This is a genomic window from Silanimonas sp., assembly GCF_044377035.1.
Classification (GTDB): Bacteria; Pseudomonadota; Gammaproteobacteria; order Xanthomonadales; family Xanthomonadaceae; genus Silanimonas.
Genome location: NZ_JBILJW010000020.1, coordinates 1 through 55,312, shown reverse-complemented (window position 1 = coordinate 55,312; position 55,312 = coordinate 1). Strand labels below are relative to the sequence as shown.

The 55,312-nt window shown below is 68.4% G+C and carries 51 protein-coding genes, 3 tRNA genes, 1 pseudogene and 1 riboswitch (1 of these 56 cut by a window edge); of the genes and pseudogenes, 13 read left to right on the top strand and 42 right to left on the bottom strand.

What is annotated here, in order from left to right; translation table 11 throughout:
• On the top strand, positions 1–1,677 hold the 3' portion of the coding sequence (locus ACIQ6S_RS11560) for an acyl-CoA dehydrogenase C-terminal domain-containing protein (RefSeq protein WP_397608493.1). It extends 114 nt beyond the left edge of the window; 1,677 of the gene's 1,791 nt are visible here — the last part of the coding sequence; its start codon lies off the left edge, out of view; the stop codon is at positions 1,675–1,677.
• 84 nt (positions 1,678–1,761) lie between these two features.
• On the opposite strand, the gene ACIQ6S_RS11555 is transcribed toward ACIQ6S_RS11560, so the two are convergent.
• The 11 genes from ACIQ6S_RS11555 to uvrB all read right to left on the bottom strand — a co-directional run bounded on the left by ACIQ6S_RS11555 (position 1,762) and on the right by uvrB (position 11,773).
• Positions 1,762–1,838 (bottom strand) — tRNA-Pro (locus tag ACIQ6S_RS11555).
• A gap of 86 nt (positions 1,839–1,924) precedes the next feature.
• On the bottom strand, positions 1,925–2,326 hold the full coding sequence (locus tag ACIQ6S_RS11550; protein WP_397608492.1) for a MerR family transcriptional regulator: 402 nt from the start codon (positions 2,324–2,326) through the stop codon (positions 1,925–1,927).
• Positions 2,307–2,606: an integration host factor subunit alpha gene (locus ACIQ6S_RS11545; RefSeq protein WP_297866961.1), complete on the bottom strand. Its 300-nt coding sequence runs from the start codon at positions 2,604–2,606 to the stop codon at positions 2,307–2,309. Before ACIQ6S_RS11545 ends, ACIQ6S_RS11550 begins: the two co-directional genes overlap by 20 nt.
• Positions 2,607–2,620: 14 nt before the next feature.
• Positions 2,621–5,002, bottom strand: coding sequence for a phenylalanine--tRNA ligase subunit beta (pheT, locus tag ACIQ6S_RS11540; protein WP_397608491.1), 2,382 nt, complete (start codon positions 5,000–5,002; stop codon positions 2,621–2,623).
• Positions 4,999–5,994 (bottom strand): phenylalanine--tRNA ligase subunit alpha, encoded by a 996-nt coding sequence (pheS, locus tag ACIQ6S_RS11535; protein WP_397608490.1) that lies wholly within the window; start codon positions 5,992–5,994, stop codon positions 4,999–5,001. The genes pheT and pheS overlap by 4 nt, the downstream gene beginning before the upstream one ends.
• Before the next feature lie 148 nt (positions 5,995–6,142).
• Positions 6,143–6,502, bottom strand: a complete 360-nt coding sequence (rplT, locus tag ACIQ6S_RS11530) for a 50S ribosomal protein L20 (RefSeq protein WP_297866958.1) — start codon at positions 6,500–6,502, stop codon at positions 6,143–6,145.
• Between the two features lie 13 nt (positions 6,503–6,515).
• The gene (gene rpmI, locus ACIQ6S_RS11525) at positions 6,516–6,713 is read right to left on the bottom strand and encodes a 50S ribosomal protein L35 (protein WP_002811096.1); all 198 of its coding nucleotides are present in this window, start codon (positions 6,711–6,713) and stop codon (positions 6,516–6,518) included.
• A 240-nt stretch (positions 6,714–6,953) separates the two neighbouring features.
• On the bottom strand, positions 6,954–7,475 hold the full coding sequence (infC, locus tag ACIQ6S_RS11520) for a translation initiation factor IF-3 (RefSeq protein WP_298338932.1): 522 nt from the start codon (positions 7,473–7,475) through the stop codon (positions 6,954–6,956).
• Between the two features lie 33 nt (positions 7,476–7,508).
• Positions 7,509–9,416: a threonine--tRNA ligase gene (gene thrS / locus ACIQ6S_RS11515; RefSeq protein WP_397608489.1), complete on the bottom strand. Its 1,908-nt coding sequence runs from the start codon at positions 9,414–9,416 to the stop codon at positions 7,509–7,511.
• 160 nt (positions 9,417–9,576) lie between these two features.
• Positions 9,577–9,651 (bottom strand) — tRNA-Val (locus tag ACIQ6S_RS11510).
• A gap of 91 nt (positions 9,652–9,742) precedes the next feature.
• A complete protein-coding gene (gene uvrB / locus ACIQ6S_RS11505) occupies positions 9,743–11,773 on the bottom strand; it encodes an excinuclease ABC subunit UvrB (protein ID WP_397608505.1) in 2,031 nt (676 codons plus the stop codon).
• 169 nt (positions 11,774–11,942) lie between these two features.
• Here uvrB and ACIQ6S_RS11500 point away from each other — a divergent pair, with 169 nt between their 5' ends.
• The 3 genes from ACIQ6S_RS11500 (at position 11,943) to ACIQ6S_RS11490 (ending at position 13,451) form a co-directional block, all read left to right on the top strand.
• The gene (locus ACIQ6S_RS11500) at positions 11,943–12,476 is read left to right on the top strand and encodes a GspH/FimT family pseudopilin (protein WP_397608488.1); all 534 of its coding nucleotides are present in this window, start codon (positions 11,943–11,945) and stop codon (positions 12,474–12,476) included.
• A 52-nt stretch (positions 12,477–12,528) separates the two neighbouring features.
• A tRNA-Asn gene (locus ACIQ6S_RS11495) sits at positions 12,529–12,605 on the top strand.
• 321 nt (positions 12,606–12,926) lie between these two features.
• The gene (locus ACIQ6S_RS11490) at positions 12,927–13,451 is read left to right on the top strand and encodes a GspH/FimT family pseudopilin (RefSeq protein ID WP_397608487.1); all 525 of its coding nucleotides are present in this window, start codon (positions 12,927–12,929) and stop codon (positions 13,449–13,451) included.
• A gap of 37 nt (positions 13,452–13,488) precedes the next feature.
• Here ACIQ6S_RS11490 and ACIQ6S_RS11485 read toward each other — a convergent pair whose 3' ends face one another.
• Genes ACIQ6S_RS11485 through ACIQ6S_RS11460 form a run of 6 tightly spaced genes read right to left on the bottom strand, consistent with a single transcriptional unit; the run spans position 13,489 to position 19,703 of the window.
• Positions 13,489–13,962: a type IV pilin protein gene (locus ACIQ6S_RS11485; protein ID WP_397608486.1), complete on the bottom strand. Its 474-nt coding sequence runs from the start codon at positions 13,960–13,962 to the stop codon at positions 13,489–13,491.
• Positions 13,955–17,137 carry a pilus assembly protein gene (locus ACIQ6S_RS11480; RefSeq protein WP_397608485.1) on the bottom strand — a complete coding sequence of 1,061 codons (3,183 nt, stop codon included), beginning with the start codon at positions 17,135–17,137 and terminating at the stop codon, positions 13,955–13,957. The genes ACIQ6S_RS11485 and ACIQ6S_RS11480 overlap by 8 nt, the downstream gene beginning before the upstream one ends.
• A 14-nt stretch (positions 17,138–17,151) precedes the next feature.
• Positions 17,152–17,676: a PilX N-terminal domain-containing pilus assembly protein gene (locus tag ACIQ6S_RS11475; RefSeq protein ID WP_397608484.1), complete on the bottom strand. Its 525-nt coding sequence runs from the start codon at positions 17,674–17,676 to the stop codon at positions 17,152–17,154.
• On the bottom strand, positions 17,673–18,653 hold the full coding sequence (locus ACIQ6S_RS11470; RefSeq protein ID WP_397608483.1) for a PilW family protein: 981 nt from the start codon (positions 18,651–18,653) through the stop codon (positions 17,673–17,675). Before ACIQ6S_RS11470 ends, ACIQ6S_RS11475 begins: the two co-directional genes overlap by 4 nt.
• 23 nt (positions 18,654–18,676) lie before the next feature.
• Positions 18,677–19,120 carry a type IV pilus modification protein PilV gene (pilV, locus tag ACIQ6S_RS11465; protein ID WP_397608482.1) on the bottom strand — a complete coding sequence of 148 codons (444 nt, stop codon included), beginning with the start codon at positions 19,118–19,120 and terminating at the stop codon, positions 18,677–18,679.
• Between the two features lie 10 nt (positions 19,121–19,130).
• Complete coding sequence (locus tag ACIQ6S_RS11460) at positions 19,131–19,703, bottom strand: GspH/FimT family pseudopilin (protein ID WP_397608481.1); 573 nt, start codon at positions 19,701–19,703, stop codon at positions 19,131–19,133.
• Positions 19,704–19,841: 138 nt separating this feature from the next.
• Between ACIQ6S_RS11460 and ACIQ6S_RS11455 the strand changes: the two genes are divergently transcribed.
• The gene (locus tag ACIQ6S_RS11455) at positions 19,842–20,849 is read left to right on the top strand and encodes a sensor histidine kinase (RefSeq protein WP_397608480.1); all 1,008 of its coding nucleotides are present in this window, start codon (positions 19,842–19,844) and stop codon (positions 20,847–20,849) included.
• Here ACIQ6S_RS11455 and ppnN read toward each other — a convergent pair.
• The 4 genes from ppnN to imuA form a co-directional block, all read right to left on the bottom strand.
• Positions 20,831–22,213 (bottom strand): nucleotide 5'-monophosphate nucleosidase PpnN, encoded by a 1,383-nt coding sequence (ppnN, locus tag ACIQ6S_RS11450; protein WP_397608479.1) that lies wholly within the window; start codon positions 22,211–22,213, stop codon positions 20,831–20,833. The two genes, ACIQ6S_RS11455 and ppnN, sit on opposite strands and share 19 nt — an antisense overlap.
• 76 nt (positions 22,214–22,289) lie before the next feature.
• Positions 22,290–25,508: an error-prone DNA polymerase gene (locus ACIQ6S_RS11445; protein ID WP_397608478.1), complete on the bottom strand. Its 3,219-nt coding sequence runs from the start codon at positions 25,506–25,508 to the stop codon at positions 22,290–22,292.
• A complete protein-coding gene (locus tag ACIQ6S_RS11440; RefSeq protein WP_397608477.1) occupies positions 25,492–26,961 on the bottom strand; it encodes a Y-family DNA polymerase in 1,470 nt (489 codons plus the stop codon). The genes ACIQ6S_RS11445 and ACIQ6S_RS11440 overlap by 17 nt, the downstream gene beginning before the upstream one ends.
• A 15-nt stretch (positions 26,962–26,976) precedes the next feature.
• Positions 26,977–27,618 carry a translesion DNA synthesis-associated protein ImuA gene (imuA, locus tag ACIQ6S_RS11435; protein ID WP_397608476.1) on the bottom strand — a complete coding sequence of 214 codons (642 nt, stop codon included), beginning with the start codon at positions 27,616–27,618 and terminating at the stop codon, positions 26,977–26,979.
• Positions 27,619–27,870: 252 nt separating this feature from the next.
• A riboswitch (glycine riboswitch) is annotated at positions 27,871–27,972 on the top strand.
• A 97-nt stretch (positions 27,973–28,069) separates the two neighbouring features.
• Here imuA and gcvP point away from each other — a divergent pair.
• Positions 28,070–30,961, top strand: a complete 2,892-nt coding sequence (gene gcvP, locus ACIQ6S_RS11430) for an aminomethyl-transferring glycine dehydrogenase (RefSeq protein ID WP_397608475.1) — start codon at positions 28,070–28,072, stop codon at positions 30,959–30,961.
• An 86-nt stretch (positions 30,962–31,047) separates the two neighbouring features.
• Positions 31,048–31,275, top strand: coding sequence for a hypothetical protein (locus ACIQ6S_RS11425; protein WP_397573427.1), 228 nt, complete (start codon positions 31,048–31,050; stop codon positions 31,273–31,275).
• 57 nt (positions 31,276–31,332) lie between these two features.
• Here the strand turns inward: ACIQ6S_RS11425 and ACIQ6S_RS11420 are convergent, their stop codons facing one another.
• Positions 31,333–31,935: a DUF4410 domain-containing protein gene (locus ACIQ6S_RS11420; RefSeq protein ID WP_397608474.1), complete on the bottom strand. Its 603-nt coding sequence runs from the start codon at positions 31,933–31,935 to the stop codon at positions 31,333–31,335.
• Positions 31,936–32,080: 145 nt separating this feature from the next.
• Here ACIQ6S_RS11420 and ACIQ6S_RS11415 point away from each other — a divergent pair, with 145 nt between their 5' ends.
• Positions 32,081–32,395, top strand: coding sequence for a hypothetical protein (locus ACIQ6S_RS11415; RefSeq protein WP_397573425.1), 315 nt, complete (start codon positions 32,081–32,083; stop codon positions 32,393–32,395).
• A gap of 39 nt (positions 32,396–32,434) precedes the next feature.
• Here the strand turns inward: ACIQ6S_RS11415 and ACIQ6S_RS11410 are convergent, their stop codons facing one another.
• The 7 genes from ACIQ6S_RS11410 to miaA form a co-directional block, all read right to left on the bottom strand.
• Positions 32,435–35,707 carry a two-component regulator propeller domain-containing protein gene (locus tag ACIQ6S_RS11410; protein WP_397608473.1) on the bottom strand — a complete coding sequence of 1,091 codons (3,273 nt, stop codon included), beginning with the start codon at positions 35,705–35,707 and terminating at the stop codon, positions 32,435–32,437.
• A 170-nt stretch (positions 35,708–35,877) separates the two neighbouring features.
• The gene (locus tag ACIQ6S_RS11405) at positions 35,878–37,170 is read right to left on the bottom strand and encodes an adenylosuccinate synthase (protein ID WP_397608472.1); all 1,293 of its coding nucleotides are present in this window, start codon (positions 37,168–37,170) and stop codon (positions 35,878–35,880) included.
• 198 nt (positions 37,171–37,368) lie between these two features.
• Positions 37,369–38,256, bottom strand: coding sequence for a protease modulator HflC (hflC, locus tag ACIQ6S_RS11400; RefSeq protein WP_397608471.1), 888 nt, complete (start codon positions 38,254–38,256; stop codon positions 37,369–37,371).
• Between the two features lies 1 nt (position 38,257).
• On the bottom strand, positions 38,258–39,382 hold the full coding sequence (gene hflK / locus ACIQ6S_RS11395) for an FtsH protease activity modulator HflK (protein WP_397608470.1): 1,125 nt from the start codon (positions 39,380–39,382) through the stop codon (positions 38,258–38,260).
• A 52-nt stretch (positions 39,383–39,434) separates the two neighbouring features.
• The gene (gene hflX / locus ACIQ6S_RS11390) at positions 39,435–40,733 is read right to left on the bottom strand and encodes a GTPase HflX (RefSeq protein WP_397608469.1); all 1,299 of its coding nucleotides are present in this window, start codon (positions 40,731–40,733) and stop codon (positions 39,435–39,437) included.
• A gap of 34 nt (positions 40,734–40,767) precedes the next feature.
• On the bottom strand, positions 40,768–41,058 hold the full coding sequence (hfq, locus tag ACIQ6S_RS11385; RefSeq protein ID WP_298338803.1) for an RNA chaperone Hfq: 291 nt from the start codon (positions 41,056–41,058) through the stop codon (positions 40,768–40,770).
• A 105-nt stretch (positions 41,059–41,163) separates the two neighbouring features.
• A complete protein-coding gene (gene miaA / locus ACIQ6S_RS11380) occupies positions 41,164–42,159 on the bottom strand; it encodes a tRNA (adenosine(37)-N6)-dimethylallyltransferase MiaA (RefSeq protein ID WP_397608468.1) in 996 nt (331 codons plus the stop codon).
• 115 nt (positions 42,160–42,274) lie between these two features.
• On the opposite strand from miaA, the gene ACIQ6S_RS11375 reads away from it, so the two are divergent.
• Both ACIQ6S_RS11375 and ACIQ6S_RS11370 read left to right on the top strand, forming a co-directional pair.
• Entirely contained in the window at positions 42,275–43,354 is a 1,080-nt protein-coding gene (locus ACIQ6S_RS11375; protein ID WP_397608467.1) for an alkane 1-monooxygenase, read from the top strand.
• A gap of 34 nt (positions 43,355–43,388) precedes the next feature.
• On the top strand, positions 43,389–44,105 hold the full coding sequence (locus ACIQ6S_RS11370) for a hypothetical protein (RefSeq protein ID WP_397608466.1): 717 nt from the start codon (positions 43,389–43,391) through the stop codon (positions 44,103–44,105).
• A 12-nt stretch (positions 44,106–44,117) separates the two neighbouring features.
• Here ACIQ6S_RS11370 and folP read toward each other — a convergent pair whose 3' ends face one another.
• The 5 genes from folP to rlmE all read right to left on the bottom strand — a co-directional run bounded on the left by folP (position 44,118) and on the right by rlmE (position 48,468).
• On the bottom strand, positions 44,118–45,020 hold the full coding sequence (gene folP / locus ACIQ6S_RS11365) for a dihydropteroate synthase (RefSeq protein ID WP_397608504.1): 903 nt from the start codon (positions 45,018–45,020) through the stop codon (positions 44,118–44,120).
• A gap of 22 nt (positions 45,021–45,042) precedes the next feature.
• On the bottom strand, positions 45,043–45,627 hold the full coding sequence (locus tag ACIQ6S_RS11360; protein ID WP_397608465.1) for a hypothetical protein: 585 nt from the start codon (positions 45,625–45,627) through the stop codon (positions 45,043–45,045).
• A gap of 62 nt (positions 45,628–45,689) precedes the next feature.
• A complete protein-coding gene (locus ACIQ6S_RS11355; protein WP_397608464.1) occupies positions 45,690–45,932 on the bottom strand; it encodes a hypothetical protein in 243 nt (80 codons plus the stop codon).
• Positions 45,929–47,836, bottom strand: a complete 1,908-nt coding sequence (gene ftsH / locus ACIQ6S_RS11350) for an ATP-dependent zinc metalloprotease FtsH (protein WP_397608463.1) — start codon at positions 47,834–47,836, stop codon at positions 45,929–45,931. Before ftsH ends, ACIQ6S_RS11355 begins: the two co-directional genes overlap by 4 nt.
• Positions 47,833–48,468 carry a 23S rRNA (uridine(2552)-2'-O)-methyltransferase RlmE gene (gene rlmE, locus ACIQ6S_RS11345; RefSeq protein ID WP_297866931.1) on the bottom strand — a complete coding sequence of 212 codons (636 nt, stop codon included), beginning with the start codon at positions 48,466–48,468 and terminating at the stop codon, positions 47,833–47,835. Before rlmE ends, ftsH begins: the two co-directional genes overlap by 4 nt.
• Before the next feature lie 92 nt (positions 48,469–48,560).
• Here rlmE and yhbY point away from each other — a divergent pair, with 92 nt between their 5' ends.
• Together yhbY and ACIQ6S_RS11335 are read left to right on the top strand one after the other, a co-directional pair.
• Positions 48,561–48,863 (top strand): ribosome assembly RNA-binding protein YhbY, encoded by a 303-nt coding sequence (gene yhbY, locus ACIQ6S_RS11340; RefSeq protein ID WP_397608462.1) that lies wholly within the window; start codon positions 48,561–48,563, stop codon positions 48,861–48,863.
• A 3-nt stretch (positions 48,864–48,866) separates the two neighbouring features.
• Positions 48,867–49,250, top strand: coding sequence for an Mth938-like domain-containing protein (locus tag ACIQ6S_RS11335; protein WP_397608461.1), 384 nt, complete (start codon positions 48,867–48,869; stop codon positions 49,248–49,250).
• A gap of 30 nt (positions 49,251–49,280) precedes the next feature.
• Here ACIQ6S_RS11335 and ACIQ6S_RS11330 read toward each other — a convergent pair whose 3' ends face one another.
• Genes ACIQ6S_RS11330 through surE form a run of 3 tightly spaced genes read right to left on the bottom strand, consistent with a single transcriptional unit; the run spans position 49,281 to position 51,762 of the window.
• Positions 49,281–50,312: a peptidoglycan DD-metalloendopeptidase family protein gene (locus ACIQ6S_RS11330; protein WP_397608460.1), complete on the bottom strand. Its 1,032-nt coding sequence runs from the start codon at positions 50,310–50,312 to the stop codon at positions 49,281–49,283.
• The gene (locus tag ACIQ6S_RS11325) at positions 50,312–50,989 is read right to left on the bottom strand and encodes a protein-L-isoaspartate(D-aspartate) O-methyltransferase (protein WP_397608459.1); all 678 of its coding nucleotides are present in this window, start codon (positions 50,987–50,989) and stop codon (positions 50,312–50,314) included. Before ACIQ6S_RS11325 ends, ACIQ6S_RS11330 begins: the two co-directional genes overlap by 1 nt.
• Positions 50,986–51,762, bottom strand: a complete 777-nt coding sequence (gene surE / locus ACIQ6S_RS11320) for a 5'/3'-nucleotidase SurE (protein WP_397608458.1) — start codon at positions 51,760–51,762, stop codon at positions 50,986–50,988. Before surE ends, ACIQ6S_RS11325 begins: the two co-directional genes overlap by 4 nt.
• 88 nt (positions 51,763–51,850) lie before the next feature.
• Between surE and ACIQ6S_RS11315 the strand changes: the two genes are divergently transcribed.
• Positions 51,851–52,438: a Smr/MutS family protein gene (locus ACIQ6S_RS11315; protein WP_397608503.1), complete on the top strand. Its 588-nt coding sequence runs from the start codon at positions 51,851–51,853 to the stop codon at positions 52,436–52,438.
• A gap of 13 nt (positions 52,439–52,451) precedes the next feature.
• On the opposite strand, the gene truD is transcribed toward ACIQ6S_RS11315, so the two are convergent.
• The 5 genes and pseudogenes from truD to eno form a co-directional block, all read right to left on the bottom strand.
• Positions 52,452–53,519 (bottom strand): tRNA pseudouridine(13) synthase TruD, encoded by a 1,068-nt coding sequence (truD, locus tag ACIQ6S_RS11310; RefSeq protein WP_397608457.1) that lies wholly within the window; start codon positions 53,517–53,519, stop codon positions 52,452–52,454.
• On the bottom strand, positions 53,516–53,998 hold the full coding sequence (ispF, locus tag ACIQ6S_RS11305; protein WP_397572192.1) for a 2-C-methyl-D-erythritol 2,4-cyclodiphosphate synthase: 483 nt from the start codon (positions 53,996–53,998) through the stop codon (positions 53,516–53,518). The genes truD and ispF overlap by 4 nt, the downstream gene beginning before the upstream one ends.
• Before the next feature lie 12 nt (positions 53,999–54,010).
• Positions 54,011–54,709: a 2-C-methyl-D-erythritol 4-phosphate cytidylyltransferase gene (ispD, locus tag ACIQ6S_RS11300; protein WP_297866922.1), complete on the bottom strand. Its 699-nt coding sequence runs from the start codon at positions 54,707–54,709 to the stop codon at positions 54,011–54,013.
• Positions 54,706–55,023, bottom strand: coding sequence for a septum formation initiator family protein (locus ACIQ6S_RS11295; RefSeq protein WP_397572191.1), 318 nt, complete (start codon positions 55,021–55,023; stop codon positions 54,706–54,708). The genes ispD and ACIQ6S_RS11295 overlap by 4 nt, the downstream gene beginning before the upstream one ends.
• 7 nt (positions 55,024–55,030) lie before the next feature.
• A pseudogene (eno, locus tag ACIQ6S_RS11290) lies at positions 55,031–55,312 on the bottom strand (phosphopyruvate hydratase); the annotation flags it as partial.

The window sequence follows — 55,312 nt, the reverse complement described above, 5'->3', positions numbered from 1 at the left end:
GACGCTGCTCTCGAAGAGGCCGCGAAGTTCAACGAGAACGTCCTCGCGCCACTCAACAGCGTCGGTGATCGCGAAGGCTGCACGTTCGACAAGGCCACCGGCGCGGTGAAGACGCCGACCGGCTTCAAGGAGGCCTACGCGCAGTTCGTCGAAGGGGGCTGGGCCGGCATCACCGCCCGCGCCGAGCTCGGCGGCATGGACCTGCCGGAGAGCTTCGGCGTGGTCATGAAGGAAATGATCGACGCCGCCAACCTGAGCTGGGGCAACTACCCGTTGCTCTCGCACGGCGCGACGGAAGCACTGAAGCACCACGGCGAGCCGTGGCAGCAGGAGGTCTTCCTGAAGGCAATCGTCGAGGGCCGCTGGACCGGCACCATGTGCCTCACCGAGCCGCACTGCGGTTCCGACCTCGGCCTGCTGAAGACCCGCGCCGAGCCCATCGCCGACGGCAAGTACGCCATCACGGGCACCAAGATCTTCATCACCGGCGGCGAGCACGACTTCACCGACAACATCGTGCATCTCGTGCTCGCTCGCCTGCCGGACGCACCGGCCGGCACCAAGGGCATCTCGCTCTTCATCGTGCCGAAGGTGAAGGTCGCCCGCGACGGCACCGTGGGCGAGCGCAACGCGGCGCGCTGCGGCTCCATCGAACACAAGATGGGCATCCACGGTTCGGTCACTTGCGTGATGAACTTCGACGGCGCCGAGGGCTACCTGATCGGCCAGCCGAACAAGGGCCTCGCAGCGATGTTCACCATGATGAACACCGCGCGTCTCGCCGTCGGCATCCAGGGCCTCGGCCTGATCGACCGCGCCTTCCAGAACGCGCTCCGCTACAGCCGCGACCGCCTGCAGATGCGCGCGCTCTCCGGCGCGAAGGAGCCCTCGAAGCCGGCCGATCCGATCATCGTCCACGCCGACATCCGTCGCATGCTGCTCACCAGCAAGGCGCTGGCCGAAGGCGGCCGCCTTCTCGCGTACCACGCGGCGACGCTGGTCGACGTCATGGAGCGCACCAGCGACGAAGCCGAGCGCAAGCAGGCCGACGACCTGCTGAGCTTCCTCACGCCGATCGTGAAGGCCTGCCTCACCGAGTGGTCGGTCGAGTGCACGTACAACTCGCTGCAGTGCTTCGGCGGCCACGGCTATGTCGCTGAGTGGGGCATGGAGCAGCTCGCCCGCGATGCGCGCATCACGACGATCTACGAAGGCACCACGCAGATCCAGGCGCTCGACCTGCTCGGCCGCAAGGTGATGCAGCAGCAGGGCGTGGGCCTGAAGCAGTTCCTCGGCATGATCCAGCAGTTCTGCGAGCAGAACATCGGCAACGCTGCCGTCGCCGAGTTCATCGGCCCGCTGGCCACGCTCGCCAAGGAGTACGCCGACACCACGATGGCGGTGGGCCGCAAGGCCGCCGGCAACCCGGAAGAGATCGGTGCGGCCTCGGTCGACTACCTGTTCTACTCGGGCTACGTCGCCCTCGCCTACTGGTGGGCGAAGAGCGTGGCCGTCGCCGAAGCCGGCGACTACCCGGCCGACTTCAAGACGGCGAAGCGCGAGACCGCACGCTTCTACTTCCAGCGCCTGCTGCCGCGCACCCGCCTGCACAAGGCCGGCATCGAAGCGGGCCCGGACTCGCTTCTCGCGCTGGACGCCGCGCTGTTCGACAGCTGATCAGCCATGCCGGAGGGCTTCGACCCTCCGGACCCGGCGCCAAGAAAAAACCCGCCGAGAGGCGGGTTTTTTCTTTCATCGAGTTGGTCGGGACGGCGGGATTCGAACCCACGACCCTTTGCCCCCCAGGCAAATGCGCTACCAGGCTGCGCTACGCCCCGACCGGAAAATCATTCACTGCCAAGCAGCGAGGCCGCGCAGTATACCGACTGGCTCCGCCGGGGTCGACTGATCCCCGGCACTGCACTCAAGAACGCAGCAGCGCGAGCACCGATTCGAGCTCTTCGCGCACTTGGCGAAGCAGCGCCACATCGATGCCCGCGGACGCGGGCTCGGAAGCCGCGCTGGCTGCCTTGGCTTTCGCCGCCGCCGGCGCCTGCTTCTCGGTGTCGATGCGCAGACGCGCACCGCCGATGGTGTAGCCCTCTTCGTACAGCAGGCCGCGGATCTGGCGGATCACCAGCACATCGGCGCGCTGGTAGTAGCGGCGGTTGCCGCGGCGCTTCACCGGCTTCAGCGTCGGGAATTCGGTTTCCCAATAGCGCAGCACGTGCGGCTTGACGTCGCAGAGCTCCGCCACTTCACCGATGGTGAAGTAGCGCTTCGCCGGGATCGGCGGCAGCTCGCGATTACTTCCCGGGTCCAGCATAGGCGTCCACGCGCTCCTTCAGCTTCTGGCCCGGGCGGAACGTGACGACGGTCCGCGCAAGAATCGGGATTTCCTCACCGGTCTTCGGGTTGCGACCCGGCCGCTCGTTCTTGCGGCGCAGGTCGAAATTGCCGAAACCGGAGAGCTTCACCTGCTTGCCCTGCTCAAGCGACAGCCGAAGGACGTCGAAGAATGCGTCGACGAACTCCTTGGCCTCACGCTTGTTGAGGCCCACGTCCTCGAACAGTCGCTCCGCCATTTCTGCCTTGGTCAGTGCCACGTCGCCCCCTCAGGTCATCGCAGGCGGGCGCCACAGTCACGTTCCAGAGCCGCCAACGCGGCCTGGACCGCCTTGTCGACGTCCGAGTCGGTGAGAGTGCGGGAAACATCCTGCAGAATCAATCCCATAGCGAGGCTTTTGACCCCCGTTTCGAGGCCCTTGCCGGCATAGCGGTCGAAGACCTTCACGTCCCGCAGCAGGCCGCCAAGCGACTGGCGGAGGCTGGCCTCCAGGTCGGCCCAAGGCCGATCCTCGGCCACCAGCACGGCCAGGTCGCGGCGGACGGAGGGGAATCGCGACAGCTCGCCGGCCTTGGGCACGGCGCGGGCTTCGAGGCGGCCCAGATCCAGCTCAGCCACGACCACTTCGCCATCGAGGTCGAGCGCCTTGGCCAAGGCCGGGTGGAGGTGGCCGACGAACCCGAGGGCCACACCATCCAGCGTCACCGCGGCGCTGCGACCGGGGTGCAGCCAAGGCACGCCCGTGGCCGGCGCGAAGGCCAGCGCGTCGACGGCCGGCCCGGCGAGGGCCTCAAGGTCGCCCTTGAGGTCGTAGAAGTCGACCGGACGGGTCGCGCTGCTCCACTGCTCCGGCTTCGCGGCGCCGACGGCAGCGAACGCGATGCGGCGGGTTTCGACCGGAGCGGCAGCGGTGGTCGCCGGGGCATGGAACACGCGACCGATCTCGAACAAGCGGACGCGGGCCTGCTGGCGGGCGAGGTTGCGGCGGATCGCCTCGACGAGGCCCGGCAGCAAGCCGGTGCGCATCGTGCCGAGGTCGGAGGCCAGCGGGTTCAGCAGCGCGATGGCACCGGCTTCGAGGCCCCAACGCTGCAGCTGTGCCGCATCGACGAAGGCGAAGTTGATCGCTTCATGGAAACCACGCGCGGCGAGCTGGCGGCGCAGGAAGGCTTCCGGCGCACGCGTCTCAGTGTGGTCGGCCAGCGGGATCTCGCCGGCCGGCAGCGCAGCGGGCACGGCGTCGTAGCCGTGGATGCGGGCCACTTCCTCGACCAGATCTTCTTCGATGGCGATGTCGAAGCGGCGGGCCGGCGGCGTGATGCGCCAGCCGTCGTTCGTCGCCTCGACCACCATGCCCAGCGCCACGAAGATGCGCGCCACTTCGGCGTCATCGATGCGCTGGCCGAGCACGCGGGCCAAGCGCTCGCGACGCAGCGCGACCGGCATGCGCACCGGCAGGTCGGCCTCGCGGACGGCCTCGACCACGGGGCCGGCGCGGCCGCCCATGATGTCCATCACGAGCTTGGTCGCGTATTCCAGCGCCACGCGCGGCAGTGCCGGATCGACGCCACGCTCGAAGCGGTGCGAGGCATCCGTGTGCAGGCCGAGCTTGCGCGCACGGCCAATGATCGCGGACGGCGCGAAATGCGCCGATTCCAGGAAGACGCGGGTCGTGGCGTCGGTCACGCGGGTGTCGAAACCGCCCATGACGCCCGCCAGCGCGACCGGACGGTCAGCGTCGGTGATCACGAGGAAGCCGGCGTCGATCGCCGCCTCGCGCTCGTCGAGCAGTTTCAGCGATTCTGCGCCGCGGCCATGACGCACGCCGATCGGGCCCTTGAGCGTGTCGGCATCGAAGGCGTGCATCGGCTGGCCCAGCTCGAGCATCACGAGGTTGGTGATGTCGACCAACGGGCTGATCGGGCGCAGGCCGCAGCGCTTCAGCTTTTCCGTGAGCCACGACGGCGACGTCGCATTCGGGTCCAGGCCTTCGATGACGCGACCGCAGTAGCGCGGCGCGTCGGCGCCGGCATGGAGTTCGACCGGCAGCGTGGCCGAAGCGGTCGCGGCGACCGGCGCGGCCTCGAACGCACGCACCTGCGCGCCGAGCGCAGCGGCCACGTCGAAGGCGATACCTCGGATCGAGAAGCAGTCGGCGCGGTTCGGCGTGAGCTTCAGCTCGATGCGCGCGTCCGGCAGGCCGAGGAAGGCCGCGAGTGCGGTGCCCACCGGCGCATCGGCCGGCAGTTCGAGCAAGCCGGAGGCATCCGGATCGATGCCCAGTTCCTTGGCCGAGCACAGCATGCCGAAGCTTTCGACGCCGCGGAGCTTCGCCGCCTTGATGTTCAGGCCGCCGGGCAGCACCGCGCCGACGGTCGCCAGAGGCGCCTTGAGGCCGGCGCGGGCATTCGGCGCGCCGCAGACGATCTGCACGTGCTCGCCGCCACCGATGGCCACCTTGCAGACCTGCAGGCGGTCGGCCTCCGGATGGCGCACGGCGTCGACGATCTCCGCGACGATCACGCCCGGCAGTTCACCGCCGATGGGCTCGACGCCTTCCACTTCCAGGCCGATGGCGGTGAGGGCCGCGCACAGCGCGTCGCGGTCGGCCTCGACGGCCACGTGCTCGCGCAGCCAGCTTTCGTTGAACTTCATGCGAACTGCCCCAGGAAGCGGACGTCGTTGTCGAAGAAGCTGCGCAGGTCGTTGACGCCGTAGCGCAGCATGGCGAAGCGTTCGACGCCGAGGCCGAACGCGAAGCCGGTGTACTTCTCGGGGTCGATGCCGCAGCTGCGCAACACGTTCGGATGCACCATGCCGCAGCCCAGCACCTCCAGCCAGCGCTTGCTGCCGTCCGGCTGCTGCCACGCGATGTCCACCTCGGCCGAGGGCTCGGTGAACGGGAAATAGCTCGGACGGAAGCGCATCTCGAAATCGCGCTCGAAGAACGCGCGCACCAGCGCCTTCAGCGTTCCTTTCAGCTCCGCGAAGCTGACGTTCTCGCCAACGACGAAACCCTCGATCTGATGGAACATCGGGGTGTGCGTCTGGTCGCTGTCGCTCCGGTAGACCTTGCCGGCAGCGATAACGCGCAGCGGCGGCGTCTGGCCCTTCATCGCGCGCACCTGCACGGGCGAAGTGTGCGTGCGCAGCAGGCGGCCGTCACCGAAGTAGAAGGTGTCGTGCATGGCGCGCGCCGGGTGGTGCGGCGGGAAATTCAGCGCCTCGAAGTTGTGCCAGTCGTCCTCGATCTCGGGGCCATCCGCGAGGTCGTAGCCGAGGCCACGCAGGATGCCGGTGAGGCGTTCGATGGTCCGCGACACCGGATGCACCACGCCCATCTCGCCATCGCGTCCCGGCAGGGTCACGTCGATGCGCTCGGAGGCGAGGCGCGCATCAAGCGCGGCCTGCTCCAGCACGGCCTTGCGGGCCGCGAGGGCGTCGCCGATCGCGTCGCGCGCCTTGTTGATGCCTTCGCCGACGGCCTTGCGCTCGTCCGGCGGCAGGGCACCGAGCGCCTTCAGCTGCGCCGTGATGCTGCCCGACTTGCCAAGCAGCCCAACGCGCAGCGCTTCGAGCGCCTCCAGCGTCGTGGCGGCGGCGATGTCGACCAGCGCGTTGGTGGTGAGGGATTGCACGTCGCTCATTCGGGACGACCCTTGTGGAATGCATTCAGTGGCCTGCCCATGGATCGAGCCGGCCCGGAAAAAACAAAAGGGAAGGACTCGCGCCCTTCCCTCGTGTTCGGGTTGCCACATCAAGCGGCGCCGAGGCGCCGTCGATGCAGTTGCCGATTTACGCCGCGAGAGCGCGCTTGGCCTGCTCCGCCACGGCCGTAAAGGCGGCCGCGTCGTGGATGGCCAGGTCGGCCAGGGCCTTGCGGTCCAGCGTGACGTTGGCCTTCTTGAGGCCGTTCATCAGGCGGGAATAGCTCAAGCCGTTCAGGCGGGCCGCCGCATTGATGCGGACGATCCACAGCGAACGGAAATCGCGCTTCTTGCGCTTGCGGCCGATGTACGCGTACTGCTGGGCCTTGGTGACGGCCTGCTTGGCGACGCGGAACACCTTGCGGCGGGCGTTGTAGTAGCCCTTCGCAGCGGCAATGACTTTCTTGTGACGGCGGCGCGCCGTGACACCACGCTTAACTCGTGCCATGGGTCAGTCCTCCTCAGAGATACGGCAGCATGCGGTCCAGACGGCCCGCGTCCTCGGCACGAACATGGTTCGTCTGCCGCAGGTTGCGCTTCCGCTTGGTCGCTTTCTTGGTGAGGATGTGGCTACGGTTGGCGTGGCCGCACTTGTACTTGCCGGAGGCCGTCTTGCGGAAACGCTTGGCGGCAGCCCGGTTGGTCTTGATCTTGGGCATAACGGGTCCTTTCGGAGTGCTTTTACTGGCCGGGCGACGGCGTGAACCGTGCTTTCCTTCCTGCCCGAACCGGCGGTAACCGGGCCTCGCTCATCGCGAAGCTCCGGGGATCCTCTCCCGCAACGCGGGAACCTCGGATTATGAAACAGAAACGCCCACCATGGCAAGGCGGGCGTTTCAGGGTTCAGCAGGCGTCAGGGCATCCGGTCGGGCCGGCGCCCTTCTTCCGGAAGTCCGGCCTCAGACCTTCTTCTTCGGCGCCAGCATCATGACCATCTGGCGGCCTTCGAGGCGCGGACGCGACTCGACGATGATCTCGTCGGCCAGGTCGGCTTCGATCTTGGCCGCCATCGCGATACCGAGCTCCTGATGGCTCATCTCGCGACCGCGGAAGCGGATGTTGATCTTGACCTTGTCGCCTTCCTCGAGGAACCGGCGGATGTTGCGAAGCTTGACGTCGTAATCGCCGACGTCCGTGGTCGGGCGGAACTTCAGTTCCTTGATCTCGACCTGCTTCTGCTTCTTCTTGGCCGCCGAAGCCTTCTTCTGCATCTCGAAGCGGAACTTGCCGAAGTCCATGATCCGGCACACCGGCGGATCGACGTTCGGCTGGATCTCGACGAGATCGAGGCCGAGATCTTCCGCCATGCGCAGCGCTTCATCGCGCGACAGGACACCGACGTTCTCGCCTTCCGCGCCGATCACGCGCACGCGCGGGACGCGGATCTCGAGGTTCTTGCGATTGGGTTTTTCAGTACTGATGGGGCAGTCTCCAGGGGTGCTTCAACCCGACGCTCAGGCGGCGGGACCGTTCTCAGCTGCCAGCTTCGCGGCGAACTCCGCGACCGGCATCGAACCGAGGTCGACGCCTTCGCGGGTACGCACGGCGATGGTCCCGGTTTCCTTCTCGCGGTCGCCAACGACCAGCAAATACGGGACCTTCTGCAGCGTGTGCTCGCGGATCTTATAGCCGATTTTCTCGTTCCGCAAATCGGATTCGACCCGGAAGCCTTGATTCATAAGGGTTTTCCTGACCTCGGCCACGTAATCGGCCTGCGCGTCGGTGATATTCATCGCCACGGCCTGGATCGGGGCCAGCCAGGCGGGGAAGGCGCCGGCATGGTTTTCGATCAGGATGCCGATGAAACGCTCCATCGAACCGACGATGGCCCGGTGCAGCATGACCGGGTGGCGCTTGGTCGAGGATTCGTCGACGTACTCGGCGCCGAGGCGCTGCGGCATCATGAAATCGACCTGCATGGTGCCGACCTGCCAGCCACGGCCGATCGAATCACGCATGTGGTACTCGATCTTCGGGCCGTAGAAGGCACCCTCGCCCGGCAGCTCCTCCCATTCGACCCCGGCAGCACGCAGGGCGGCGCGGAGGGCGTTCTCGGCCTTGTCCCAGGTGGCGTCGTCGCCGAGGCGCGGTTCGGGGCGCAGCGCGATCTTCATCGCGATCTCACTGAAGCCGAAGTCGGCGTAGACCTTCATCGCCTGCTGGTGGAAGGCGGTGACCTCGGCCTCGATCTGGTCCTCGGTGCAGAAGATGTGCCCGTCGTCCTGCGTGAAACCACGCACGCGCATGATGCCGTGCAGCGCGCCCGAGGGCTCGTTGCGATGGCAGGCGCCGAACTCGCCGTAGCGGATCGGCAGGTCGCGGTAGCTGTGCAGCCCCTGGTTGAAGACCTGCACGTGGCCCGGGCAGTTCATTGGCTTCAGCGCATAGGTGCGCTTCTCCGACTCGGTGAAGAACATGTTGTTCTGGTAGTTGTCCCAGTGGCCGGACTTCTTCCACAGCGAGACGTCGAGCACCTGCGGGCAGCGCACTTCCTGGTAGCCGGAATCGCGGTACACGCGGCGCATGTACTGCTCGACGACCTGCCACAGGCGCCAGCCCTTCGGATGCCAGAAGACGAGGCCCGGCCCCTCCTCCTGCACGTGGAAGAGGCTCTGCGCCTTGCCGATCTTGCGGTGGTCGCGCTTCTCGGCCTCCTCGAGCTGGGTCAGGTAGGCCTTGAGGTCCTTGTCGTTGAGCCAGGCGGTGCCGTAGATGCGGCTCAGCATCTGGTTGTTCGAATCACCGCGCCAATAGGCGCCAGCGACCTTCATCAGCTTGAAGGCGCGCAGCTTGCCGGTGTTCGGCACGTGCGGGCCGCGGCAAAGGTCGGTGAACTCGCCCTGCGAGTACAGCGAGAGGTCCTCGGTGGCCGGGATCGACTCGATGATCTCCGCCTTGTAGTGCTCGCCCAGACCCTTGAAGAAGGCCACGGCCTCGTCGCGCGACTTCAGCGAGCGCGCCACCGGCAGTTGCTCGGCGACGACCTTCGCCATTTCGGCTTCGATCTTCGGCAGGTCGTCCGGGGTGAAGGCGCGCTCGTAGGCGAAGTCGTAGTAGAAGCCGTTGTCGATGACCGGGCCGATCGTGACCTGAGCGCCCGGGTAGAGGCGCTGCACGGCCTGGGCCAGCAGGTGAGCGGTGGAATGGCGCAGCACGTCGAGGGCATCGGCGTGCTTCTCGGTGACGATCTCGAGCGAGGCGTCGGCCTGCAGCGGGAAGCTGGCATCGACCAGCTTGCCGTCGACCTTGCCGGCCAGCGTGGCCTTGGCGAGGCCCGCGCCGATGCTGGCGGCGACGTCGGCAACCGTGGTGCCGGGCTCGTACTGGCGCTGCGAACCGTCGGGAAGCGTGATGGCGATCATGGGCGGCGGGGCTCGGAATTCGGGGAATCGGAAAAGAAAAAAGGGCGCACAGGCGCCCTTTCAAGGATCCAGAGGGACTGCGCGGGATTCAGCGATGGATTCCGTTGCGCGTCATGGTGATCGTGTTCGTTCGAACTACGTCTCTCTGGTCGACATGTTTTGGTGGGCGGTACAGGGTTCGAACCTGTGACCCCTACCATGTCAAGGTAGTGCTCTACCGCTGAGCTAACCGCCCGTGCAGGAACCCGAGGGCTCCGCCGAGTCGCGCACTATACCGGGGGCGGCGCAGCCGGGCAAGCCCGTGGAGGCCTGGCCGGGGCGAGGGCTCAGGACCCGATGATCCGCGCCTTCAGCTTGTGGATCTGGTCGCGCACCTCGGCGGCCTGTTCGAACTCGAGGTCCTGCGCATGCTTGAACATTCGCGACTCGAGCTCGGCGATGCGCTTGGCCGCGACGTCCGGATCGATGTAGCCCATGGCCTCCTCGGCCACCGCGAGCGCGCTCGGGGCCCTGCCCTTGCCGCGCCCCCGCGCCTTCGGCGCGTCGGCCTCGGCCCGCGCGCCTTCCATGATGTCGCGGATCTCCTTGCGGATCGACGTGGGCTCGATGCCGTTCACGCGGTTGTACTCGGCCTGTTTCTCCCGGCGGCGCGCCGTTTCGCCCATCGCCGCCCGCATCGATGGCGTGATCTTGTCGGCGTAGAGGATGGCCTTGCCGCGAAGGTTGCGCGCCGCGCGGCCGATGGTCTGGATCAGGCTGCGCTCCGCGCGGAGGAACCCCTCCTTGTCGGCATCGAGGATGGCCACCAGCGACACCTCGGGCATGTCGAGGCCTTCGCGCAGCAGGTTGATGCCGACCAGCACGTCGAAGGTACCCAGCCGCAGGTCGCGGATGATCTCGACGCGCTCGACCGTTTCCACGTCGGAATGCAGGTAGCGGACCTTGATGCCGTGCTCGCCGAGGTAGTCGGTGAGGTTCTCGGCCATCTTCTTGGTGAGCGTGGTGATCAGCACGCGGTCACCCCAGGACACGCGCTCGCGGATCTCCGACAGCACGTCGTCCACCTGCGTGGCCACCGGGCGAACTTCGACCTCTGGGTCCAGCAGGCCGGTCGGGCGGACGACCAGCTCGACGATCTCGCCCTCCGACTTCGCCATCTCGTAGTTGCCGGGCGTGGCCGACACGTAGATCGAGCGCGGCGAGCGACGCTCCCATTCCTCGAAGCGCAGCGGCCGGTTGTCGAGCGCCGACGGCAGTCGGAAACCGAAGTTGACGAGCGTTTCCTTGCGCGCGCGATCACCCTTGTACATGCCGCCGATTTGCGGAATCGTCACGTGCGACTCGTCGACGACGAGCAGCGCGTCGGGCGGCAGGTAGTCGAACAGGCAGGGCGGCGGCTCGTCCGGCATGTGGCCAGTCAAGTGTCGGCTGTAGTTCTCGATGCCCTTGCAGAAGCCGATCTCCGCGAGCATCTCGAGGTCGAACTGCGTGCGCTGCTGCAGGCGCTGCGCCTCGACGAGCTTGTTCTGCGCATAGAACCACTGCAGGCGGTCCTGCAGCTCGGGCTTGATGGTCTCGATTGCGTCGAGGATGGTCCGACGCGTCGTGACGTAGTGGGACTTGGGGTACAGCGTGAAGCGCGGCAGGTCGCGCTGCACGGCGCCGGTCAGCGGATCGAACAGCGACAGGCGCTCGACCTCGCCATCGAACAGCTCAATGCGCAGGCACTCGTCCTCGACTTCGGCCGGATGCACGTCGATGGTCTCGCCGCGCACCCGGTAGTTGCCACGCCGAAGCTCCATGTCGTTGCGCGTGTACTGCATCTCGGTGAGCCGGCGGATCAGCTCGCGCTGGTCGATCCGGTCGCCGCGCACGAGATGCAGCACCATCCGAAAGTACTCGTTCGGATCACCCAGGCCGTAGATCGCCGAGACCGACGCGACGATCAGCGCGTCCCGGCGCTCCAGCAGCGCCTTCGTCGCCGACAGGCGCATCTGTTCGATGTGCTCGTTCACCGCGCTGTCCTTCTCGATGAAGGTGTCGGTGGACGGCACGTAGGCTTCCGGCTGGTAGTAGTCGTAGTAGCTGACGAAGTACTCGACCGCGTTGTCCGGAAAAAACGACTTGAACTCGCCGTAAAGCTGCGCGGCCAACGTCTTGTTCGGCGCGAGCACCAGGGTCGGCTTCTGGATGCGCTCGACGACGTTCGCGATCGTGTAGGTCTTGCCCGAACCGGTGACACCCAACAGGGTCTGCGCCGCGACGCCCGCCTCGAAGCCCACGGACAGGCGCTCGATGGCCTGCGGCTGGTCGCCAGCAGGACGGTACTCGGAGTGCAGCTTGAAGCGCTGGGTCATCGGCGGGGGTGGATTGGGCAACACGCCAGTATAGGTGCCGCACGCGAGCAGACCGCGTGGAATTCCTACGGCAGCCGATGCCCGCGGATGACAGCCCGCACGGCCCGCACGGGCAGACCATGGCCGCGTTGCTTCCGCATTCCCCCCAACGGACCACAAGGACGTCCCGATGCGCACCCAGCAAGGCCTCACCCTCCCCGAACTGCTGATCGGCGTCGCCCTGATCGGCGTATTGGCCGGCTTGGCGATCCCCGCCTTCCAGGGCGTGATCGAACGGACCACCGCCCGGACGGTGTCCGACCGGTTCCAGGCGGAGCTCGCCTTTGCCCGCAGCGAAGCCGTGTTCCGCCGCCGCCAAGTCGTCATCTGCCGCACGCGGGATTTCTCGAAGTGCCTCGACTGGGGCGCGTGGTCCGCCGGCGCGATGACCTTCGAGGACCGCAACTACGACCGCGACCTCTCCCCCGGCGAAACGGTGCTTCGCGTGCAGCAGGAAAAGGACTTCAACGGCCTGCACATGGTCGGCAGCGCGAACCGCCCGGTCATCGGCTTCCGCCCGGACGGGCGCTCCGCCGGCAGCAACACCACCCTGCGCATCTGCGCCAAATCGCTGGCGGCCCTCCGGCTGCTGGTGATCAACACCGGCGGACGGACCCGAACCGCGCCCGCGGGGCGCGACACCCCAGCGTGCGGCTCGGACTGAAAGGCGAACAGGGCTTGACGTCCCCGGCCCGGGAAACGAGAATACGCGCCCTGCCCGAATAGCTCAGCCGGTTAGAGCACTTGACTGTTAATCAGGGGGTCGTTGGTTCGAGTCCAACTTCGGGCGCCAAATCAAGTCAACAAAAAGCCCGCGAAAGCGGGCTTTTTGTTGACTTGCTATTGGGGATGGACCGTCGGAGAGGCGATCAGAGAGGCCTTCCCCTCGCGCCGGGGCAACATCGGCGGGCTCAACGCTCCGACAGGACGCGCGGAATGTGTAACGCCCCTGCTCTATTTCCTGTCTTCGATCTTCCAAGGCGAGAGAGAGCCTTGGGCCACCGCGAATCCCGAACTCAGGATTCAGCGAACTTCGGATCGACGCCAAGTGATTTCCTGACACTCCGGGATAGCAACTCGACGCAAGGTGGAGCGCCTTCATGAGGAGTCCGCCATGCAACGCCAATCCGGTCAATCGCTCGTTGAACTTGCTATTGTCATCGCGCTCTTGGGCATTTTGGGAAGCATCAGCGCCCCCGCCTATGCCGACTGGGCCCGGTCGCACAAAGCGCGCGCCTTCGCGAGCGTGCTTCACACGGAACTCAACCTAGCCCGCAACACGGCCATCGTCAGAGGCTATCGAACGGTCCTTTGCCGAACCGAAGACGGAGAGAGCTGCCGGTTCGATGGCTCATGGTCCGAAGGATTCATGACCTTCTTGGACGTCAACGGCAACGGGGAGCGCAGTCGGAGCGAACCCGTGCTGCGGGTCACCAACAGCGGCGACTTCAAGCAAGTGAGGCTGCGCATCAGCGAGAGCCGCCCCATCATCGTTTTCCGGCCCGATGGACGAGGCGGCGGTAGCAACCTCACCGCCGTGGCCTGCGATGCCGAGGGACGGGCGCGACGCACGGTGGTGATCAGCGTGGCCGGCCGCGTCCGCCTCGGGCAGCCGACGGCGGCCGACGCCTGCCCCTAAATGCCAAGCGAAGCAAGTATGCGAAGTAGACCGGTCGTCACCAGCAATCCGCTACCGAACCAGTGCCGGATTCAGATTTTGCGCCGGCCTGGTTCAATCCCAGCGTGCCGCACTTCGTGTCCTTCGACGCCTGCACGCCCTGAGGTGCCGCTTGGATCGCATAGGTCGTGGCAGTGGGGGCACCGTTGAACGAAATCGTGTAGTGGGTTGCGAGATCAGTCCGGCACTGCAGGGCGGGAATGGCGACGGCTACTCCCGCGGTGGAGGTGTTGTAGCGCAGGTTCGTGGTGTAGAAGCGCTCCATGAACTGCGAGACCTCCGTGAGGCAGACCGCAACCGCCCCACGCCGGGACTTGATGACATAGTCCTGATAGCTCGGATAGCCGATGGCCGCAAGGATCGCGATGATCGCCACGGTGATCATCAATTCAAGCAGGGTGAAGCCCATCGAATGTCGATGCATGCTCATGGTTTTCTCCTCGATCGTCGTCGTTGAGATGGAGTCAGTCACGAACGACTTCTCGCCAGGAGACCCGCCCGTAAAGCGAACTCAAGTCCACGGGCACTTCACCCGTCGTACTCCGCGAGCCGCCGACCACCAGAATCGACTCGACCAGAGCAGCCTCCGTCGGCATTGAAATGTTCAAGTCGATGCCACCAACCGGCCGACCTCCCGCCGTCTCGTCGGAAAAATCGCCGTCACGGTCGATATCGAAGAAGCTGCTGGTGAGGCTGGCGCCAGTGAAGGCATCAAGTGCATTCACAAACCCCGTGCCGCCCACGGCGCACGGATCTGTACTCGGAATGACCGACGAGGCAATCAAGGTGCGACCGACCACGCGCTGGTTGGTGATCATGCGCTCACCCTCGGCAATTCCCGGGGGATAGGGAGGCTTCAGCAGGTCGATAAACCAGCCCTTCTTGGCAGGATCCAAAGCCCCGGCAGTCTCGAACGTCCTAACGAGTCGGCCAGACAAATTGGTCTGCTGCTCAATCTTCCGCCGCTGGAGGTCTCCCGAAGGAATCTCCGTTGCGCTGTCACGCATTCCGTACCAAGACTGCACCGCGGTGCTACCGGGGTCACCGGCTGCAAGGTAACGACCCGTACCGAAGAAGATCCAAAGCTTGAAATCCTTGGGATTCAGCGCGAGCGCAGGTGCAGCCGTGATCGGCTTGGCGCTCCCCGCCGCGAACAACTTCGACCGGTTCCCCGCCGTGGTCCAGGCTGTCGGTGTCGTGCTCGAGACGTTGAACCGCCACATATTGCCCAACAGGTCACCGGCGAAGATGAAATCGACAGTACCGTCACCGCCCGCGTCGAAGACCGCCGGGCTCGACAGGCCGTTGGGCGACGTCGAGGACCCCTCGCCGGTGTCGATCTCCGCGATCAACGCACCGGTCTCGAGGTTGTAGATCATCAACACAGCCCGGTTGCTGGCGCTGTTGATGCCGTTCGGGATGATTAGGCCGGTCACGCCATTGTTGAGCTTGGCGATGACCGGGCGACCAATCACCAGCCCCATGTTGGCTTCGGCCGCGGCGCCCGTCTTGTCCCAGAGCACGTTGGCGGCGTCAAAGCTGCCAGGCGACGTTGCATTGAGGGCGAAAACGCCCTTGCCACCCCGCCCCAAGGCACCAACGACGATCGACTTGTTAGGTGTCTGACGTCGCGAAGACACCACCACCTGCCCGTCAACGAAGAACCGGTGCTTGTAGTCCTTGTCGGCGAAGGTCTTGAGGTTGGTGAAATTCAGGCCGGCCGGCACATAGGCGAACTGCTCGGCGCCATTGGCGCCCGAGAAAGCGTGGAGCATGCCGTCATTGCTGCCGACGAACACCGTGTTGGTGACCGGATCGTGGATAGGCGAGGAATTAATGATGTCGCCGAGCACGTGGACGCGGTCACGCAAGGTGCCGCCATTCTGGATTTCCTTGCTGCGGTCACCCTTCAGGTAATTGACGACATCCGCGGTCAGCGTGGTGTTCTGGGCCACCGTTGGGAAGGATTGGCCACTACCTCCACTTGACGTGAAGACTTTGCGTGAGGTCCAAGCCGGAACCACCGGGGAAGCTCGCCATGTCGGGACGGCCCCCACACCAGAGGCAGTCAGGGGGAACGCGCTCAACTCGCCACTCCACTGGCCGCTGACAAAGCCCGCCTGGAAGATCTGGGTTCCCGAACTGAACGAGGTGCTGTTGGTCGCAACGTTCGAGTTGGAAAGCGTCCGGGCGACGATGGTCGCCAGCGCAGCACCGAGTCCGTCGCGGAAGGCCTTGGGATCGCTGGCGGCAACGAAATCACCCCGACCGTTCACCGAGGCATGGAAGAGGTCGTCGATACGGTGAACATCCTCAGCATCCATGGGATCGGGCCACGACTTCGTCCCACTGGTTAACGCTGGCAGATCGGTATCGGGGTTGAGCGTGCCCTGCAGACCGATCGAGATTCCGAAGGTCACGAGGTGCTGCCAGAACGCGGGGTTGGCGGGCGAATAGGGCACATTATTCGCGAGGTCGGTCCGAAGGTCGGTCCGCCAACTCTGCATCGCCTGATCAGCAAGTGTGCCTGGGAAGTTATCCTTGTAGGGCAACGCGGGCGAGTAGGTGTAGCTTTCACCGTTCGGCCCGGTAATGGTCGAGCCTGCCGTGTTGTCGACGTTGTCACTGTAGGCGTCACCATTCCAGTAGCCGTCGGTGGTGAGAATGGCGAAGTTCTGGCGGCAGGCGAGCTGTGTGCTGCCCGTACCAGGCCCCCACGGGCCGGTATCTCCAGACTCGGAAAAGTAGGTGCGTGCCGCATTCAACGCACCACGCAGCGGCGTTCCGCCACTTGGATTCGCGGACCGCAGCCTTTCAAACCAAGTCGAGCGATTCGTACCTTCGAACTTGCCGCCATTGGTACCCACGGGGATGCGGAAGGTACTGCGGTTCCAGATGGTCGTGTACCCGACACGGATGTCCGGAGGAAGATCGGCGAAGGCCTCGCTGGCGCCCGCCTTCGCCACCTTCATGCGTGAGCGGTGGAATGAGTACCACGTGGCGAAATTCTGGCGCTCTTGAGCGACGGTACGAGTGGTCGCCCCCCAAGTCACCGAGGCCAGATTGACACAACCGATGTCCCACGTCGTCCCCGTGCGCCACTCGCAACGGCGGATCAATCCGCCGTTGGAGTTACTGCGCAGGTCGTAGCGGAAGTAGCCGGACGCCGCACTCCGATCCGACGTGGCCGTCTTGGGAACGTAATAGGTCTGGTCGTTGTCGGACAAATTGATCGACCCGGACAACAGTGCCCGATCCGTGTAGGCCGCCGTGTAGGTGGTATCCGCCAGTCTGGTGCCGTCAGCTCCGCGCCAAGGCTGATACGTGATGTTGGGGTTGTAGTAGATCGTGTTGGTGACGTAGGTCAATCGCCGAATATCGTGCCCGCTCACGGCAGGCAGTTGATTACAAGCCCCGTCCTCGCTTGTGCCGGCCCCAGGCATGCAGATCCAATCCATCGATCCCGAATCGTCGATGATGAACCAGAGGTTGGGCGGAACGGTCGCACCGGCCTGCAACGGCACATCCGGAATCGGGATGTTGGCGACGGCAGGCATCGTCGCAAGCAGGCCGATCGCCGCAGCCAACAGGCGCTGACGAAGGGCGCGGATGCGACCGGAGTGCTGGAAGGTGGAGGAGGCGTTCATGGGGGAAGCTCCGATCAGGGCGTAGCAACGTAGGACTGCAGAATGACCTGGGCACGGTCGGTGCCGGCGGCACCACTGCGGGCGGTAATGCGGAATCGCGGCGACTCGCAGAGCGGATCGCGGGGCTCGATGCGGTCGCATCCGGCCCAATTGCTGCCGTTGCCCATCGCTTCAGCAACGTATTGCGGCGCGCCGGAAGCGGCAGGTGCGGTTGCCACCGTCGCGTTGAGCCAGGCCGCGAAACCGGAATCCAGCCATCGCTCGGTATCGCTACCGGCGGGCGTGGCGCACAAGCCCGCTGCGCAACCGGAACCCGGTACCGCCGCGCGGGTCGCCGCGAGCGCGACCCGCGCTTCAGCTTCGCGAAGCGCCGATTCGGCGGCTTGGAACCCCAAGCTGCGATCGAACATGTTCGCGCTCATGCGCTCTTCCATCACGGTGCTGCGAAGGCTCGACAACCCGAGGATCGTGACAACGAGCAGCAGCATCAGCACCACGAAGAGAGCAACGCCCTTCTGGTGGCGAGAGGCGGAATTCATGGCAGACGGTTCCTCAGAGTGACCACATGGGAGAACTGGCGCTGCAGGGTCGCGCCATCGGTGCCAACGTTCTCGTTGATCGCCCCTTGCCCACCACGCAGCGTGACCGTGATTCGGACGCCGGCAACCTGCGCCCAATCGGTCACTGCCGTTGCGGCGACATAAGCGGCGGCATCAACTGGCAAGTACTCGAACTGCACGTCGGTCACGCCTTCGGCCACCTCCTCAACGGTCACTCCCGGCGTTCCCGTGCCATTGCGCAGCGCCGCCTGATAGAGCGAACGACCACCTCGGCCGTTGTTGGCGATGTACCAGCGCACTGCTCGAAGACGGGCCACCTGGGCGTTGGCACCAAACTGGTACTGCTGGCCTACGCCCGAGCAATCGATCGGGTCCGTGAAACCCAGGCCGGTCGTACAGTTGCCGGGCGTGCCAGCGGTATCGGCATGCGTAACGGCCGCCGACGACATCTGGAAGATGGAGACCTGGCGCGTGTCGCAGGCGATCAGAATGTCTCCAGCCACCAATCCGTGCGCAGCCGTGTTCAACGTGAACTGCGCAGTGGCTGGCGCGGGGTTGTGGGAAGCGACGGTGAAGCCCGAGCCCGAGGTCGACACCAGTTGGATCGCGTCGGTCCCGTTGATGCGCTGCCCTGCCGCGGCACCGAACCCCGCGTCTGGAAAGGGCTGGCCACCGTCGAAACCCTGGATCGCGGGGCCCGAGGACCACCAGACGGTACCGGCGTTGCTCAACACATTGGCTAAAGGCAGGTTGCGGGAGCAGATGTTCCCCGCCCCTTCGCGAACATCACGGGCCATCAGCTCGAAGGCGACCCGCGCATTCTCCTGGATTCGTCCGAGGCTTTCTGTCGCTCGCTGGGTATTGCTGTTGCTCGTGAAGATGCCGATGGCCGCCGCGGTGACGATCAGGCCCAGCAACATACCGATCATCAGCTCGATCAAAGAAAAGCCGTCCATCCGCTGGTGGTGCCTACGCATGATCAGATCCTCCCCACCGTCACGACTTCCTGTGCACTAGCACCCCCAGTGCCGCGGCTGTCATTCCAACGCACTGTCACGGTACAGGTGCGCGTTGCAGCGACGCAGTTGACGGCACCGCAGGCATCCGCACCAAGACTCGCCTTCATCGAAGTGATCCAGCGGCCAAGATCGCCATTCACGAGATCCGCACCGGCCGGTGCGGAGCACGTCATGCCCCGCGTGTAGGAACCATTACGCCCCGCTTCCTGATTCGCGCGGATGGCGTCGAGGATCGCATACGACTCGATCACCGCTTGGCTACGCTCGAGCGCGCTCTGGCTATTCTTCAGTGCCGTCGCCTGCATCGCGGCAACACCGAGCAGGCCGATCGACATGATCAGCACAGCGATCATGACCTCAATCAGCGAGGCACCACCCTGACGTCCTTGCATCTCTTTCTTCATTGCAGGGTCCTTAGGGGTTCGAAGGGGTCGCGCACGTGCCAGAGCCCGTGACCTTGGAGACGCCGATGCGACTTCCCGCGGCAATCTCGATCTGCCGCACATTCTGAGGAACGCCGGTTGCCGCCTTGCAAACACTGATGCGACCCGCGAGAAGCGCACCTGTCGCTTGGCGTGCCATCCCGTCAGGGCGAAAGACCACCGCCGCACCGATGTTGGAACTGGATAGAACCTCGAGACCGCTCAAGCCGACCTGCGATCGGAGCACGGTCTCGCCACCGGACACCGCGCTGTCGCGATTGCTATCCTCGAAAACGATCCAGCCGTTCGACCAAGTGCCGCCACAACTGTTCCCCGTGGCACTGGCACACACAACGACGCGCGAACCACGACGAATGGCCTCGCTGCGGGCGATCTGGAGACTTCCGACCAGCTCATTAGCGCCCGCCGCCAGCCGGTTGGCGAGAATGACATTGCTGAACGCCGGCAAGGCGACAGCCGCCAAAATGGCCAAGATGGTCACCGTGATGGCAACTTCGATCAGCGTGATGCCCGCGGATCGAGACCAAGGAGCGACAGGGGGCATTGGGGCGGGCCTCGGAGTTTTTGCAGTCCTATACTAGGTGGATGCCGCACCGGCAGGGCAAGCGGAGACCGATGAATGGCAGGATCGGGCGATCGAAAGGAGCGCAGGGGCGCCTCCCCGCTTCTGTTTCGTGACGCGATGGCCATTCTCTGGAGCCCCAAGGGGCTCGCCGCCGTCATCTTGGTCGGTGAAGCCTTCGCTTTGGTGCTGGCCCTCCCACCGGGGCGCTCCGCCGATCCGCTCGTCTACTTCGGCCTCGCTTCCTTCTTGGTGCAATGGACACTCTTGGGTTCGCTGGCCGCGGCCTACGCTTTGCGCGAGCCGCTGTCGCAACTTCCCCTGAGACTGGCCATATGGGCGTTGCCCGCGATCCTCGTGGCGGTAGCTGGGGCCGTCGGGGCCGGGGCCGGGGCCTGGCTCTCTTGGGCAGGGCATCGCGAGGATTTCAGCAACTACGTGATGCCCTTCATGGGAGTCGCCATGGTCGCAGGCGTCGTGGGCATCGCCCTTCTCGTCGCGCTGATGAATCTGCAGGAACAACGGCTCCGTGCGGAACAAGCGGAGAGCGACGCACTTCGAGCCCGCGTCCGGCCGCATTTCCTGTTCAACACACTCAATACCGCGATCAGCCTCCTACAGAAATCGCCGACTGAAGCAGAACGGGTCCTTCTGTCGTTAAGCGATCTCTTCCGTGCGTCGCTGGCGGGTGAACAGGATTGGAGCATCGCGGACGAGCTCGCAATCACACGCGCCTATCTCGACATCGAGGGTGCACGACTGGGCGACCGTCTTCGCGTGGATTGGCACGGCGATCCACCACTGCACCTGACACTACCGGCGCTACTGCTTCAATCCCTCGTGGAAAACGCGGTCCAGCATGGGATCGAGCCGCTTCGGGAGGGTGGCTCGATCTCGATCGAGTTCACGATGGAGGGACCGGACTTGAGCATCCGCGTCTCGAACCCCGTGTCGACGGCCAACGCCACGGAACGCAAACATCGCGGCCATCAGATCGGCCTCGCAGCAACACTGCAGCGCCTGGAGCGGAGGCGCCCCTTGCCCGGCAGACTGGTGGTCGAACGCGGCAGCGACCGTTTTGTCGCCACCGCCGTCTTGCCCTTTCCGCCTCAGGCCACCACGCGGTAGCAGGGCTTGTATTCGCCGGACATCTTCATCCGGCGCTGCTCGACGAAGGCACGCAGCAGGTCGTCGAGGCTGGCCATGATGGCCTTGTCGCCGTGGATCTCGAACGGACCATGCTGTTCGATGCGGCGCATGCCCGGCTCCTTCACGTTGCCGGCGACGATGCCGGAGAACGCGCGGCGCAGATCGGCGGCAAGCTCGTGCACCGGACGGCCGAAGTGCAGGTCGAGCGCGGCCATGGCCGCGTGGTCGGGCTCGAAGGGCTGCTGGAACGCGAATGGGATCTTCAGCGTCCAGTTGAAGAAGAAGGCGTCGCGGTTGGCGATGCGGTGCTCGCGCACCTTCTTCATGCCGTCCTTCATCGTCTTGGCGACGGCCGTTGGATCGTCGACGATGATGGTGTAGTGCTTCGCCGCCTCGTCGCCCAGCGTGAGGCGGATGAAGCGGTCGATCTGCTCGAAGTAGGCCGCCGAGGCCTTCGGGCCGGTGAACACCAGCGGGAACGGCACGCCGGCGTTGTCGGGGTGCAGAAGGATGCCCAGCAGGTAGAGGATTTCCTCGGCGGTGCCGACGCCCCCCGGGAAGACGATGATGCCGTGCCCGAGGCGCACGAAACCTTCGAGGCGCTTCTCGATGTCCGGCATGATCACCAGCTGGTTGACGATCGGGTTCGGCGATTCCGCCGCGATGATCCCCGGCTCGGTCATGCCGATGTAACGCGGATTGCGCTGGCGCTGCTTGGCATGGGCGATCGTCGCCCCCTTCATCGGGCCCTTCATCGCGCCCGGGCCGCAGCCGGTGCAGATGTCGAGGCCGCGCAGGCCCAACTCGTAGCCGACCTTCTTGGTGTAGAGGTATTCCTCGCGGCCGATCGAGTGGCCGCCCCAGCAGACCACGAGGTTCGGGTCCTGGTGCGGGCGCATGGCGCGGGCGTTGCGCAGGATCTCGAACACCGCGCTGGTGAGGCCCTCGGAGGTCTCGAAGTCGAACTGGCCGCTCTGCACCTCGATGGCCGTGTAGGCGATGTCGCGCACGACGGCGAACAGCAGGTCGGCGACGCCGCGGATCAGTTCGCCATCGACGAAGGCCAGCGCCGGCGCGTTCTTCAACTCGAGGCGGATGCCGCGGTCCATCTGCTGGACCTCGATCTGGAAATCGGGATAGCGCGCGGACGCGGCGCGCGGATCGTCGGAATCGGAGCCGACCGTGAGCACGGCCAGCGCGCAGCGGCGCAGGGTCTCGCTGAGGCCGCTGCCCTGGGTGGCGTCGGTCAGGCGCGCGATCTCGGCGCGCGACAGGATGTCGAGGCCGCCACGCGGGCTGATGCGGGCGTTGACGGTGGGCAGGGGGGCGTAGGTGTCGCTCATCGGGTGGTCTGTCGTGTTCATTGGACCGCCGACTCTATCAGCCCTCGGGGAACGGGGAGGCATACCGGAAACAGGGCTAGCGGAAGCTGCGGTGCTCGACCACCAGCGGCTTGCCGTCGAGCGTGGCGAGCAGGTCATCGAGGGGCTCCACGTGCTCGACGATCAGGTGCGTGACGCCCTCGTGCGCCTCCCAGCGCCCGCGCGCCCCGAGCAGCTGCGATTCGACGATGGCGCGCCGGTAGCGTTCGACCACGGCACGCCAGCAGATCAGGTTCGTCAGCCCATGCTCGTCCTCGAGGGTGAGGAACCAGGTGCCGTTCGCCGTCTGCGGGCGCTGCCGCAGGGTGACGAGGCCGGCGGTGCGCGTGCGGCGCGGCGCGGTGAGCCGATGCAGGGCGCGATGGTCGAGGTAACCGCGGGCGCGCAGCTGCGGCCGCAGCAGGGCCATGGGATGCGCGTTGAGCGTGAGCCCGGTGCTGGCGTAATCGGCGAGCGTGGTCTCGCTGGCCGTGGGTGGGCGGATCACCAGCCGGCCTTCGTCGGCGGCGGGCAATCCGGCGAACAGCGGCAGCGTGCCCTCCTCCACCCCGGCCATGGCCCAACGGGCGCGATGACGGTGGCCGGTGAGGCCACGCAGCGCATCGGCCTCGGCGAGCGCAGCGCGGGCGCGTTCGTCGAGATCGGCGCGCTGGCACAGGTCTTCGATGTCGCGGAACGGCGTGCGGAGGCGGGCCGCGACCACGCGCTCGGCGGCCTCGCGCGGCAGCGAGCCGACCTCGCGGAGGCCGAGGCGGATCGCGGGCTGCGGCATCGGCACCTCGGCTCCACCCTGCCCGTCTGCCGCCTCCAGCGACGACTCGACCCCGCTGAAGCGCACATCCACCGGCCGCACCGCGATGCCTTGGCGACGCGCGTCCTGCACGATCTGGGCGGTGGTGTAGAAGCCCAGCGGCTGCGCGTTCAACAGGGCGCAGGCGAAAGCCGCGGGCTCGTGGCATTTCAGCCAGCAGCTCGCGTAGGTGAGCAGGGCGAAACTGGCGGCGTGCGATTCCGGGAAACCGTAGCTGCCGAAGCCCTTCACCTGTTCGAAGATCTGCTCGGCGAAATCCGGCGGGTAGCCGCGCTCGGCCATGCCGGCCAGCAGGCGCTGGCGGTGGTGCTCGAGGCCGCCGCGGCGCTTCCAGGCCGCCATCGAGCGACGAAGCCCGTCGGCTTCGCCCGCGGTGTAACCGGCGGCGACCATGGCGATCTCCATCACCTGCTCCTGGAACAACGGCACGCCGAGCGTCCGGCCGAGCACCGTTTCCAGCGCCTTCGACGGGTAGAGCACCGGATCGATGCCCTGCCGGCGCCGCAGGTAGGGATGCACCATGCCGCCCTGGATGGGGCCGGGCCGGACGATGGCCACTTCGATGACGAGGTCGTAGAAGGTGCGCGGCTTCAAGCGCGGCAGCATGGTCATCTGTGCACGCGACTCGATCTGGAACACACCCAGCGTGTCGGCGCGCTGGATCATCCGGTAGGTCTCGGCGTCTTCCGCCGGGATCGTGGCCAGTTCGAGGTGGCGCCGGCCGTTCGCGCGCAGCAGGTCGAGGCAGCGGCGGATCGCGCTCAGCATGCCCAGCGCCAGCACGTCGACCTTCAGCAGGCCGAGCGTTTCCAGATCATCCTTGTCCCACTGGATGATGGTGCGATCGGCCATCGCGGCGTTCTCGACCGGCACAAGCCGCGAGAGCGGCGCATCGCTGATGACGAAGCCGCCGACGTGCTGCGACAGGTGCCGCGGGTGGTCGAGCAGTTCGTGCGCCAGCATCAGCACCTTGGCCAGAAGCCGGCCCTCGGGATCGAGCCCGCGCTCGCGACAGCGTGCCTTCCATACCTCGAAGTCCTCGGCGTGGCCGACCGCGGCGGAGAGCTCGGCGAGCTGGTCCTCGGGCAGGCCCATCACCCGGCCGACGTCGCGCAGCGCGCTCTTGGGCCCATAGGTGATGACCGTCGCGGCCAGCGCCGCGCGCTCGCGGCCGTACTTGGCATAGACGTATTGGATGACCTCCTCGCGGCGCTCGTGCTCGAAATCGACGTCGATGTCCGGTGGCTCGTCGCGCTCCTTCGAGAGGAAGCGTCCGAACAGCAGATTGGCGCGCGCCGGGTCGACGGCGGTGATGCCGAGCGCGTAGCAGACCGCCGAATTCGCCGCCGAGCCGCGGCCTTGGCAGAGGATGCCGCGCGAACGCGCGAACACCACGAGGTCGTGCACGGTGAGGAAGAAGGCCTCGTACTTCAGCTCGGCGATCAGCGCGAGCTCGGCCTCGATCTGCGCTCGCACTTTCTCCGGCAGGCCCTCCGGCCAGCGCAGCGCCGCGCCATCCCAGGTGAGCGTCGCCAACCAGCTCGAGGGGGTCTCGCCTTCGGGCACCAGTTCACAGGGGTAGTCGTACTTCAGGTCGCGCAAATGGAACCGGCAGCGCGCGGCGATGGCGACGCTTTCCTCCAGCCACGCCCGCGGGAAGATCGCCGCCAGCGCCTGCCGCGTGCGCAGGTGGCGCTCGCCGTTGGCGAACAGACGACGCCCGGCCTCGCGCAGCGTGGCGCGGTGGCGCAGCGCGCAGAGCACGTCCTGCAGGCCGCGACGGCGACGCAGGTGCATGTGCACGTCACCGCAGGCAACGACAGGGAGGCCACAGTGGGCGGCCAGCGCGGCGATGGCGGTGCGACGCGCATCGTCGTCGGCGCCGCGATGCAGCTGCGCGCCCAGCCAGAGGCGATCGGGGAACCGCGCGCGGAGCCACGCGACCGTGGCGTCCGGCGCATCCCGCGACCCGCTGGAGGCATCACCCAAACCGAGGTCGTCCCGCGTCGGCAACCACAGGGCCAGCACACCGTCGCCGCCCTCGTCCGTGCCCTCGCCAAACGCGGCCTCGAGATCGTTGCGATGCAGCGCGTAACTGCCCTTCGCCGCGCGCCGCCGCGCCGTGGTGATCAGCGCGGAAAGCCGCTCGTAACCCCGCGTGGATTCGACCAGCAGCACCAGCGTCGGCCCGTCGGCGAGCTGTACTTCGGTGCCGCAGATGAGCGGCAGGCCGGTGGCCTCGCTGGCCTCCAGCCCGCGCACGAGACCGGCAAAGCTGCATTCGTCGGTGATCGCCAACGCGCGATAGCCCAGCGCCTTCGCACGCTCGAACAGTTCCAGTGCCGTGGACGCGCCGCGCTGGAACGAGAAGGCCGAGAGGCAGTGCAGTTCGGCGTAGTCGGTGAGCGCGGCCTTCGTCGCGCGGCCCTCAGGCGAACCAGCCATGCAGCCACCACGGCCCGCCCTCGCCGCCTACCGGCCGGAACGCCCAGGCCTCCTGCCCGCTGAGGGTTCGCAGGCGGTAGTAATCGCGGCGCACGGGCTCGTCGTCCCACCACGCCGTCTCGATGCGCTCCGGGCCGGCCAGCACCGCCTCCACCACCTCGCGCAGCATGATCGGCGGGTCGATGAGCCACAGCGGCCGCGGGCTCTCGGCCAGCACCGGAAGGCGCGTGCGCGGCGTGTCGACCCAGCACCAGGCGGCCTCCGGGCGATGCGTGTCGACCACGGCCAGCGCCTGCACGGCCGCATCGCCGAGCCGCGCGCGCAGGCGGCTGTCGAGCAGGCCGGCATCGCCGCTGCGCGTTCGTGCGTCGAACAGATCGCGATGCTCGGGATGGAAGCCGGGCAGGTCGTCCGCCTCGAGGCCGAGGCTCACCGCGGGCGCCGGCAAGCGCGCGCTGTCCAGCTTCAAGCGCGCGAGGTCGAACAACCGCGCAGCATCGCGTTCCGGCGCGGCCAGCCGCACTTCGAGGCGCGTCGGGGCGACGCCATCCTCGTGGCCAAACACCAACCGGAAGCCCGGCACGCCGCCGTCGCGCTGCACGAGGAACAGCGCGAACTCCTGCAGCAGGCGGCGCAGCGGGAACACCAGCACCGTCGCGTCGGCGAGCGGGTGGTCGAAATCGAGACGCGCGGCATAGCGCGTGGGCGGCTCGTACAACGGAAGCGGATCGGGCGCCCGGCCGACGAGGCGGTCGAGCCGATCGAGCACCGACGGGCCGATGCGCTTCGCCAGCGCGGCGCGCGGCAGGGCCAGCACGTCGCCCAAGCGCTTGAAGCCGCTGCGTTCAAGCAGGCGCAAGGCGTCGTCGGGCAGGCCGGCCAAGCCCAGCGGAAGGCGCGCCAGCAGGCGCTGCAGCTGGGTGGCGTCGGCCACGGCGAGGCCGTCGTGCGCCCGCGCCAATCCGCGCGCGGCCAGCGGCGTGGGGGCACAGGCGATGCGCACCTGCACGCCATAGCCGGCGAGTTCATCGCGCAATCGCTGCTGCCAGCGCGGCCATGGCCCGAACAGGCCGAGCGAGCGCCCGGCTTCGAACAGCACGGTGTCGGGCTCGCGCAGGCTCACTTCGGCCGAGAAGCCGTAGGCGTAAGCGGCCAGCCACTCGCGCAGCGCGGCGTCGCGCACCGGCTGGTGGGCACTCAGCGCGAGCCCCGGGCACAGCAGCTGCGCGCTGGCCACCGCTTGCCCGGCGTGCACGCCTTGCGCGCGGGCAGTGGCATTCATGGCATGGACGCGGCGCTGCTGCGGCCCGTCGGTCAGCGCCCAAGGCAAGGCGTCGTCGAAGGCCTGCAGCGCGCGTCGGTGCCGCGCTTCGGCATCCAGCGCCAGCTGCGGCAGGTGCAAGGCACACCACCACGGCGAGGCGGGACGGAAGGACGGCGGGCTGGCGGGCATGGGGACGCCGGAACCTCAGTGCACGGCGCGCAGCGCGGAACGGGGCGTGGCGCCCCACGCCACCGGCGCGGCCGGCACGGCCCCGCCGCGGCATTTGTGCAGGCGCACGCGATCGCCGGGCATCACTTCCATCCGCAAGGCCGCCGGCGACGGCTGCGGCAAGGTACGCAGAGGCCGGAAGGCGAAGCCGAGGGCGTCGCCCTGCTCGGCCGCCACCGAGAGCCGACGCAGCGCGCGGTCATCCGCCCCCTGCGGCCAGCACAGCACCGCGCCGCAGGCCCCGGAACGCAGGCCCTGCTCGGCCGCCCACAGCGCATCGCGGCCCTCGGCCCGCACCACGCGCAGCTTCGCCAGATCGAGGCCAGCCGCGACCAGCGCCGGCGCATACGGCAGGTAGGGCGGCGCCACCATCAGTACGTTTCGGCCCTGCCGCGCGAGCCGCACCAGGGTGGGCAGCAGCAGGCGCAGTTCACCCACGCCATCCACCGGCAGCAGCAGCTCCAGCAGTGACGCACCGGGCCAGCCGCCGCCCGGCAGCGCGGCGTCGAGAGGGGCATGGCCGGTGGACTCCCCCGGCCGCCCGGCCGCCTGCCCCGCGGCCGGCCACAGGCGGCGCTCGTGGATCAAGGTATCGAGGGAAGCAAGGGCGGCAGGCATGGCAGGTCACCGATCCGGCAGAGGAAAATACCACACAAAAATGTGGTTATCGTGAAGCCGGCGGGCCGGCGCCTGCCGATGGGAATCGATGCCTGTCTCAGGGTTCGCGACCAGCCCGTCACGGGTACCGACGGCTATACTCCACGGGCTCTTGCTCGCGGCGGGAGAAGCGATGGAAACGGGCCTCGGCCCGGTACCCACGCTGCCGAAGGCGCAACGCCCGTAATCGCTCAGGCCCCCGTACCGTCGCGCGCGAGCAACTCTGGAGAGACCGGTTGAATCCGGCGCCGAAGGTGCACGCGAAGCGCGATTCCGGCTTTGCAAACTCTCAGGCAGAAGGACAGAGGGGCGAGAAGGGGATTTTTCGCTGCGGAAGCAGCGAACCCTTCGAGCGCCACCGCGCATGCAAGCGCGGTGGCCGGACGAACCTCCTCAACCTCCGGACATCGCCATGACCACGCCTTCGCTTCGCGCCCTCGAGCACCACGACGCTTTCCTGGAGCGCCATATCGGCCCCAACGCGGCCGAGATCGCCCACATGCTGAAGGTGGTCGGCCAGCCCTCGCTCGAGGCGATGACCGACGCCATCGTGCCGGCCTCGATCCGCTCGACGCAGCCGCTCGCCCTGCCCGCCCCGGTCACGGAAGTCGAGGCGCTCGCGAAGATCCGCGCGATCGCGAACAAGAACCAGGTGTTCCGCAACTTCATCGGCCAGGGCTACTACGGCACCCACACGCCGAACGTCATCCTGCGCAACATCCTCGAGAACCCCGCCTGGTACACGGCCTACACGCCGTACCAGGCCGAGATCTCGCAGGGCCGCATGGAGGCGCTGATCAACTTCCAGACCATGGTGACCGACCTCACCGGCATGGAGATCAGCAACGCCTCGCTGCTCGACGAGGCCACCGCCGCCGCCGAGGCGATGACGCTGGCCAAGCGCTCGGCGAAGTCGAAGTCGAACCGCTTCTTCGTCTCGAAGCACGTTCACCCGCAGACGCTCGCCCTGCTGCACACCCGCGCCGACGGCATCGGCATCGAGGTGGTCATCGGTGACGAGGCGGACGCCGCCGGTGCCGACGTCTTCGGCGTGCTGCTGCAGTACCCGAACACCGTCGGCCAGATCCACGATTACGCCGCGCTGGCCGACGCCATCCATGCCAAGGGCGGCCTCGTCGCCGTCGCCACCGACCTGCTGGCGCTGACGCTGATCAAGGCCCCGGGCGAATGGGGCGCCGACATCGTCGTCGGCAACACCCAGCGCTTCGGCGTGCCCTTCGGCTTCGGCGGCCCGCACGCCGCCTTCCTCGCCTGCAAGGACGCCTTCAAGCGCTCGATGCCGGGCCGCCTGATCGGTGTCTCGGTCGATGCCCAGGGCAACGCGGCCTACCGCCTCACCCTGCAGACCCGCGAGCAGCACATCCGCCGCGAGAAGGCCACCTCGAACATCTGCACCGCGCAGGTGCTGCTGGCGGTGATGGCTTCGATGTACGCCGTCTACCACGGTCCGGAAGGCCTCACCCGCATCGCCACGCGCGTACATCGCCTCGCCGCGATCCTCGCTTCCGCGCTGCGTGCGAAGGGCGTGACCGTCGGCACCGATTTCTTCGACACCCTGCACGTGGTCGGCGTCGATGCCGCCGCGCTGCACGCCAAGGCCAAGGCCGCGCGCATCAACCTGCGCGCGATCGACGCGACGAGCGTCGGCATCAGCCTCGACGAGACCACCACCCGCGACGACATCGCTGCGCTCGCCGCGCTGTTCGGCGCAACCGTCGCCGACATCGATGCCGCCGACGCCAGCACCCCGGACGCCCTGCCCGCCGGCCTGCGCCGCACCTCGGCCTTCATGCAGCACCCGGTGTTCAACACGCACCACAGCGAGCACGAGCTGCTGCGCTACCTGCGAACGCTGGCGGACCGCGACCTCGCCATGGACCGCACGATGATCCCGCTGGGCTCGTGCACGATGAAGCTCAACGCCACGGCCGAGATGATCCCGGTGACCTGGCCGGAATTCGCCAACATCCACCCGCTGGCCCCGGCCGAGCAGGCCGAGGGCTACCGCGAACTGATCACCACGCTCGAAGCGATGATCGTGGAGTGCACCGGCTACGACGCCGTGAGCCTGCAGCCGAACTCCGGCGCGCAGGGCGAGTACGCCGGCCTGCTGGCCATCCGCGGCTACCACCGCGCCCGCGGCGAAGGCCATCGCCACATCTGCCTGATCCCGGAATCGGCGCACGGCACCAACCCGGCCTCGGCGCAGATGGTCGGCATGGACGTGGTGGTCGTGGCCTGCGACAAGGACGGCAACGTCGACGTCGCCGACCTGCGCGCCAAGGCCGAGAAGCATTCGGCGAACCTCGCCGCGCTGATGGTCACCTACCCGTCCACGCACGGCGTGTTCGAGGAAGCCATCGTCGAGATCTGCGAGATCATCCACGCCCACGGCGGGCAGGTGTACACCGACGGCGCCAACATGAACGCCATCGTCGGCGTGGCCAAGCCCGGCAAATGGGGCTCGGACGTCTCGCACCTCAACCTGCACAAGACCTTCTGCATCCCGCACGGCGGCGGTGGCCCCGGTGTCGGCCCCTGCGCGGTGAAGGCGCACCTCGCGCCGTACCTGCCGGGCGCGCTGACGACCGACGGCTTCCGCACCGCCGGCGTCGGCGACGGCCCGATGGTGTCGGCCGCCAGCTTCGGCTCGGCCAGCATCCTGCCGATCAGCTGGATGTACATCGTGATGATGGGCGCCGAAGGCCTGCGCCGCGCCACGCAGGTCGCGCTGCTCAACGCCAACTACGTGGCCAAGCGCCTCGAGCCGCACTTCCCGACGCTGTACTCGGGCAGCAACGGCCTCGTCGCGCACGAGTGCATCCTCGACCTGCGCCCGATCAAGGACAGCACGGGCATCAGCGCCGAGGACGTGGCCAAGCGCCTGATCGACTTCGGCTTCCATGCGCCGACGCTGAGCTTCCCGGTGGCCGGCACGCTGATGGTCGAGCCGACCGAGTCGGAATCGCTGCACGAGCTCGACCGCTTCGTCGACGCGATGATCCAGATCCGCGACGAGATCCGCGCCATCGAGGACGGCCGCCTCGACCGCGAGGACAACCCGCTGAAGCACGCCCCGCACACTGCCATGGTGGTGACGGCCAGCGAGTGGACCCGCGGCTACCCGCGCGAACTGGCGGCGTTCCCGCTGCCGTCGCTGAAGCAGACGAAGTACTGGCCGCCGGTGGCGCGCGTCGACAACGTCTACGGCGACCGCAACATCATGTGCGCCTGCATCCCGGTGGAAGCCTTCAAGGACGCCGAGGAACCGGCCGCGGGTTGACCGGCTTCGCCATCGGCCGGGACGAAACGGTCCCGGCCGGCGGCGACGCTCCGGCCAACACCGCACGATCCCACCGGAGCCGCCCCATGCCCCTCGAACGGATTGCTTCCGCCACCGCCTATTCCGCGCTCGAGCTGGTGCAGGCCGCCACGGCGACAGCGGCTCGTGCGGAAGCATCGATACGCGCTCCGGTCACAGGGCGCATCGAGGCTGCGGCCACCGCCCCCCGACAGGCGGCGGATCCCGTCGACGTCCCGGCCGCCCTTCAATCCCGGGCCGATCGCCTGGGCCGGAACCTCGACGTGATCGCCTGACGGCATCGCGTGACGAAACCACGCCCCGCGTCGCGGGGCATGGCTCCTGGCACGACGTCAATCGGCCGCTTCGCCCCGCTTGAGCGCGTCCAGCTCGGCCGCCGTCTTCTTCGCCGCGCCTGCCATGAACCGATCGACGGTCTGAGTCGCGGCAAGGACGCCGCCCAATGGCCAGCTGTTGCGGTCGACCACGATCTCGCCGAGCACCTGGCCGGTCTCGTGGTCCTTCAACACCACCGTCGCATCGAAGAAAGAACTGCCTGCACCGAAGCCGATGAACAGGCGTGCCGCGCCGTTCCCTTCCTTGAACCGCGTAATGCGCCCGCCAAGCACCAAGGCCTTGCCTTCGACCGGCGAGCGGCTCACGTTCGGGAATGCACCGGTCTCACGGATTTCCGTGGCGATGCGATCAGCGAAATCGCGCGTGGCCTGCCCCACCGTGGCGATGTGTTCGGCGCGATGGCGTTCGGGGATGCGCGCGTGAGCGGTCGCGTCTTCGAAATCGACCACTTGCACCGTGGAATACCCCTCAACCAGTGCCGGACTCAGACGCAGCGAGGCGGGTTGGGCCGCCCCGTCGCCCTCGGGCGCCTGACTCGGCTTGATCCTGCTGGTACTGCCACAAGCTGCCAACATCACCGAAACGGCGGCGATCGTCACGAATTTCCAAGCTTTCATTTGTTGCTCCTTGAGTTCACGCCGTCCTGAATGACGGCCCCGCGACCTTAGCGGAAATCAGCGCTCCTTCACGATTCCGGCCATCGCTCGGGCGTAAGGTGCCCTATCGAACCCGAGGGCCGCGCCAATGATCAACGGCATTTCCTCCAACGCCTCGCAGTCCGGCATGGCCGTCGCGCTGCAGCGCGTCGACGCTGCCGCGAGCAACACCGCGAACCGCCAGACCGAGGGCGCCCAGCGCCTGCGCGTCGAGCAGTCCGAGGCCCCGAACGGCGGTGTGCAGGCGCGTACCGTGCGCACCACGGAAGCCAACAACACCGACCAGGCGGCGATCAGCGACGCCATCGACGCCCGCGTGGGGCAGCGCGATTTCGAAGCGAATGCCGCGGCCTTCCGCGCCCGCGAGGACGCCGTCGGCAGCCTGTTCAACGAGCGCGCCTGAGACGCATCGCAAGACGGCGGCTCTACGAGCCGCCAACGCTCAACGGTCCGCGTCGGGCTCCGAAGGCGGCGCCACCACGGGCAGGCGCAGCTCGAAGCGCGTGCCCTCGCCCGGCCGGCTTTCGACGCTGATGCTGCCCGCCAGCAGCTGGCCCACCAGGTTGTAGACGATGTTCAGGCCAAGGCCCGTGCCGCCGCGCCCCATCTTCGTCGTGAAGAACGGCTCGAACACCTTCCGCCGCACGGCCTCGTCCATGCCACGCCCGTCGTCGGCGAAGGACAGCACCACCTCGGTGCCTTCAGCCTTGCCAAACCGTACCGCCTCGATGCGCAGCGTGCCTTCGGCGTCATCGTCGAAGGCGTGCATCGCCGCGTTGTTCACCATGTTGCCGACGATCTGGCTGATGGCACCCGGGTAGCTGTCCATCGCGATGCCGTCGGGCACGTCCACCGCCACGCGGAAGCGGGCATGGCGAAGGACCGGCGCTTCCATCTCCAGCGCCTCGCGGACGACGGTGCCGAGATCGAAGCGGCGGCGCTTGCTGCCCGATCGGTCGACCGCAACCTGCTTGAAGCTCGAAACCAGCTCATGCGCGCGGCCGATGCTCCGCACCACGAGCTGGCTGCCTTCGCCCAGCACGCGCAGGAAGCCGTCGAGATCGCTGCGCTTCAAGCGGCCTTCGTCGACCGCGCGGGTGATGCCCAGCGCCTGCTCGTGCAGGGTCGAGCTGACGACCAGCGCGTTGCCGAGCGGCGTGTTCAGTTCGTGCGCCACCCCCGCCACCATCTGGCCGAGCGACGCCATCTTCTCCGCCTCGACGAGCTTGCCCTGCGTACCGCGCAGTTCCTGCAGCGCCGCTTCGGCATCGTCGCGGGCCTGCACCAGCTCGCCGGTGCGCAGGTCCACGAGTACCTGCAGCAGGAGCGCGCGCTTGGCTGCGAGGGCTTCGCGCCAACGCAGCAGACCGGCGATCGCCAGCAGCAGGAGCAACAGGGCCGCGAGCAGGAAGGCTGGCGTCTGCCAGAACATCGCTTCGACCATCAGCGGCAGCACCAGAGCGTGCGGGCTCCAATCGCCAACGCGGTTGGTAGCCTCCACCACCAGCACGTAATCGCCTGGCCAGAGGCCGCCGAAGGTCGCCGTGGGTTGGCTCGCATCGGCCGCGATCCAGCCGCCGGATTGCCCTTCGAGCCGATAGCGGTAGCGCACGGCGGCGGGGTCGGAGTAATCGAGACCGCTGAAACCGATGGCCAGTCGCCGCGTTCCGGCGGGCACCCGCCAGCCTCCCGGCTCTCGCGGCAGCGCAACACCATCGGCCTCGACAGTGCCGAGCACCACCTGGGGGTTGAACGCCCATGGGCGGAATCGCGAGGGATCGAGCAACACCAACCCGGTGCTGGTGCCGAACACGATCTGACCATCGCCCATCGCACGGCTTGCGCCCCAGACCTGGTTGGCGACGTCGAGGCCGTCCGCCGGGCCGAGGGCCTGCCAACGCCGGGCGCGCGGATCGAAGCGCACGCGCCCCGTCCAGACCACGCCCTCGCCATCCACCACGAGCTGGTCGCCCAAGCCCTGCGGCACGGCCGTCGCCTCGATCTGACGCTCGAACTCGACGCCCTCCGCCGAGGGCTGAAGGCGGTACAGCCCGTCACGCGCCAGCATCCAAAGCGTGCCGTCGGGCCCCTGCTCGAGGCGCAGCACGCCCGACGCCGCCCCGACACGGAGCGCAGGCGTGGCATCGCCCTTCGGCACTCCCGCTGGGCGCAGGACCCCACCGGTGGCCGGTCGCCACCAGAGCCCCAACGGCGTCCCCACCCACAGCCGCGCGGCATCGTCCTCGAGCACGGCCCACACGAGTTCGTCGAACGGCTGACCATCCTCCCGACGCTCCGGGGGAGCGGCCTCGCCGTCGGCGCCAATGCGCCGCAGACCGCGCTCCAAGCCCACCCAGACGCCGCCGCCGACCGCCGCGCCCAGGGTGCGGGCGCGGCGCTCGGGCCAGCCCTCGGCCACGGGTTCGAAGCGGCCGGCATCGTCAGCCGCGCGCCACACGCCGCCTTCCTGCATGGCGGCCCAGAACTGGCCGTCCGGCGTCCGAAGCAGGCTCCGCACCGTGCCATCGGCTAGGGACTCGCCCACGGAAATCGTTCGCCGCACGCGCAAGGTGCGGGTGTCCACTTCATCGATGCCGAGGTCGCCGACGGCGAGCCACACTCGCCCATCCGGCAGCGGCGCCGACGCGTTGATGGTGGGATGCCGCAGGCCTCCGGAGCCAGCCGGCAGGTAGCGGAGGGCCTGCAGCCCGGAGGGGAGACGCTGAAGCCCGCCGCCCCAGGTGGCGATCCACAGTTGGTCGGCGCGATCCACGAGGATCGACTGGATGCGGTCGACCCCCAGGCTGCCGACGCGTCCCGGCGACTGTCGCAAGCGCTCGATCAGCGCACCGCTGGCGGCGTCACGCACTTCGAGCCCGCCACCGAAGGTCGACAACCACATCCGCCCTTCGCCCCAGTCGACGAATCCATCCACCCAAGGATGACCCACGCCGTCTGGCGCCGGCGCAAGCGGCAGATGGCGCACGTCGCCATCGGTCGCGATGATCGATACCCCGTGCGCCTGGGTGCCGACCCAGAGCCGCCCGTCCCTCGCCTCGTGGAGCGCATAGACATAGCGCCCCTCGAAGTCCGGCACCGGCTCCGGCGCATTCGCGCCCGCGTGCAGGCGCATCAGGCCCGCGCGATGGCCCAGCCACAGCGTGCCCTGGCGATCCACGAGCATGGTGCGCACCGATTCCCCGGGCATCAGGTGCACGCCATCCACCCAGCGCCCCTCGGCGTCGATCCGCCGGGCGCCGTCGCGGGCATCGGCGATCCACGCACCGCCCTCGCCGTCCGAGGTGATGGCGAGGGGCGTCAGCCCGCTGTCTGGATAGGTCGACCCGTCGCCGGGCGGCGACAGGCGAACGAAGGCCCCGGTCGCCGGGTCGCGCCACCACACGCCGAAACCTTGCAGGCCCACCCAGAGGCGGCCATCCGCCGACGCGTGGAGGCTCTGAACGAAGGCCCGCGGCAAGGCCGGCGAGCGGTCGGACTCATGGAGCACCCGCTGCCCGTCAAAGCGCAGCAGGCCATTCGTCGAGCCCACCCAGACCAGGCCGTCGGTGTCTTCCGCCAGCGCGGTGATGACCCCGTTCGGCACGGCACGCGCATCAGCGATGGTCTGGAAGACCGGCGGCGTGGGCGACGGGCGTGCGGCCGAGGCGAGCGCGGCATGGACACACGACAAAACGACGAAGGCGGAAATCGCCACGATCCGGCACAGGCGCTGCCCGCCTTGGGCAGCGGCCGAAGCCGGTATCGCGCTGGCTCCCTGCCCCGCTTCCGCCATGCCGCAGTGCTCCCCGTCGAAGGTGCCTGCCGATCATGGCAGACCCTGCGAGGGGGCACATGTGGCGGCGCGCCATGGCGCCGCCCTGTCGATCAGGCGAACGGATCCTGCAGCACGATGGTCGATTCGCGGCCGGGGCCGGTCGACACGATCGACAGCGGGCAGCCGGCCAATTCCTCGAGCGCGCGCAGGTAGGCGCGGGCCGCTGGCGGCAGCTTGTCCCACTCGGTGACGCCGGCGGTGCTCTCGCTCCAGCCCGGGAACTCGAGGTAGACCGGCGTGCATTCTTCCCAGCCCGCCGCGTCGAGCGGCGCGTACTCGGTGCGCTTGCCGCGGTATTCGTAGGCGATGCAGATTTTCAGCTTCTCCATCCCGTCGAGGATGTCGAGCTTGGTGATGCACAGGCCGGTGATGCCGTTGATGGCGACCGCACGCTTCAGCGCGACGATGTCCATCCAACCGCAGCGGCGCGGACGGCCGGTGGTGGCGCCGTATTCCTGGCCGCGGTCGCGGATGCCCTGGCCGATCTCGTCATTGAGTTCGGTCGGGAACGGGCCGCCGCCGACGCGCGTGGCGTAGGCCTTGGCGATGCCGAGCACGTAGTCGATCGCGTCCGCACCGACGCCGGTGCCGGCCATCGCGCCACCCACCGTCGTGTTCGACGAGGTGACGTACGGGTAGGTGCCGTGATCGATATCGAGCAGCGAGCCCTGCGCGCCTTCGAACATCACGCGCTTCCCCTGCTTGCGCAGGTCGTGGAGGATGCCGGCCACGTCGGCCTTCATCGGATCGACGTACGCGCCGAACGCCAGCGCCTCGTCGAGCGTCTTCTGGTAGTCCACCGCCTCGACGCCGAGGTAATTCGTCAGCACGAAGTTGTGGTAATCCATCGTGGTGCGCAGCTTCTCGGCCAGCTCCTTCGGATAGGCGAGGTCGGCCACGCGGATGCCGCGGCGCGCCACCTTGTCCTCGTAGGCCGGGCCGATGCCGCGGCCGGTGGTGCCGATGGCCTTGCCGCCGGCGGCCTTCTCGCGGGCCTGATCCAGCGCGATGTGGTACGGCATGATCAGCGGCGTCGCCGGGCTGATCTTCAGCCGCGAACGCACCTCGACCCCGCTCTCCTCGAGCTGGGTGATCTCCTTCTGCAGCGCCGCCGGCGACAGCACCACGCCGTTGCCGATCAGGCACAGCGCGCCTTCGCGCAGGATGCCGGACGGGATCAGGTGCAGCACCGTCTTCTGGCCGTTGATGACCAGCGTGTGGCCGGCGTTGTGGCCGCCCTGGAAGCGGACGACGGCGCCGATCTCCTCGGTGAGGAGGTCGACGATCTTGCCCTTGCCCTCGTCGCCCCACTGGGCGCCCAAAACGACTACCGACTGACCCATGGCCGAAGCCCTCTCTTCAATGGAATGCGGGCCCTTTCGGGCGGGCCTTGGCCGGGCGGGAGCGGCGCCGCGGGGCGCCGGGCATTCCCGGCCCCAGACAAGACAAAAGCCGGTGGCGCTTGAGGCGCCCCGGCTTTGCGAAATTATCCGCCCTTTTTCCGCCCCCCGCCACCCCGAAGGGCGGCGGGCGGCCACGGCTCAGCGCCGGGCCTGCTCGAAGTACTCGAAGAACTCCGAATCCGGATCGAGGACCAGCGTGGTCTTGCCGTCGGCGAGCGCGCCGCGGTAGGCCTCGAGGCTGCGATGGAAGGCATAGAACTCCGCGTCCTTGCCGTAGGCGCCAGCATAGATCTCCGCAGCCTTGGCATCGCCTTCGCCGCGGATCTTGGCGGCATCGCGCTCGGCGTTGGCGAGGATCACCTGGGCCTGCTGGTCCGCCTCGGCGCGGATCTTCTCGGCGCGCTCGTTGCCTTCCGCACGCGTGCGGGTGGCGACTTCCTCGCGATCGGCGCGCATGCGGTTGAATACGCGATCCAGCACAGACTCGGTGCCCGACGCGCCGTCATCCGGCAGGTCGATGCGCTTGATGCGGACGTCGGCCACCTTGATGCCGAGCGTGGCGGCGCCCTTGTTGATCTCGTCGATCAGGCCGGCGGTGGAATCCCGGCGACCGGCCTCGGCGAGCTGGCGCAGCGTGCTGCGGTTGATCAGGCTGCGCAGGGCGCCTTCGACGATCGGCGACAGGCGAGTGATGGCCTGGCTCTCGATGCCGCCGCCGGCGGCGCGGTAGTACTGCGCCACGTTCTCGATGCGCCATGCGACGAAGTAGTCGACCTGCACGTCCTGCTGCTCGGACGTGAGGTAGCGCTTGTTGTCGGCCGTCATCGTCAGCAGGCGGCGATCGAAGGTGCGCACCGTCTCGATCAGCGGCACCTTGAAGCGCAGGCCGGGCTGGACGTCCTCGCGGACGACCTCGCCGAGGCGCAGCACGATGGCCGTGTCGGTCTGGTCGACGGTGAACACCGAGCCCATCAGCAGGAGGATGGCGAGTGCGGCGGCGATCAGGAGATTGGGGAGCTGGCGCATGTCAGCGGCTTCCTTCGCGGAGTTCACGGTCCGTCGGACGGGCCGGGCGGGCGGATTCACTGGCTTCGACGGCAGCGGCCTGCACTTCCGGGCGCGACAGCAGCGGCGGTGCCGTGCCGGGGTCGCCCGTCGCCGCACCACCCTGGGTGGTCGGCTGCAGCAGCAGCGTGTTGCCGCTGGCGCCGGCGATGATGCGCGGATTGGTCGCCAGCACCTGCTGCACGGTCTCGAGGTAGAGGCGCTTGCGGGTCACTTCCGGCGCCTTGCGGTACTCGGCCAGCAGCAGCTCGAAGCGCTGGGCCTCACCCTCGGCACGCGCCACGACGGCTTCGCGATAGCCGTTGGCGGCAGCGAGCGTCCGCGAGGCCTGGCCGCGGGCGCGGGGCACGACCTGCCCCTCGTACGCCTGCGCGACGTTCTGGAAGCGCTGGGCGTCCTGCTCGGCCGCGATCACGTCGTCGAAGGCGGCCTTCACCGCCGCCGGCGGCGCCGCCACGGGCAGCACGAGCTGGTTGATCGTCAGGCCGGTGCGGTACTTGTCGAGCGAGTCCTGCACCATCTTCTGGACGCTGGCCGTCAGGTCGTCACGCTTGTTTAGCGCGGTCTCGAGGTCGGCATTGCCGATGGCCTCGCGCACCGCGCTTTCCGTGAACTGCTGCAGAAGGTCGCGCGGCGTGCGCGTACCGAACAGGAAGTCTTCCGGGTTGGTGATGGTGAACTGGACGTTGTAGCCGATCTCGACGAGGTTCTCGTCGCGCGTCAGCGCCAGCATCTGCTCCTCGACCGCGCCGACGTCCTGCGCCTGCACCACGATCACGCGCTCGATCGGCCACGGCAGCTTGAAGTTCGCGCCCGGCTCCATCATCCGGCTGTACTCGCCGAAGCGCAGCACGACGCCGCGATCACGCTCGTCGATCAGTTTGAAGGAGTTGAAGACCAACCAGACGAGCACGAGGCCGCCGATCAGGTAAAGCGGGTTGAAGCCGTCGGCACCCCCGCGGCCACGGCCGGCGCCACCGCCGCCGAACATGCCACGCAGTTTGTCGACGAACGCCTGCACCTCGCGGTTCGGGTCTTTCCCGCGCCAGGGGTCGTTGTTGCGGTTTCCGGGTTGGTTCCAGGCCATGGGGGCTCCGTGCGGACACCCGCAGGCCGCGGGCGTCGATCAGTTCACAATTCTAGGTAGGGGTGACAGGGGCAACAAGCAAGAGACCGTGAAGCGGATGGCCGCCGGGCGCGGCCGCAAGCCGCTCAGCCGTGCCGCGCGGCAGCCGGACCTCGAGCTGCCAGCCAGCCTCGTCGACCGTCTCGGCACGCACCGCCCCCATCGCGTGGAGCTGGGCCCGGAGCCGGCCGTCGGCGGCGCCGAGCATCAGGCGCCCCACCAGCAGGTCGGCGGCAAAATGGGTGCCCAAGGCCTCCAGCAGGGCGTCCAGGCCGGCACCGGCGCGCGCCGACACCCAGGCCTGCGTCGCCTCGCCGTCACGGACGTCGATCCGCGGCTCCAGGCCCTCGATGCGGTCGATCTTGTTGAAGACCGTCCACTGCGGCACGTCGCCAGCGCCGATCTCCTCGAGCACCGCGTTCACCGCGGCGATCCGCGTGTCGCGCTCGGGATCGGAGGCGTCGACGAGGTGCAGCAGCAGGTCCGCTTCGCGCGCTTCGGCCAAGGTCGAGCGGAAGGCCGCCACGAGGTCATGCGGCAGGTCGCGGACGAAGCCGACGGTGTCGGAAAGCAGCAGCGGGCCGCAGGCGAGGCCGTCGATGCGGCGCACGGTCGGATCCAGGGTCGCGAACAGCTGGTCCGCCGCGTACACACCACTGCCGGTCAGCGCGTTGAACAGCGTCGACTTGCCCGCATTGGTGTAGCCGACGATGGCGACGCGCGGCAGCTCGTTGCGCATGCGCGCGCGGCGCATTTGCGTGCGCTGCACATCGATGCGCGAGAGACGCTTCTCGAGGGCGTCGATGCGCGCGCGGATCAGTCGCCGGTCGGTTTCCAGCGCGGTCTCGCCGGGGCCGCGCAGGCCGATCGAACCACCGCGCTGCGAGTCCATGCCCTTGCCCTTGCCGGTAAGGCGGGTGGCGGAATGCTTCAACTGCGCGAGTTCGACCTGCAGCTTGCCGTCGGCGCTCGCGGCGCGCAGCGCGAAAATGTCCAGGATCAGGCCGACGCGATCGATGACGCGCCGCCCGAGGTCGTCGCTCAGATTGCGTTCCTGCACCGGGCTCAGGGTGGCGTTCACCAGCACGACGTCGACGTCGGTGGCCTCGCAGTAGCCCTTGAGCTCCTCGACCTTGCCGCTGCCGAGGTAATGGCTGGCACTGGGGCGCTCGATGCGGGCATCGATGACGGCGACCACCTCGGCACCGGCCGAGCGCGCCAGGTCGGCGAACTCCTCGGCGATGGCGGGATCGCGTTGTCCGGGCGCCGCCGGCTGGACCAGCAGGGCGCGCTCTCGGCGGGGGCTGTTCATCGGTACGGGCGGCGGAGAACGCGCCGCGCGAAGGTCACTCGTTGCCTTCGTCGGGCAGCTCGTCGCCACCCTCGCCGCCATCGCCGGCTGAATTCACCTGGCCGCCGCCGGGCCCGACGCGGACGTTGCGCGATGGCACCACGGTCGAGATGGCGTGCTTGTAGACCATCTGGCTGACGGTGTTGCGCAGCAGGACGACGAACTGGTCGAAGCTCTCGATCGTGCCCTGCAGCTTGATGCCGTTGACGAGGTAGATCGACACCGGGATCCGTTCGCGACGCAGCGCGTTCAGAAACGGGTCTTGAAGGCTCTGGCCTTTCGACATGGGGAATCCGGTGTGGTTGTTCTTCTCGGGACACGCATCCTAGCCCGCGGACCGGTCACGCGCGAGTGAGCGCAGCACGCGGGGAGCGAGCGGCGCAGCGGCGATTCAGGCGTCGGGGCCGAGAAAGGCCTGCATCGCCCGGTCCAGCGGCGCGCGCGAGGTCGAGGGGTCGAACCACAGCGCATCGTGTTCGCCGCGCAGCCACGTGAGCTGGCGCTTGGCGAGGTGGCGCGTGGCGGCGATGCCCTGCTCGACGAAGGTCGCGGTGTCGGTGGCGCCGTCGAGGTGCTGCCAGGCCTGCCGGTAGCCGACGGCGCGCATCGCCGGGAGGTCGGGATGCAGGCGCGGGTCGGCCTTGAGCGCGCGAACCTCGTCGAGGAACCCGGCGGCCAGCATCGCGTGGAAGCGGCGCGCGATGCGTTCGTGCAACACCGCGCGGTCGGTGGGCGCCAACACGAGCTTGAGCACGCGGAACGGGAACGGCGCACGCGCCCCCCGGCTGCGGGCCTGCCACTCGCTGATCGGCACCCCGCTCAAGCGGAACACCTCCAGCGCACGCAGCGTGCGCTGCGTATCGCCGGGCTTGATGCGAGCACCCGCCACCGGATCGACGCGCTGCAATTCGGCATGCAAGGCCGGCAGGCCGCGATCCACGAGTTCGTCCTGAAGCTGCTCGCGCATCGCCGGATCGGATTCGGGCAGGTCGGAGAGCCCCTCCAGCAAGGCCTTGAAGTACAGGCCGGTGCCGCCGACGAGCAAGGGAACCCTGCCCTCCGCGGAAAGCGCCTGCATCTCGCGCAGGGCATCGCGTGCGAAGTCCGCAGCGGAATAGGGTTCGTGCGGCTCGCGGAGGTCGATGAGCCGATGCGGTGCGCGCGCGAGGGTCCCGGCATCGGGCTTCGCACTACCGATGTCCAAGCGTCGGTAGACGAGGGCGGAATCGACGCTGATGACCTCGGTACCGAGGCGCTGGGCCCAGTCGACGGCGAAATCGGTCTTGCCGGACGCGGTCGGGCCCATCACCGCCACGGCCCGCGGGCGGTGGTCGGCGCGTGGATCGACGGCGAGGGAGGAAAGGAGGTCGAAGGAAGCGTTCGGCATCGGCGCGCAGCATAGCCGCAGGACACCCGGGTGAGTCCCGCGCCGTTGTGCGGGCCCGGTGCGGGGCGTAGATTCGAAGCCGATTCCCGCTGCGCCGCCCTACGGAGCCCCGTCCATGTCGCGCCTGAAGGCTTTCGGATTCCTGCTGGTCTTCCTGATCCCCGCCACCCTGCCCTTCGCGGCGTGGTTGGCATCGCAAGGACTGGCGCCCGGCGCGGCGGCATGGTTCCCGCTGGTGGCGCTGTTCGTGCTGCTGCCACTCGCCGACTACACGCTGGGCCACGACAGCCTGAACGTACCGGTCGAGCAGGAACGCGCCTTCGCCCACTCGCGATGGTTCCGCGGCCTCACCGTGCTGGCGCTGCCGGTGCACCTCGGCGTGCTGGCGTGGAGCGGATGGTGGTTTGTCGGCGCCGACCTTTCCCCGGTGGCCATGGCCGGCTGGCTGCTGTCGCAGGGCGTGGTCGGTGGCGTGCTCGCGATCAATACCGCCCACGAGCTGATTCACAAGGACAGCCGTTTCGAGCAGGCCGTCGGCGGCCTGCTGCTGGCCTCGGTCGGTTACCACGGCTTCAAGGTCGAACACGTCCGCGGCCACCACGTTCACGTGTCGACGCCGGAGGACGCCTCGAGCGCCCGCTATGGCCAGGGCCTGTGGCACTTCCTGCCGCGCGCGCTCCTCCACAACACGCGCAACGCCTGGGCCCTCGAGGCCACGCGCCTGCGCAAACTCGGCCTGCCTGCCCTGCACTGGCGCAACGAACTGGTCGGCTGGACGGCGGCGTGGCTGGCGATGGCCGCGGCGATGACGGCGTGGCTCGGTGTCGTGGGCCTCGGCTTCTTCCTGCTGCAGGGCCTGTTCGCCGCGAGCTCGCTGGAAATCATCAACTACATCGAGCACTACGGCCTCGAGCGCCGGAAGCTGCCCGACGGCCGCTACGAGCGGACGACGCACCTGCACAGCTGGAACAGCGACTACCGGCTGTCGAACCTGATGCTGTTCCAACTGCAGCGCCACAGCGACCACCACGCCTTCCCGAAGCGGCCCTACGCCATCCTGCGTCACCACGCCGACAGCCCGCAGTTGCCCGGCGGTTACGCGTCGATGTTCGTCCTGGCGCTGGTGCCTCCTCTGTGGTTCCGCGTGATCCACCCGCGCGTCGAGGCTTTCCGCGCCCGCGTCGCGACGGCTTGACCGCCCCCCCTGCCCCCCCAGAAAAGGATTCCTGATGCTTCGAAACGCCGCTGCACGGGGCGCCATGCTCGCTGTCGCCTTGGCGATCGCTCCCCTCGCCCATGCCGGCGTGCTCGCCACCGAGCTTCTGCCGATGCCGCTGGCGCCGGAGATGGAGAGTTCCACCCAGCTGTACCTGCCCGAAGCCTTCGATCCGAAGCAGCCTACCTGGGTGTCGTACACCTTGATCGCGGTGTCGCCCACCGCCGAGCCGGAGGGACAGGTTGTCGTCACCGGCATGTTCGAGCGTGAGCCGACGGCCCCGACCGCGGGCACGGTGCTGTTCGAGCCCCGCGACCTGCGCGTCACGAAGTCCGCCGGCACGATCCAGCAGCAGTTCGAGCAGAACTTCGGAATACGCAGCGAGTCCGAACTCCGATCGATCTGGGGCGACGCCATGTACGACGCCTACGTGGCGGTGAACGCCGGCACCGGCCGCATGCTCGACGGCACGGCGGTGCGCGAGTTGCCGCCCCTGTCGCAGGGCGATCCGATCCTGCTCGTCAGCGTGGAGAACGCGAAGGGCATCCAGCCGGCCGGACTGCTCATCACCGTCGGCCAAGGCGAAATCCCCGCGGCACACAAGCCAAACATCGAATCCACCGGCGCCTTCCAGCTCGGGCTGGGGATCGGGAGGATGCTGCCGATCCTGCTGCTGATTGGCGTCGGCTACGTCGTCTACCGCGTCATCCGGTCACGACGCGAAGGCTGAGCGGCGCGCCGCCTACTCGTCGTCGGGCCAGCGGATCGACGGCATCGCCGGCTTGCCCCGCGGCGTCGGTACGGTAGCCACGGCCGCCCACACCTTGAGCGCGTCGACAGTCGCCGCCACGTCATGCACGCGCACCAGCATCGCGCCGTTCTGCACGGCGATCAGGTGCGCGGCCACCGAAGCGGCCAAGCGATCCCCAACCTCACGCCCGGTGATCTGGCCGAGGCTCGACTTCCGCGACAGCCCCGCGAGCACCGGCACGCCGATCTCGGTGAAGCGCCGGAGCTGCGCTAGGAGAGCGAGGTTGTGTTCGAGCGCCTTGCCGAAGCCGAAACCGGGGTCGATGACGATGCGCCGCTTGTCGATGCCCGACATCTCGCAGGCGAACACGCGCTCGGCGAGGAAGCGGTGCACCTCGCCGACCACGTCGTCGTAGGCCGGGGCCTGCTGCATCGTCCGCGGCTCGCCGGCCATGTGCATCAGCACGACGGCGGCCTTCGACGCCGCCACCGCCTCGAGCGCGCCTTCCGCGCGCAGCGCCATCACGTCGTTCACCATGCCGGCGCCGGCGGCCAGCGCGGCGCGCATCACGCCGGGCTTGGTGGTGTCGATGGAGATCGGCACGGCCGTCTTCGCCACCAGCGCTTCGATCACCGGCAGGACGCGGGCGAGCTCGGCGTCTTCGTCCACCGGCTCGGCGCCGGGCCGGGTCGATTCGCCACCGATGTCGAGCACGTCGGCGCCTTCCTCCACGAGCCGCAGCCCATGCGCGACGGCGGCTTCGACCGTCGCATGGTGGCCGCCATCGGAGAACGAGTCCGGGGTGACGTTGACGATGCCCATCACCCGCGGGCGATCCAGCCGCAGCACTCGGCCGGCGCAGTCGATGACGGGAACGGTGTCGATGCCGAACATCATGGATTCTCCCCGGATGGGCTCAGCCGCGGGTGCGCTCGAGCAGCAGCATCATGAAGATGCCCTGCAGCACGGCGTCGCGCGCTTCGCCGTCGAGCGCCGCATGCGCATCGATGCGGTAGCGCCCTTCCATCAGCGCCGGCACCTTCTGGACGCGCATCACCAGGGTGCCGCTGCGATCGGTGAGCAAGTAGGCCGGATGCAGCCAATAGCCGGCGAACAGCCCGATGATCGGCAGGTCGGACAGCAGGCCGTCCAGCACTTTGATCCATGGATTCTCTTCGCTGACGGTGAGCAGCAGGCCATCGGCGGCCTGGATCTCGTAGTGGGCGCGCCACAGCGAGCGCATGCCGTGGCGACGCACGACGCCGATCGGCTTGCCTGCGGCGTCGGCGATGCGATAGGCCGCGTTGAAGTCGAGCACCCGGTCCGCGCGGATCTCGAACAGGCGGCGCGCCTGCGCCTCGTCGGCGAAGACGGTGACGCTCTCCTTCAGCTTGAAGAGCTTCTGCTTGACGTAATGGGTGAGCGTGCCGCGCGCGTCGGTGACGCGGATCTGCGGCGAGAGCGCGATGCGCTTGAAGGCGACTTGGAGGGGGAAATGCATGAGGAGGGCGGCTGGACGGGGCGCCCATGCTCGCCGCTGCGCCCGGCCGCCACAAGCCCGGGCTAGTCGCCGATCTTCAAGATCAACCAGCTGCCGATGATGGCCATCGGCAGGCCGAGCAGCAGGGCGGCCCAAACGAGCGGGGCCGGTTTACCGAGCCAGAGGTTCAAGCCCGAGACCGCGAGGGCGGCGAAGCCGCTACCCACCAAGCCACCGCCCACCGCGCCGCGGAGGCGATTGCGCCGCGATGCACGCAGCACCGCCGCGGCGTCGACCAACGGCGGTGAGCGGCCGGAGGCGATCAAGCCTGCGGAGCCGCCGGGCCCAGCGGGGCACCCGCCGAAGGGCCGTCATTGTCCTTCACCGGGGCGTTGCCCGCCTTGCCCCAATCCGCCGGCGGGCCCGGACGACGGCCTTCCATGATGGCGTCGATCTGATTTGCGTCGATGGTCTCGTAGGTCAGCAGCGCCTCGGCCATCACATGGAGCTTGTCCATGTTGTCGGTGAGGATCTGCTTCGAACGGGCATAGGCACGGTCGAGGATGCCGCGCACGACCTCGTCGATCCGGCGGGCGGTCTCGTCCGAGACGTTCTTCGTCTGCGAGACGCTGCGACCGAGGAACACCTCGCCTTCGTCCTCGGCGTACGCGATCGGACCGAGCTCGTCCGAAAGGCCCCACTTGGTGACCATGTTGCGGGCCATCTTGGTCGCGCGCTCGATGTCGTTGGACGCGCCCGTGGTGACCTTGTCCGCACCGAAGATCAGCTCTTCGGCGACGCGGCCGCCATACAGCGAGCACAGCATCGACTCGATGTGGACCTTGTTGTAGCTGTAGCGGTCGCCTTCGGGCAGGTACATCGTGACGCCCAGCGCGCGGCCGCGCGGGATGATCGTCACCTTGTAGACCGGGTCGTGGTCCGGGACGACACGCCCGACGATGGCATGGCCGGCCTCGTGGAAGGCGGTGAGCTTCTTCTCGTCCTCGCTCATCGCCATCGAACGGCGCTCGGCGCCCATCAGGATCTTGTCGCGAGCCTTGTCGAAATGCTCCATGCGGACGAGCTTGCCGTTCTCGCGCGCGGCGAACAGCGCGGCCTCGTTGACGAGGTTGGCGAGGTCGGCGCCCGAGAAGCCCGGCGTGCCACGCGCGATGGTCATGGGCACGACGTCATCGGCCAGCGGCACCTTGCGCATGTGCACCTTCAGGATCTGCTCGCGGCCCTTGACGTCCGGCAGGCCGACGACCACTTGGCGGTCGAAGCGGCCCGGACGCAGCAGGGCCGGGTCGAGCACGTCGGGGCGGTTGGTGGCCGCGATGACGATCACGCCTTCGCCGCCTTCGAAACCGTCCATCTCGACCAGCATCTGGTTGAGGGTCTGCTCGCGCTCGTCGTGGCCGCCGCCGAGGCCGGCGCCGCGATGGCGACCGACTGCGTCGATTTCATCGATGAAGATGATGCAGGGCGCGTGCTTCTTGGCCGTATCGAACATGTCGCGCACGCGGCTCGCACCGACGCCGACGAACATCTCGACGAAATCCGAACCGGAGATGCTGAAGAACGGCACCTTGGCCTCGCCAGCGATGGCGCGGGCCAGCAGGGTCTTGCCGGTGCCCGGCGGGCCGACCATCAGCACGCCGCGCGGGATCTTGCCGCCGAGCTTCTGGAACTTGCCCGGGTCGCGCAGGAACTCGACGAGCTCGCCGACTTCTTCCTTCGCTTCGTCGCAGCCGGCGACATCGGCGAAGGTGACCTTGATCTGGTCCTCGCTCATCAACTTGGCCTTCGAACGGCCGAAGCTCATCGCGCCCTTGCCGCCACCCTGCTGCATCTGGCGCATGAAGTAGATCCACACGCCGACCAGCAGCAGCACCGGGAGCAGGCTGACCAGCAGGGACAGGAAGAAGCTGTTCTGCGGCGGCGGCTCCTGGGTGAAGCTGATGCCCTTCGCCAGCAGTTCATTGGTGAGGTCGCGGTCTTCCGGCTTGAAGGTGACGAAGCTCTCGCCGTTCTTCCGCGTGACACGCGTCGTCACGCGATCCGCCTCGATCTCGACCTTCTGGATGTTTCCGCTGCGGACTTCCTCGATGAACTCGCTGTACGCGACGTCGCGTCCCGCGCTCGGGCCGCCGGAGAAGTTCTGGAACACCATCGCCAGCACGACGGCGACGACGAGCCAGAGGAGGAGATTGCGGGCGAGATCGTTCATTTCATCGGTCCTTCGCGCTTGGCGGTCGCCAGCGCATACACCTCGGTCGAACGCTTTCGCGACGCCTCGGGCTTGCGGATCACCACGCGCTCGAAGCGAGTGCGCAGTTGCCGTACGTAATCGTCGAACCCCACCCCCATGAACAGCTTGATGAGGAAGGCGCCGCCGCGTTTCAGGTGGCCGTCGCAGAAATCCAGCGCGAGCTCGGACAGATGCATCGCCCGCGCCTGATCGGTGACGGCCACGCCACTCATGTTGGGGGCCATGTCGGAAAGCACAAGGTCGACCGGCGCACCCGCGAGAAGGGCTTCCAGCTGCGACAGTGTTTCCGGCTCCCTGAAATCACCGTGAAGGAAATCGACGCCCGCGATCGGCGGCATGTCGAGGATGTCCAGCGCGACCACTCGCCCGCGGTCGCCGAGCTGCTTGCGGGCCAGCTGCGACCAGCCACCCGGGGCCGCGCCCAGGTCGACGATGGTCATGCCGGGCTTCAGCAGCTGGTCACGTTCGAGCAGCTCCTCCAGCTTGTAGGCCGCGCGCGAACGCAGGCCTTCGGCCTGCGCCTTCTTTACGAAGGGGTCGCTGAAGTGCTCCTTGAGCCAGCGTTGGCTGGACTTGCTGCGGGTGGCCATGGTGCCGCCGTGGGGAAGGCCCCCCATGATACCCTGCGCGCCCTTCGGGCCGCCCCGGGCCGAAGGTCCTGCTGCCGCCGAAGGTTCCCGCCATGCCCATCGCCCTCACTTCCGCCCAGAAGCGCTACCTGCGCGGGCTGGCCCATGACCTGAAGCCGGTGATCCTGGTGGGCGGCAAGGGCGTGACCGACGGCCTGGTGGCCGAGACCACGAGCGCTCTGCAGATCCACGAGCTGATCAAGGTGAAGGTCGCTGCGGAGGACCGCGAGGCCCGCGACCTCGCCATCGCCACCCTGGCGGACGCGGCGGATGCCGCGCTGATCGCGCGGATCGGCAACATCGCCGTGATGTTCAAGCCCCGCGCCGACAAGCCGCTGATCGCCCTGCCGCGCTGAGCCATGCCGCTCGCCCAGGAGCAGCCCGATTTCCGCTTCGTGCCCCGCGGCGTCGATGCCGAGGGTCGGGTGACGATCAATGACACCCGCTTCGAAGCCAGCTTCTTCGTGTCCGGGGAGCAGCTCGTCGAAGGCTGGCGACCACGGAACGTGGCCGACCTGCAGCCCGACGACCTCGCTCCCCTGTTCGCCTTGCAGCCGACGGTGATCCTGCTCGGCACCGGCACGCGCCATGCGTTCCCCGCCCCGGCAGTCATGGGCGCAGCCCTGACCCGCGGCATCGGCTTCGAACCGATGGTGAATTCCGCCGCGGCGCGCACCTTCGCGGTGCTGGCCGGCGAAGGCCGCAAGGTCGTGGCGGCCTTCCTGATCGACCCCGGCGCCTGACGCGCCTCCCTTGCTGGATGGCGCTGGCGCTCAGCGCCGGGGCAGCAGCGGTGCCGGATCGACCGGCTTGCCGTTCCGGCGGATCTCGAAATGCAGCATGTCTCGGCTGGTGCCCGTGCGCCCGAGTTCGGCGATCTGCTGACCAGCGCTGATGTTCGCGCCTTCGGCGACGAGACGACGGCGGTTGTGGCCGTAAGCCGAGAGCCATTCGTCGTTGTGCTTGATGATGATCAGCTCGCCGTAGCCCACCAGTCCCGCGCCGGAATACACGACGGTGCCCGCGGCCGCGGCGCGCACCGGCTGCCCGGCGGTGCCGGCGATGGCGACGCCCTGCCGCGCCTTGTCGCCTTCGGCGTAGCGCGAGATCACCTGCCCCTGGGTGGGCCATTGCCATTGGCCGGCACGGAACGCGCCGGTACCCGCCGGACCGGTCGGCGTCGAGGCCGGCACTGCGACCGGGGCGGGTGCGGCGACCGCGGCCGGCTGCCGGGGCGCGGCCGCGAGCGGCGGGTTGGACGGCGTTGCCACGATGGCCGGCGCAGCGGGCGGCGCATTCGCTGGTGCCGTCACCGGTCGGGCGGGCGGGGCCGAAGCAGACGCCGCCGGCGGAACGACCGGGCCTGAGGATCCTGCCGGACCCCTCGGGATGGAGGGCGGACCCGACGCAACCATCGGAGCCGGGGCCGAAGCGGGGGGCGTCCTGGAGGGCACCGAAGCGACGCGCCCCCCCGTCGCGGCGCGACGCGGCGCAGTCAGTCGCAGGACCTGGCCCGGCTTGATCACGAAGGGCTCGCCGATGCCGTTCCAACGCGCGACTTCGCGCCAGTCGAGGCTGTTGCGGAAGGCGATGCCATACAGCGTGTCGCCGGCCTGCACCACATGGGAGGGGCCACGAGGCGCGGTCGAGGCCGCTGCCCTGGCCGGCCTCGCATCGGTGTAGATGGGGCGCGGGGCCGCCTCTTCACGAACCACGGTGGTGCTGGCGCAGGCGGCCAGCAGCAGGGCCGTCGCCGACAGCGCGATGCCGCGCAGGGCGCCGACGGCCGGATTCCGATTCCGCATCACTGCACTCCCGACAACAAGGGCACGAAGACCACCGCGCCCAGATCGTCCTGTTCGATGGTGTCGCCTTCGCGACGCAGGCGCAGCAGGCGCTGGGCGCTGGCGCCGCCAACCGGCGCAACGAGCGTGCCGCCGGGCGCGAGCTGTTCGAGCAGGGGCGCCTCGAGGGCCGCACCACCGGCGGTGACGATGATGCCGTCGAACGGGCCATGCTCCGGCCAGCCGAGGCGGCCGTCGTCGTGGCGCGACCGGATGTCGAGCGACAGCTGGCGGAAGCGGCGGCGCGCATCGCGCAGCAGCTCGTCGATGCGCTCGACAGTGAACACCTCGATGCCCAGCGTGGACAGCACGGCGGCCTGGTAGCCGCTGCCGGTGCCGACCTCGAGCACGCGCTTCGGCAGGCTGCGTTCGATCAAGGCCTCGGTCATGCGCGCGACCACCCAAGGCTGCGAGATCGTCTGGCCGCGGCCGATCGGCAACGCGGTGTCCTCGTAGGCGCGGCTGGCCAGCGCCTCGTCGATGAACTGGTGGCGCGGCACGCTGCCGATGGCGCGCAGCACGCGCTCGTCGGTGATGCCCTGCTCGCGCAGGCGCTGCAGCAGGCGCTCGACGGCACGTTGGCCGGTCATGCCGACGCCGGGCACGGCGCGCGGGGCGAGTTTCAGCGGCGTGGTCATGCGCGCGCCAGGCCCTTCGCCAGCCCGCCCACCCAGCCGGCGACCGTCTCCAGCGCCTGGTAGCGCGTCAGGTCGACATGGATCGGCGTGATCGAGACGAAGCCGCGCTTCAGCGCGTCGAAATCGGTGCCGGGGCCGGCGTCCTGCTCGGGGCCAGCGGGGCCAATCCACCACACGGGGCGGCCGCGCGGGTCGGTCTGCGCGACGCAGGGCTCGGCGCGATGGCGGTGGCCGAGGCGCGTCACCTCGAAACCAGCGACATCGGCCCAGGCACGGTCCGGCACGTTGACGTTGAGGATGGTGTCGGCCGGCAAGGGATCGGCCACGAGACGCGCCACGAGTTCAACGGCAACACGCGCCGCGGTGTCGAAATGCAGGCCCTGGTGGTCGCGCGTGACCAGCGACATCGCGATGGCGGGCAGGCCTAGGAAGCGCCCCTCCATCGCCGCGGCGACGGTGCCGGAGTAGATGACGTCGTCGCCGAGGTTGGCGGCGTTGTTGATGCCGGAAACGACGATGTCGGGCTGCTCGTCGAGCATGCCGGCGAGAGCGAGATGCACGCAGTCGGTCGGGGTGCCGGCCACGCTGTAGACGCCGTCGCGGATCCGCTTGGCGCGGATCGGCATGTCGAGCGTGAGCGAATTGCTGGCGCCGCTGCGGTCGCGGTCCGGTGCGACGACCGTGACCGCGTGGCCGGCGGCCTTGAGCCCTTCGGCGAGGGCGTGGATGCCGGGGGCGTCGACCCCGTCATCGTTGCTGACCAGAACGCGCATGGAATCCCCACTGAAGCGAGCCGCCATGATAGCGAATGCCGGCCGTGTCGATGCCGCGCTCGCATCGCTTCGGCTAGCCTGTGCGGCGATGAAGATTCCCCGCGCCCTCCGCAAGGCCGTCACCCGCAAGCCCGCGCCGGTCGCGGCCCCCGAGCCCGAACCCGACGATGCCGCGCTGTTCCGCGAGGCCATCGGCCCGGTGCGGGTCATCGAAACGGAAGCGCCGGCCGTCGAGGCCCCCAAGCCGCAGCCCAACACCCGCCGCCACGACGAGGACGAGGCCGAGGCCTTGCGTGAAACCATGCGCCAGCCGCTCGACGCACTGGCCTACGCGATGGGCGAGGTGCTGGAGTTCCGCCGCGACGAGGTGGCGCCGCAGACGCTCAGGCGCTTGAAGCGCGGTGAGTTCGCGGTGCAGGACGAACTCGACCTGCACCGGATGCGCGTCGACGAAGCCGAGGCGGCGCTGCGGGTATTCCTTGGCGAAGCCCGGCGCGCGCAGTTTCCTTGCGTGCGGCTCGTGCATGGCAAAGGGCTGCGTTCGGAAGCCGGCCCCGTGCTGAAGGCGCTGGTTGATCGAGTGCTGCGCCACCGCGGCGACGTGCTCGCCTTCGCCTCCGCCCCGGCGGCCCAAGGCGGCACCGGCGCGACCCTCGTGCTGCTGCGCGGCGTCTGAGGCCGCGCGCCGCTCAATCGCCGTCGGGCAAAGCGTCGCCCGCACCTTCACCCGTCTCACCGCACAGGCCGGCCAGCACCGCCGTGGCGTAGCAGCCCGGCGGCAGGCGGAAGCGCAGTTCAAGGGCGTCGTCGGCCGGCCACGTCCAGGCCAGCCCCTCCGCGCGAACGCGCAGCGCGCGGCGCTCCTGCGACAAGCCGGCCTCTTCGAGGCCCTTGCACAGCGCCGCCTCGTCGGCAGCGACGGTGGATTCCAGCGCGTTCGCCGAACCGGTGGTCCGCAACGCGCCACGACCCCACAGCGGGCCGGTGGGATGCAGGTCGAACGCGGCCACGCGGGCCTCGAGTTCAGGCGTCAGCGGTTCCGGGCCGAACACGCTCTTTCGGCCATCGAGCATGAACACTTCGCCGTCGATGGCGCGTTCCCAGCTACCGTCGGCGACGCGCGTGTCGAGCACGCGATTGAACAACTCGGAGCGCGCGGCCGAGAGCAGCATCGAGCGGGTTTCGCGACCCACCTTCGCCCCGGCGAACATGCGCCGCGCCTGCCCGACGTTGTCGCCAAACCGGCCGAAGCGCTGCACGCCGAAGCGGTTCGGGACACCGCGATCAGCGATCGACTGCAGCCGCACTTCGATGGCGGCGCGCAAGGCATCGTCGGGGACGTCGCCGCCCGGACCGCGCAACTCACGCAGCGTGATCGTGAATGCATTGCCGGCCAGCCCGCCGCGCGGCAGCTTGCGCGCATGCCAGTCGTGCGCGACCACGCGGAGGCCCTCGCCTTCGAGCGCCTCGAGCGCCGGCGCGACGCGCTTCGGCAGGTGCACGGTGAAGCGCTGGCGCGTCACCGCCTGCTTGTCCTTCAATCCGGCGTAGCCGATCGCCACCGGCGCGACGTTCGCCCAGCGGCACAGGCGCTGCACGATGTCGGTGGTGGCATGGCCACGCTTCTCGATCCACAACTGCAGGTGCTCGCCCTGCCCCGTCGCCGGCTCGGTGGCGATCTCCTCGACGACGAAGTCCTCGGGCGAGGCCTTGATGCGCGCGGCGAACAGCGGCGGGCCGAACGGCGAGGCGCTCACGCGCGCTCCAGCAGCACCACGGCCATGGCGGCAAGGCCTTCTTCGCGACCGGTGAAGCCGAGTTTCTCGGTGGTCGTGGCCTTCACCGAAACGGCGTCGAGGGACACCCCCAGATCCGCCGCCAGCGTTTCGCGGATGGCCTGTGCATGCGGCCCGACCTTCGGACGCTCGCCGACGACGGTCGCGTCGACATTGCCGATGCGCCAGCCGCGCTCGGCCGCCAAGGCGACGCAATGCACGAGGAAGCGCCGCGAATCCGCGCCCTTCCACTGCAGGTCGGAGGGCGGGAAATGCTTGCCGATGTCGCCCAGCGCCAGCGCACCGAGGATCGCGTCGCAGAGCGCGTGGATCAGCACGTCGCCGTCGGAGTGGGCGACGATCCCCCGCGTGTGCGGCACGCGGACGCCACCGAGGACGACGTGGTCGCCGGGGCCGAAGGCATGGACGTCATAGCCCTGCCCGATGCGGATGTTCGCCATGTTTGCCTCGCCTCAGGCGCGTCCGTCGCCCATGCGACGGAGGATGGATTCGGCCACGGCCAGATCGGCGGGCGTGGTGACTTTCAGGTTGTCCTCGCTGCCTTCGACCAGCAGCGGCTTGAGGCCGAGGCGCTCGATGGCCATGGCCTCGTCGGTGGCGACGACGCCCGCGCGCTCGGCGGATTCCAGCGCACGCACGAGGCTGTCGCGGCGGAAGGCTTGCGGCGTGAGCGCCCGCCACATCGAACCCCGCGGCACGGTGGCTTCGACGCGACCGTCGTCACCGGCGCGCTTCAGCGTGTCGCGCACCGGTGCGGCGAGGAGCGCACCGACCGGGTCGGTCTTCAGTGCAGCAAACAGACGCGACAGATCGAGGGCTTTCACACAAGGACGGGCGGCGTCGTGCACCAGCACCCAGTCGTCGGCGGGCACCGAGGCCGGCAGGGCGCGCAGGCCGGCCAGCACGGAATCAGCACGCTCGCCGCCACCGAGACAGGTGAGCACCGGCTTGCCTTCCAGCTCACGCCAGCCGCGCCAATGCGGGTCGTTCGCCGACAGCGCCACCATCACGCCACTGACCGACGGGTGCGCCAGCAGCGCGCGCAGGGTGTGCTCGATCAATGGGCGACCGAGGAGATCCAGGTACTGCTTCGGAATCTCGCCACCGAAGCGTGCGCCGCGCCCGGCGGCGGGCACCACCACCCAACTCATCCGCCCGACTCGTCGGTGGCCGGCGCCGGCTTCTCGCCTTCCACCACGCGGTAGAAGGTCTCGCCGGGCTTGATCATGCCGAGCTCGGCGCGAGCGCGATCCTCGACGGCCGCTTCGCCGGATTTCAGCTCGGCGACATCGGCGGCGAGCGCCTGGTTGCGCTGTTCGAGGCGGGCGTTCTCCGCCTGCTGTGCGGCCACCCGGGCCTGCAATTCCGCCAGCTGCCCGCGTCCGCCCTCGCCGCGCTCGAGCTGCCAGAGCAGCGCGAAGGCGACGAGCGCGAGGACGACGTGCGGCAACCAACGGCGGATCACTGGGCGGTCAGCGCTTCAGGCTGGTGAACGCGGCGCGGCCGGCGTAGCGCGCCGAAGCGCCCAGGGCCTCCTCGATGCGCAGCAGCTGGTTGTACTTCGCCACGCGGTCGGAGCGGCACAGCGAGCCGGTCTTGATCTGGGTCGCCGTGGTGGCCACAGCGATATCGGCAATCGTCGTGTCTTCCGTTTCGCCCGAGCGGTGCGAGATGACCTGCGCGTAGCGGGCGGCCTCGGCCATCGCGATGGCTTCAAGCGTCTCGGTCAGCGTGCCGATCTGGTTCACCTTGAT

What these genes read in the sequence shown, in the direction of transcription:
- ACIQ6S_RS11550 (WP_397608492.1), bottom strand. Translation starts at nt 2,326, where the DNA reads ATGCTGGACCCGGGAAGTAATCGCGAGCTGCCGCCGATCCCGGCGAAG.
- pheT (WP_397608491.1), bottom strand. Translation starts at nt 5,002, where the DNA reads ATGAAGTTCAACGAAAGCTGGCTGCGCGAGCACGTGGCCGTCGAGGCC.
- pheS (WP_397608490.1), bottom strand. Translation starts at nt 5,994, where the DNA reads ATGAGCGACGTGCAATCCCTCACCACCAACGCGCTGGTCGACATCGCC.
- rplT (WP_297866958.1), bottom strand. Translation starts at nt 6,502, where the DNA reads ATGGCACGAGTTAAGCGTGGTGTCACGGCGCGCCGCCGTCACAAGAAA.
- rpmI (WP_002811096.1), bottom strand. Translation starts at nt 6,713, where the DNA reads ATGCCCAAGATCAAGACCAACCGGGCTGCCGCCAAGCGTTTCCGCAAG.
- thrS (WP_397608489.1), bottom strand. Translation starts at nt 9,416, where the DNA reads ATGATCGCCATCACGCTTCCCGACGGTTCGCAGCGCCAGTACGAGCCC.
- uvrB (WP_397608505.1), bottom strand. Translation starts at nt 11,773, where the DNA reads ATGACCCAGCGCTTCAAGCTGCACTCCGAGTACCGTCCTGCTGGCGAC.
- ACIQ6S_RS11500 (WP_397608488.1), top strand. Translation starts at nt 11,943, where the DNA reads ATGCGCACCCAGCAAGGCCTCACCCTCCCCGAACTGCTGATCGGCGTC.
- ACIQ6S_RS11490 (WP_397608487.1), top strand. Translation starts at nt 12,927, where the DNA reads ATGCAACGCCAATCCGGTCAATCGCTCGTTGAACTTGCTATTGTCATC.
- ACIQ6S_RS11480 (WP_397608485.1), bottom strand. Translation starts at nt 17,137, where the DNA reads ATGAACGCCTCCTCCACCTTCCAGCACTCCGGTCGCATCCGCGCCCTT.
- ACIQ6S_RS11475 (WP_397608484.1), bottom strand. Translation starts at nt 17,676, where the DNA reads ATGAATTCCGCCTCTCGCCACCAGAAGGGCGTTGCTCTCTTCGTGGTG.
- ACIQ6S_RS11470 (WP_397608483.1), bottom strand. Translation starts at nt 18,653, where the DNA reads ATGGACGGCTTTTCTTTGATCGAGCTGATGATCGGTATGTTGCTGGGC.
- pilV (WP_397608482.1), bottom strand. Translation starts at nt 19,120, where the DNA reads ATGAAGAAAGAGATGCAAGGACGTCAGGGTGGTGCCTCGCTGATTGAG.
- ACIQ6S_RS11460 (WP_397608481.1), bottom strand. Translation starts at nt 19,703, where the DNA reads ATGCCCCCTGTCGCTCCTTGGTCTCGATCCGCGGGCATCACGCTGATC.
- ACIQ6S_RS11455 (WP_397608480.1), top strand. Translation starts at nt 19,842, where the DNA reads ATGGCCATTCTCTGGAGCCCCAAGGGGCTCGCCGCCGTCATCTTGGTC.
- ppnN (WP_397608479.1), bottom strand. Translation starts at nt 22,213, where the DNA reads ATGAGCGACACCTACGCCCCCCTGCCCACCGTCAACGCCCGCATCAGC.
- ACIQ6S_RS11445 (WP_397608478.1), bottom strand. Translation starts at nt 25,508, where the DNA reads ATGGCTGGTTCGCCTGAGGGCCGCGCGACGAAGGCCGCGCTCACCGAC.
- ACIQ6S_RS11440 (WP_397608477.1), bottom strand. Translation starts at nt 26,961, where the DNA reads ATGCCCGCCAGCCCGCCGTCCTTCCGTCCCGCCTCGCCGTGGTGGTGT.
- imuA (WP_397608476.1), bottom strand. Translation starts at nt 27,618, where the DNA reads ATGCCTGCCGCCCTTGCTTCCCTCGATACCTTGATCCACGAGCGCCGC.
- gcvP (WP_397608475.1), top strand. Translation starts at nt 28,070, where the DNA reads ATGACCACGCCTTCGCTTCGCGCCCTCGAGCACCACGACGCTTTCCTG.
- ACIQ6S_RS11425 (WP_397573427.1), top strand. Translation starts at nt 31,048, where the DNA reads ATGCCCCTCGAACGGATTGCTTCCGCCACCGCCTATTCCGCGCTCGAG.
- ACIQ6S_RS11415 (WP_397573425.1), top strand. Translation starts at nt 32,081, where the DNA reads ATGATCAACGGCATTTCCTCCAACGCCTCGCAGTCCGGCATGGCCGTC.
- ACIQ6S_RS11405 (WP_397608472.1), bottom strand. Translation starts at nt 37,170, where the DNA reads ATGGGTCAGTCGGTAGTCGTTTTGGGCGCCCAGTGGGGCGACGAGGGC.
- hflC (WP_397608471.1), bottom strand. Translation starts at nt 38,256, where the DNA reads ATGCGCCAGCTCCCCAATCTCCTGATCGCCGCCGCACTCGCCATCCTC.
- hflK (WP_397608470.1), bottom strand. Translation starts at nt 39,382, where the DNA reads ATGGCCTGGAACCAACCCGGAAACCGCAACAACGACCCCTGGCGCGGG.
- hflX (WP_397608469.1), bottom strand. Translation starts at nt 40,733, where the DNA reads ATGAACAGCCCCCGCCGAGAGCGCGCCCTGCTGGTCCAGCCGGCGGCG.
- hfq (WP_298338803.1), bottom strand. Translation starts at nt 41,058, where the DNA reads ATGTCGAAAGGCCAGAGCCTTCAAGACCCGTTTCTGAACGCGCTGCGT.
- miaA (WP_397608468.1), bottom strand. Translation starts at nt 42,159, where the DNA reads ATGCCGAACGCTTCCTTCGACCTCCTTTCCTCCCTCGCCGTCGATCCA.
- ACIQ6S_RS11375 (WP_397608467.1), top strand. Translation starts at nt 42,275, where the DNA reads ATGTCGCGCCTGAAGGCTTTCGGATTCCTGCTGGTCTTCCTGATCCCC.
- ACIQ6S_RS11370 (WP_397608466.1), top strand. Translation starts at nt 43,389, where the DNA reads ATGCTTCGAAACGCCGCTGCACGGGGCGCCATGCTCGCTGTCGCCTTG.
- folP (WP_397608504.1), bottom strand. Translation starts at nt 45,020, where the DNA reads ATGTTCGGCATCGACACCGTTCCCGTCATCGACTGCGCCGGCCGAGTG.
- ACIQ6S_RS11360 (WP_397608465.1), bottom strand. Translation starts at nt 45,627, where the DNA reads ATGCATTTCCCCCTCCAAGTCGCCTTCAAGCGCATCGCGCTCTCGCCG.
- ftsH (WP_397608463.1), bottom strand. Translation starts at nt 47,836, where the DNA reads ATGAACGATCTCGCCCGCAATCTCCTCCTCTGGCTCGTCGTCGCCGTC.
- rlmE (WP_297866931.1), bottom strand. Translation starts at nt 48,468, where the DNA reads ATGGCCACCCGCAGCAAGTCCAGCCAACGCTGGCTCAAGGAGCACTTC.
- yhbY (WP_397608462.1), top strand. Translation starts at nt 48,561, where the DNA reads ATGCCCATCGCCCTCACTTCCGCCCAGAAGCGCTACCTGCGCGGGCTG.
- ACIQ6S_RS11335 (WP_397608461.1), top strand. Translation starts at nt 48,867, where the DNA reads ATGCCGCTCGCCCAGGAGCAGCCCGATTTCCGCTTCGTGCCCCGCGGC.
- ACIQ6S_RS11330 (WP_397608460.1), bottom strand. Translation starts at nt 50,312, where the DNA reads ATGCGGAATCGGAATCCGGCCGTCGGCGCCCTGCGCGGCATCGCGCTG.
- ACIQ6S_RS11325 (WP_397608459.1), bottom strand. Translation starts at nt 50,989, where the DNA reads ATGACCACGCCGCTGAAACTCGCCCCGCGCGCCGTGCCCGGCGTCGGC.
- surE (WP_397608458.1), bottom strand. Translation starts at nt 51,762, where the DNA reads ATGCGCGTTCTGGTCAGCAACGATGACGGGGTCGACGCCCCCGGCATC.
- ACIQ6S_RS11315 (WP_397608503.1), top strand. Translation starts at nt 51,851, where the DNA reads ATGAAGATTCCCCGCGCCCTCCGCAAGGCCGTCACCCGCAAGCCCGCG.
- ispF (WP_397572192.1), bottom strand. Translation starts at nt 53,998, where the DNA reads ATGGCGAACATCCGCATCGGGCAGGGCTATGACGTCCATGCCTTCGGC.
- ispD (WP_297866922.1), bottom strand. Translation starts at nt 54,709, where the DNA reads ATGAGTTGGGTGGTGGTGCCCGCCGCCGGGCGCGGCGCACGCTTCGGT.